Origin of the sequence: Actinacidiphila sp. DG2A-62, from assembly GCF_035825295.1 — a bacterium.
GTDB lineage: Bacteria > Actinomycetota > Actinomycetes > Streptomycetales > Streptomycetaceae > Actinacidiphila.
Window position 1 is genome coordinate 6511061 of the sequence record NZ_JAYMGI010000002.1, and the last position, 56731, is coordinate 6567791.

General features: G+C 73.9%; 49 protein-coding genes, 3 tRNA genes and 8 pseudogenes (2 of these 60 cut by a window edge). 37 read left to right on the forward strand and 23 right to left on the reverse strand.

Annotated elements, in window-relative coordinates; genetic code table 11:
* Positions 1-100 carry the final stretch of a phosphoglycerate dehydrogenase gene (serA, locus tag VSR01_RS29295; RefSeq protein ID WP_326452069.1) on the forward strand. It extends 1493 nt beyond the left edge of the window, so 100 of the gene's 1593 nt are visible here — the last part of the coding sequence; its start codon lies off the left edge, out of view; its stop codon occupies positions 98-100.
* Between the two features lie 63 nt (positions 101-163).
* Here serA and VSR01_RS29300 read toward each other — a convergent pair whose 3' ends face one another.
* Positions 164-1954: an ABC transporter ATP-binding protein gene (locus tag VSR01_RS29300; RefSeq protein ID WP_326452070.1), complete on the reverse strand. Its 1791-nt coding sequence runs from the start codon at positions 1952-1954 to the stop codon at positions 164-166.
* Entirely contained in the window at positions 1951-4227 is a 2277-nt protein-coding gene (locus VSR01_RS29305; protein WP_326452071.1) for an ABC transporter ATP-binding protein, read from the reverse strand. Before VSR01_RS29305 ends, VSR01_RS29300 begins: the two co-directional genes overlap by 4 nt.
* A 216-nt stretch (positions 4228-4443) precedes the next feature.
* Here VSR01_RS29305 and VSR01_RS29310 point away from each other — a divergent pair, with 216 nt between their 5' ends.
* Positions 4444-5031 (forward strand): Uma2 family endonuclease, encoded by a 588-nt coding sequence (locus VSR01_RS29310; RefSeq protein ID WP_326452072.1) that lies wholly within the window; start codon positions 4444-4446, stop codon positions 5029-5031.
* A 53-nt stretch (positions 5032-5084) separates the two neighbouring features.
* On the opposite strand, the pseudogene VSR01_RS29315 reads toward VSR01_RS29310, so the two are convergent.
* A pseudogene (locus VSR01_RS29315) lies at positions 5085-5762 on the reverse strand (helix-turn-helix domain-containing protein); the annotation flags it as partial.
* A gap of 1215 nt (positions 5763-6977) precedes the next feature.
* Between VSR01_RS29315 and VSR01_RS29320 the strand changes: the two are divergent.
* The 11 genes and pseudogenes from VSR01_RS29320 to VSR01_RS29365 all read left to right on the forward strand — a co-directional run bounded on the left by VSR01_RS29320 (position 6978) and on the right by VSR01_RS29365 (position 18936).
* Complete coding sequence (locus VSR01_RS29320) at positions 6978-7907, forward strand: proline dehydrogenase family protein (RefSeq protein WP_326452073.1); 930 nt, start codon at positions 6978-6980, stop codon at positions 7905-7907.
* Positions 7908-7977: 70 nt separating this feature from the next.
* Positions 7978-9608, forward strand: a pseudogene (pruA, locus tag VSR01_RS29325) (L-glutamate gamma-semialdehyde dehydrogenase).
* Positions 9609-10076: 468 nt separating this feature from the next.
* Positions 10077-11114, forward strand: a complete 1038-nt coding sequence (locus VSR01_RS29330; RefSeq protein WP_326452074.1) for a 3-isopropylmalate dehydrogenase — start codon at positions 10077-10079, stop codon at positions 11112-11114.
* A gap of 201 nt (positions 11115-11315) precedes the next feature.
* Positions 11316-12404, forward strand: a complete 1089-nt coding sequence (locus VSR01_RS29335; RefSeq protein ID WP_326452075.1) for a branched-chain amino acid aminotransferase — start codon at positions 11316-11318, stop codon at positions 12402-12404.
* Between the two features lie 332 nt (positions 12405-12736).
* Positions 12737-14347 carry a citramalate synthase gene (gene cimA / locus VSR01_RS29340; RefSeq protein WP_326452076.1) on the forward strand — a complete coding sequence of 537 codons (1611 nt, stop codon included), beginning with the start codon at positions 12737-12739 and terminating at the stop codon, positions 14345-14347.
* A complete protein-coding gene (locus VSR01_RS29345; RefSeq protein ID WP_326452077.1) occupies positions 14344-14823 on the forward strand; it encodes a GNAT family N-acetyltransferase in 480 nt (159 codons plus the stop codon). The genes cimA and VSR01_RS29345 overlap by 4 nt, the downstream gene beginning before the upstream one ends.
* A gap of 96 nt (positions 14824-14919) precedes the next feature.
* The gene (locus VSR01_RS29350) at positions 14920-16011 is read left to right on the forward strand and encodes an HpcH/HpaI aldolase/citrate lyase family protein (RefSeq protein ID WP_326452078.1); all 1092 of its coding nucleotides are present in this window, start codon (positions 14920-14922) and stop codon (positions 16009-16011) included.
* A 68-nt stretch (positions 16012-16079) separates the two neighbouring features.
* Positions 16080-16648: pseudogene (locus tag VSR01_RS38010) on the forward strand (HpcH/HpaI aldolase/citrate lyase family protein); the annotation flags it as partial.
* Positions 16628-16909, forward strand: a complete 282-nt coding sequence (locus tag VSR01_RS38015; protein ID WP_442785720.1) for an HpcH/HpaI aldolase/citrate lyase family protein — start codon at positions 16628-16630, stop codon at positions 16907-16909. The pseudogene VSR01_RS38010 and the gene VSR01_RS38015, both read left to right, overlap by 21 nt.
* A gap of 199 nt (positions 16910-17108) precedes the next feature.
* Positions 17109-18704: an acyl-CoA carboxylase subunit beta gene (locus VSR01_RS29360; protein WP_326452079.1), complete on the forward strand. Its 1596-nt coding sequence runs from the start codon at positions 17109-17111 to the stop codon at positions 18702-18704.
* Between the two features lie 29 nt (positions 18705-18733).
* A pseudogene (locus VSR01_RS29365) lies at positions 18734-18936 on the forward strand (acyl-CoA carboxylase epsilon subunit).
* A 186-nt stretch (positions 18937-19122) separates the two neighbouring features.
* Here the strand turns inward: VSR01_RS29365 and VSR01_RS29370 are convergent.
* From VSR01_RS29370 to VSR01_RS29410, 9 genes and pseudogenes are all read right to left on the reverse strand, one after another.
* Positions 19123-19701 carry a GTP-binding protein gene (locus VSR01_RS29370; protein ID WP_326452080.1) on the reverse strand — a complete coding sequence of 193 codons (579 nt, stop codon included), beginning with the start codon at positions 19699-19701 and terminating at the stop codon, positions 19123-19125.
* Positions 19682-20347: a DUF742 domain-containing protein gene (locus VSR01_RS29375; protein ID WP_442785572.1), complete on the reverse strand. Its 666-nt coding sequence runs from the start codon at positions 20345-20347 to the stop codon at positions 19682-19684. Before VSR01_RS29375 ends, VSR01_RS29370 begins: the two co-directional genes overlap by 20 nt.
* Positions 20239-20652 (reverse strand): roadblock/LC7 domain-containing protein, encoded by a 414-nt coding sequence (locus VSR01_RS29380; protein WP_033173109.1) that lies wholly within the window; start codon positions 20650-20652, stop codon positions 20239-20241. Before VSR01_RS29380 ends, VSR01_RS29375 begins: the two co-directional genes overlap by 109 nt.
* Before the next feature lie 9 nt (positions 20653-20661).
* Positions 20662-23829 (reverse strand): nitrate- and nitrite sensing domain-containing protein, encoded by a 3168-nt coding sequence (locus tag VSR01_RS29385; protein ID WP_442785573.1) that lies wholly within the window; start codon positions 23827-23829, stop codon positions 20662-20664.
* A gap of 323 nt (positions 23830-24152) precedes the next feature.
* Positions 24153-24750 (reverse strand): annotated as a pseudogene (locus VSR01_RS29390) (GTP-binding protein).
* Positions 24731-25138: a DUF742 domain-containing protein gene (locus VSR01_RS29395; protein ID WP_037913670.1), complete on the reverse strand. Its 408-nt coding sequence runs from the start codon at positions 25136-25138 to the stop codon at positions 24731-24733. The pseudogene VSR01_RS29390 and the gene VSR01_RS29395 overlap by 20 nt, the downstream one beginning before the upstream one ends.
* Before the next feature lie 74 nt (positions 25139-25212).
* The gene (locus VSR01_RS29400) at positions 25213-25626 is read right to left on the reverse strand and encodes a roadblock/LC7 domain-containing protein (RefSeq protein WP_093717891.1); all 414 of its coding nucleotides are present in this window, start codon (positions 25624-25626) and stop codon (positions 25213-25215) included.
* Positions 25627-25635: 9 nt separating this feature from the next.
* Positions 25636-27162: a hypothetical protein gene (locus tag VSR01_RS29405; protein ID WP_326452082.1), complete on the reverse strand. Its 1527-nt coding sequence runs from the start codon at positions 27160-27162 to the stop codon at positions 25636-25638.
* A gap of 394 nt (positions 27163-27556) precedes the next feature.
* A pseudogene (locus VSR01_RS29410) lies at positions 27557-29872 on the reverse strand (sensor histidine kinase); the annotation flags it as partial.
* Between the two features lie 549 nt (positions 29873-30421).
* Here VSR01_RS29410 and VSR01_RS29415 point away from each other — a divergent pair.
* The 5 genes from VSR01_RS29415 to VSR01_RS29435 all read left to right on the forward strand — a co-directional run bounded on the left by VSR01_RS29415 (position 30422) and on the right by VSR01_RS29435 (position 31920).
* Positions 30422-30628: a hypothetical protein gene (locus VSR01_RS29415; RefSeq protein WP_326452084.1), complete on the forward strand. Its 207-nt coding sequence runs from the start codon at positions 30422-30424 to the stop codon at positions 30626-30628.
* A gap of 36 nt (positions 30629-30664) precedes the next feature.
* Complete coding sequence (locus VSR01_RS29420; protein WP_326452085.1) at positions 30665-31465, forward strand: fumarylacetoacetate hydrolase family protein; 801 nt, start codon at positions 30665-30667, stop codon at positions 31463-31465.
* 155 nt (positions 31466-31620) lie between these two features.
* Positions 31621-31692 (forward strand) — tRNA-Gln (locus VSR01_RS29425).
* Between the two features lie 19 nt (positions 31693-31711).
* A tRNA-Glu gene (locus VSR01_RS29430) sits at positions 31712-31784 on the forward strand.
* A 63-nt stretch (positions 31785-31847) separates the two neighbouring features.
* Positions 31848-31920 (forward strand) — tRNA-Glu (locus VSR01_RS29435).
* A gap of 93 nt (positions 31921-32013) precedes the next feature.
* Here VSR01_RS29435 and VSR01_RS29440 read toward each other — a convergent pair.
* The 4 genes and pseudogenes from VSR01_RS29440 to ndgR all read right to left on the reverse strand — a co-directional run bounded on the left by VSR01_RS29440 (position 32014) and on the right by ndgR (position 34758).
* Complete coding sequence (locus VSR01_RS29440; RefSeq protein ID WP_326452086.1) at positions 32014-32439, reverse strand: LLM class flavin-dependent oxidoreductase; 426 nt, start codon at positions 32437-32439, stop codon at positions 32014-32016.
* Positions 32361-33008, reverse strand: a pseudogene (locus tag VSR01_RS29445) (AMP-binding protein); the annotation flags it as partial. The gene VSR01_RS29440 and the pseudogene VSR01_RS29445, both read right to left, overlap by 79 nt.
* Before the next feature lie 99 nt (positions 33009-33107).
* The gene (locus VSR01_RS29450) at positions 33108-33881 is read right to left on the reverse strand and encodes a helix-turn-helix transcriptional regulator (protein ID WP_326452087.1); all 774 of its coding nucleotides are present in this window, start codon (positions 33879-33881) and stop codon (positions 33108-33110) included.
* Between the two features lie 160 nt (positions 33882-34041).
* The gene (gene ndgR, locus VSR01_RS29455) at positions 34042-34758 is read right to left on the reverse strand and encodes an IclR family transcriptional regulator NdgR (RefSeq protein WP_326452088.1); all 717 of its coding nucleotides are present in this window, start codon (positions 34756-34758) and stop codon (positions 34042-34044) included.
* Positions 34759-34908: 150 nt separating this feature from the next.
* Here ndgR and leuC point away from each other — a divergent pair, with 150 nt between their 5' ends.
* From leuC to VSR01_RS29475, 4 genes are all read left to right on the forward strand, one after another.
* Positions 34909-36333 (forward strand): 3-isopropylmalate dehydratase large subunit, encoded by a 1425-nt coding sequence (gene leuC / locus VSR01_RS29460; protein ID WP_326452089.1) that lies wholly within the window; start codon positions 34909-34911, stop codon positions 36331-36333.
* A gap of 5 nt (positions 36334-36338) precedes the next feature.
* Complete coding sequence (gene leuD, locus VSR01_RS29465; protein ID WP_326452090.1) at positions 36339-36932, forward strand: 3-isopropylmalate dehydratase small subunit; 594 nt, start codon at positions 36339-36341, stop codon at positions 36930-36932.
* Positions 36933-37151: 219 nt separating this feature from the next.
* Positions 37152-37376, forward strand: a complete 225-nt coding sequence (locus VSR01_RS29470) for a hypothetical protein (protein WP_326452091.1) — start codon at positions 37152-37154, stop codon at positions 37374-37376.
* Between the two features lie 133 nt (positions 37377-37509).
* Positions 37510-38124 carry an HU family DNA-binding protein gene (locus tag VSR01_RS29475; protein WP_326452092.1) on the forward strand — a complete coding sequence of 205 codons (615 nt, stop codon included), beginning with the start codon at positions 37510-37512 and terminating at the stop codon, positions 38122-38124.
* A 178-nt stretch (positions 38125-38302) separates the two neighbouring features.
* Here VSR01_RS29475 and VSR01_RS29480 read toward each other — a convergent pair whose 3' ends face one another.
* Positions 38303-38521 (reverse strand): hypothetical protein, encoded by a 219-nt coding sequence (locus VSR01_RS29480; RefSeq protein WP_326452093.1) that lies wholly within the window; start codon positions 38519-38521, stop codon positions 38303-38305.
* Positions 38522-38635: 114 nt separating this feature from the next.
* Positions 38636-39294, reverse strand: a pseudogene (gene cofC, locus VSR01_RS29485) (2-phospho-L-lactate guanylyltransferase).
* A gap of 211 nt (positions 39295-39505) precedes the next feature.
* On the opposite strand from cofC, the gene VSR01_RS29490 reads away from it, so the two are divergent.
* Genes VSR01_RS29490 through VSR01_RS29500 form a run of 3 tightly spaced genes read left to right on the forward strand, consistent with a single transcriptional unit; the run spans position 39506 to position 42504 of the window.
* Positions 39506-40312, forward strand: coding sequence for a lysophospholipid acyltransferase family protein (locus VSR01_RS29490; protein WP_326452094.1), 807 nt, complete (start codon positions 39506-39508; stop codon positions 40310-40312).
* Positions 40309-41355, forward strand: coding sequence for an NAD(P)H-dependent glycerol-3-phosphate dehydrogenase (locus VSR01_RS29495; RefSeq protein WP_326452095.1), 1047 nt, complete (start codon positions 40309-40311; stop codon positions 41353-41355). Before VSR01_RS29490 ends, VSR01_RS29495 begins: the two co-directional genes overlap by 4 nt.
* A 12-nt stretch (positions 41356-41367) precedes the next feature.
* Positions 41368-42504, forward strand: a complete 1137-nt coding sequence (locus VSR01_RS29500; protein WP_326452096.1) for a D-alanine--D-alanine ligase family protein — start codon at positions 41368-41370, stop codon at positions 42502-42504.
* An 81-nt stretch (positions 42505-42585) separates the two neighbouring features.
* On the opposite strand, the gene VSR01_RS29505 is transcribed toward VSR01_RS29500, so the two are convergent.
* Together VSR01_RS29505 and VSR01_RS29510 are read right to left on the reverse strand one after the other, a co-directional pair.
* Positions 42586-43062, reverse strand: a complete 477-nt coding sequence (locus tag VSR01_RS29505) for a DUF3515 domain-containing protein (protein ID WP_326453884.1) — start codon at positions 43060-43062, stop codon at positions 42586-42588.
* Positions 43063-43085: 23 nt separating this feature from the next.
* Positions 43086-43319 (reverse strand): Lrp/AsnC family transcriptional regulator, encoded by a 234-nt coding sequence (locus VSR01_RS29510; protein ID WP_167985553.1) that lies wholly within the window; start codon positions 43317-43319, stop codon positions 43086-43088.
* A 164-nt stretch (positions 43320-43483) separates the two neighbouring features.
* Here VSR01_RS29510 and VSR01_RS29515 point away from each other — a divergent pair, with 164 nt between their 5' ends.
* Both VSR01_RS29515 and thiD read left to right on the forward strand, forming a co-directional pair.
* Positions 43484-44455 (forward strand): thiamine-phosphate kinase, encoded by a 972-nt coding sequence (locus VSR01_RS29515; RefSeq protein ID WP_326452097.1) that lies wholly within the window; start codon positions 43484-43486, stop codon positions 44453-44455.
* Positions 44452-45348 carry a bifunctional hydroxymethylpyrimidine kinase/phosphomethylpyrimidine kinase gene (thiD, locus tag VSR01_RS29520; protein ID WP_326452098.1) on the forward strand — a complete coding sequence of 299 codons (897 nt, stop codon included), beginning with the start codon at positions 44452-44454 and terminating at the stop codon, positions 45346-45348. The genes VSR01_RS29515 and thiD overlap by 4 nt, the downstream gene beginning before the upstream one ends.
* Before the next feature lie 222 nt (positions 45349-45570).
* Here thiD and rpmB read toward each other — a convergent pair whose 3' ends face one another.
* A complete protein-coding gene (gene rpmB, locus VSR01_RS29525) occupies positions 45571-45756 on the reverse strand; it encodes a 50S ribosomal protein L28 (protein WP_033173090.1) in 186 nt (61 codons plus the stop codon).
* Between the two features lie 284 nt (positions 45757-46040).
* Between rpmB and VSR01_RS29530 the strand changes: the two genes are divergently transcribed.
* From VSR01_RS29530 to mutM, 10 genes are all read left to right on the forward strand, one after another.
* Positions 46041-46346, forward strand: a complete 306-nt coding sequence (locus VSR01_RS29530) for a hypothetical protein (protein ID WP_326452099.1) — start codon at positions 46041-46043, stop codon at positions 46344-46346.
* Positions 46274-48007, forward strand: a complete 1734-nt coding sequence (locus VSR01_RS29535; protein ID WP_326452100.1) for a DAK2 domain-containing protein — start codon at positions 46274-46276, stop codon at positions 48005-48007. Before VSR01_RS29530 ends, VSR01_RS29535 begins: the two co-directional genes overlap by 73 nt.
* Positions 48008-48116: 109 nt before the next feature.
* Entirely contained in the window at positions 48117-50357 is a 2241-nt protein-coding gene (recG, locus tag VSR01_RS29540; RefSeq protein WP_326452101.1) for an ATP-dependent DNA helicase RecG, read from the forward strand.
* A 103-nt stretch (positions 50358-50460) separates the two neighbouring features.
* The gene (rsmD, locus tag VSR01_RS29545; RefSeq protein WP_326452102.1) at positions 50461-51042 is read left to right on the forward strand and encodes a 16S rRNA (guanine(966)-N(2))-methyltransferase RsmD; all 582 of its coding nucleotides are present in this window, start codon (positions 50461-50463) and stop codon (positions 51040-51042) included.
* A gap of 23 nt (positions 51043-51065) precedes the next feature.
* Positions 51066-51545 (forward strand): pantetheine-phosphate adenylyltransferase, encoded by a 480-nt coding sequence (gene coaD / locus VSR01_RS29550; RefSeq protein ID WP_326452103.1) that lies wholly within the window; start codon positions 51066-51068, stop codon positions 51543-51545.
* Between the two features lie 10 nt (positions 51546-51555).
* Positions 51556-52752 (forward strand): cell division initiation protein, encoded by a 1197-nt coding sequence (locus VSR01_RS29555; protein WP_326452104.1) that lies wholly within the window; start codon positions 51556-51558, stop codon positions 52750-52752.
* Positions 52753-52963: 211 nt separating this feature from the next.
* Entirely contained in the window at positions 52964-53548 is a 585-nt protein-coding gene (locus tag VSR01_RS29560; RefSeq protein ID WP_326452105.1) for a YceD family protein, read from the forward strand.
* A 2-nt stretch (positions 53549-53550) separates the two neighbouring features.
* Positions 53551-53724, forward strand: a complete 174-nt coding sequence (gene rpmF, locus VSR01_RS29565; protein ID WP_326452106.1) for a 50S ribosomal protein L32 — start codon at positions 53551-53553, stop codon at positions 53722-53724.
* Between the two features lie 19 nt (positions 53725-53743).
* Positions 53744-54631: a ribonuclease III gene (gene rnc / locus VSR01_RS29570; RefSeq protein WP_326453885.1), complete on the forward strand. Its 888-nt coding sequence runs from the start codon at positions 53744-53746 to the stop codon at positions 54629-54631.
* Positions 54632-54635: 4 nt separating this feature from the next.
* Positions 54636-55625: a bifunctional DNA-formamidopyrimidine glycosylase/DNA-(apurinic or apyrimidinic site) lyase gene (gene mutM / locus VSR01_RS29575; protein ID WP_326452107.1), complete on the forward strand. Its 990-nt coding sequence runs from the start codon at positions 54636-54638 to the stop codon at positions 55623-55625.
* Here the strand turns inward: mutM and VSR01_RS29580 are convergent.
* Both VSR01_RS29580 and VSR01_RS29585 read right to left on the reverse strand, forming a co-directional pair.
* On the reverse strand, positions 55568-56041 hold the full coding sequence (locus VSR01_RS29580) for a winged helix-turn-helix transcriptional regulator (RefSeq protein WP_326452108.1): 474 nt from the start codon (positions 56039-56041) through the stop codon (positions 55568-55570). The two genes, mutM and VSR01_RS29580, sit on opposite strands and share 58 nt — an antisense overlap.
* A 61-nt stretch (positions 56042-56102) precedes the next feature.
* Positions 56103-56731: the 3' portion of a CAP domain-containing protein gene (locus VSR01_RS29585; RefSeq protein ID WP_326452109.1), read on the reverse strand. Its footprint extends 283 nt past the window's final position; the window shows 629 of its 912 coding nt (coding positions 284-912); its start codon lies beyond the right edge, outside the window; its stop codon occupies positions 56103-56105.

Here is a 56731-nt window from a genome sequence, read left to right on the forward strand (position 1 = left end):
CGCCCTCACCGTCGACTCGACCATCCCGGCCGGAGTGCTCGCCGACATCGCCGACGAGATCGGCGCCACGTCCGCGCGGGCGGTCAACCTCACGGACTGAGCGCGGCAGCGCACCCGGCGGGCGGCCGCGTCCCGGAGGGGCGATCGCGACGATCGCGCCTCGTCAGGACGCCGGCCGCCCGCCGTGCCACGAGTGCCACAGCGCCGCGTACGCCCGGCCCGCCGCCACCAGCTCGTCGTGCGGGCCCAGTTCGGTCAGCCGGCCGTCCTCCATCACCGCCACCCGGCCCGCGTCGTGGGCGGTGTGCAGCCGGTGCGCGATCGCGATGACCGTACGCCCCTTGAGCACCGAGGCCAGCGCCCGCTCGGTGTGCCGGGCGGTCCGCGGGTCCAGCAGCGCGGTGGCCTCGTCGAGGATCAGGGTATGCGGATCGGCCAGCACCACCCGGGCCAGCGCGAGCTGCTGCGCCTGCGAACCGTGCGCACGGTGGCCGCCGGCGCCCAGCACCGCGTCCAGCCCGCCGGGCAGCTCGGCCACCCAGTCCGCGCCGACCGCCGCGAGGGCGGCCAGCAGCCGCGCGTCGTCGGCGTCCGGCGCGGCCATCAGCAGGTTGTCCCGCACGGTGCCGTGGAAGACGTGGTGCTCCTGGGTGACCAGGACGACCTGGCGGCGCAGCTGCTCGGGACCGAGGTCGGCGACCGGCACCCGGCCGACCGTCACCGTGCCGCTGTCCGGCGCGTCGATGCCCGCGAGCAGCCGGCTCAGCGTGGTCTTCCCGGCCCCCGACGGGCCGACCACCGCCAGCCACTCGCCCGGCCGCACGGTCAGGTCCACGCCGCGCAGCACCTCGCCGCCGCCCTCGTAGGAGTAACGCACCCCGGCCACGTCGATCCGGTCGTCGGCCGGCGCGGCCGAGCCGGTCGCGGGCCGCTGGGAGCGCGGCGCCCGGCCCAGCCCCTCGACCCGGGCGAAGGACGCGCTGCTGCTCTGCAACTGCTCGATCCACATCAGCACCGCGTCCAGCGGCTCCGCGAGCTGCCGCAGATACAGGGCGGCGGTGACCACCGCGCCGACGCTCATCGCGCCGTGCGCGTGCAGCAGCCCGCCGACCAGCAGCACACCGACGACGGGCACCGCGTACGAGACCTCCACGGACGGGAAGAACACCGTGCGCAGGTACAGCGTGTGCAGCCGGGCCCGCTGGGAGGCGTCCAGCGCCTGCCGGCTCGCCGCGGTCCGCACCTCCCCGAGACCGAACGCCTCGATGGTCCGCGCCGCCGACGCGGTGGTGGACACGGCGTCGGCGACCACGGAGTTGGCGGCGCCCTCGGCGAGGTAGGCGGTGCGGGCGCGCCGCAGGTACCAGCGCAGCGCGCACCAGATGCCCACCAGGCCGAGCAGGCCGCAGCAGCCCAGCAGCGGGCTCACGGTGAAGACCGCGCCGAGGATGAAGAGCGCCTGCACGAGCTGGATCAGCACCTCGGGGCCCACGTCGCGCAGGGTGGTGCCGAGCATCGTGACGTCGGAGGTGCCGCGTGCGGTGAGGTCGCCGGTGCCGGCCCGCTCCACCACCGACGCGGGCAGCGCCAGCGCCCGGTCCACGAACTCCTCGCGGACCCGGGCCAGCGTCCGCTCCCCGAACCGGTAGCCGAGGCGGCGGGCGTACCGCGCGAGCAGGAACTGCGCCACCGCGAACACCAGGACGACCAGCGCCAGCCGGTCGACGGCGTCCACGCCCGCGCCGGACCGCACCTCGTCCACGATCCGGCCCACCAGCCACGGCCCGGCCAGCCCGGCCGCGCCGGCGAGGGCGTTGAGCGCGATCAGCGCGGTGAAGGCGCGGCGGTCCGCGCGGACCAGCCGGGTCGCGGCCCGGCGGACGTCGCCGCTGTCGGCGACGGGCAGGAGGGCGCCGGCCGCGGCCGGCGTCGCAGCGCTGTGGGCGGTGGTCATCGCAGGGCCTCCTCGGACCGGCGCGGGCCGCCGTCGCCGTCGCCGTGGTCGCGGTTGCTGTTGTGGCCGTTGTGGCCGTTGTCACCGCTGTCACGGTTGCCGCGGTCGCGCGGGTCGTCCCCTGCGCCGTCCTCCGGGCCGCGGGACACCAGGCCGCGGTAGCCGGGTTCTGAGGCGAGCAGTTCGCGGTGTCCGCCGACGGCCGCGACCCGGCCGTCCACCAGGTAGTACACGGTGTCGGCCTGGTCGAGCAGCAGCGGCGAGGTGCCGGTGACGACGGTGGTGCGGCCTGCCCGCGCCGCCCGCAGCCGCCGCGCCACCGCGGCCTCGGTGTGCGCGTCCAGCGCGGAGGTCGGCTCCACCGCGATCAGCACCTCGGGGTCGGCGAACAGCGCCCGTGCCAGCCGGACGCGCTGCCGCTGGCCGCCGGAGAGGTTCCGCCCCTGCGCCTCGACAGCCGAGCCGAGCCCGTCCGGCATCGCGCCGACCACGTCCTCGGCGACGGCGGCCCGCAGCGCCTCGGCGACGGCGGTGGAGACGACGTCGGCGCCACCGGGCGTCGGCGCGGCGCCGGACGGGGGAGTGCCGGGTCCGGCGGCGTCGAACCGCGCGGCTTCGGCTGGTGCGGTGCGGGGCCGACCCGGAGCCGGTCGTGCGGCGCCGGCCGGGGCGGCGTTCTGGGCCTCGCCGCGCTCGCCGTCATCGCTCCTCCCGCCTCCGTGCGGGCCGGCTTGCGCGGGGACGCGGGGCTGGTCCGCCTCCGCGGTGCGGGCCTCGTCCGTCTCCGTCGTGCGGGCCGTGCCCGTCTCCGTCGTGCGGGCCGTGCCCGTCCCCGCCGTGCGGGGCTGGTCCGCCTCCGCGGTGCGGGCCCCGTCCGCCGCCGTGCGGGCCGTGCCCGTCCCCGCCGCGCGGGCCTCGTCCGTTCCCGTCGTGCGGGCCCCGTCCGTGTCCGGCACGGGGACGCGGGGTCTGTCCGCGGGGTGGGGCGCCCAGCGGCCGGCGACCACCTCCCGCAGCGTGCCGGCGAACAGATCCGCCTCGTTGTCCGCGAGCAGGATGCGCTCGCGGACCTGGGCCCGCGCGACCTCGTCCAGCCGCACCGGCCCCCACGTGACGTCCGACGCGCGGAAGCCGGCCAGCCGGTCGGCCAGCGCCGCCGCGTCCGCGGGGCGCGCGCTGACCACCGCGGTCAGGCGGCCGGGCGCCGCCTCGACGCCCGACGCGGGATCGCGCAGCGGCGCCGGGCCCGCGGGGGCGTCGGCGGTGGCCGGCCGGGCGGCGGAGTCGGGTTCGAGGGACAGGAACCGCACCACGCGGCCGGCGGCGACCAGGCCGCGCGTCACGTCGTAGCCGCTCTCGATGAAGAACGCCACCGGTCCGACCAGCACCGCGACGTAGCCGTAGACCGCGACGAGCTGGCCGACGCTGATGCCGCCCCGCGCGGCCATCCGCGCCGCGAGCCAGGTGACGACGGCCAGGAACAGCATCGGCAGGCCCGTGCCCAGCGCCTGCACCCAGCTCGTGACGCCGCCGACCCGGTAGCCCTGCGCCACCAGCCGGCGCGAGTCGAGGCGGAACGCCCGCGCGTACAGCTCCTTGCCGCCGAGGCCGTTGAGGACCCGCAGGCCGCCGGCGAGGTCGCCGATGCGCGAGGTGAGCACGCCCTGCTGCTCGCGGTACTCCGACTCGGCGCCGCGCAGCCGCCCCAGCAGAGGCCCGACCAGCAGGGCGATCACCGGGACGCCCAGGACGACGACCACACCGAGCGACACCGAGATCGCCAGCAGCTGCCAGCACACCACGGCGTACGCCACCGCCACGCCGACGCCGGGGCCCGTCATGGTCAGCGACTGGCTGATCTGCTGGACGTCGGTGACGCCGATCGTGACGACCTCGCCCGCGCCGGTCTGCCGGTGCAGCGCCGCGCCCAGCCGGACCGCCTGGGCGATCAGCGACTTGACGGTGCGGAAGTTGGCGTCCATCCGCAGCCGGGTCATCACCCGGTGCCGCATGATGCTCACCCACGCGTTGAACGCCTGCAGGCCCAGCAGTGCCGCGCTCCAGGCCACCAGCGCGCCGGTGTCCCCGGGCACGAGGCCGTCGTCGACCGCGCGCGACAGCACGTACGGCGACAGCGTCACGAGGATCATCCACACCGTGCCCAGCCCCGCGCCCGCCCAGGCGCGCCCCGGCTGACGGGCCAGCAGCCACCACAGATACCGCCCAGGCCCCCGCCGCTCCGGCGCCCCCGGCTCCGCGTACGCGTCGATCACCGCGCCCGCCCCTTCCGCCGGACGAACCTGCGACAGAGGGGATCGGCGCGCGTCATGGCCGCATCGTCCCAGACGCCCTCGACCCCCGGCCAACCCATTTCCGCAGGCCCGGCCCCCTGCCCACGGGCGTGCCATTCACCCGAACGGGTGGCGGTGATGTCGTTGCCCGGCACTAGTCTGAGCACTGCGGACAGAATCCCGCCCATGGGAGGAATCATGACTGCCCAACCGCTGCCGGACTGGGTGTTCCCGCCCGAGGGCGGTTTCACCGCGGACGACCTGGACCGCATCCCCGATCTCCCGCCGCACACAGAGCTGATCGACGGGAGCCTCGTCTTCGTGAGTCCGCAGAAGAGTTTCCACACGCTGGCGATGTATCTGCTGGAGAGCGGGCTGCGCTCGCATCTGCCGCCGACGCTCCGGGTGCGGCGTGAGATGACCGTCGTGGTGGACAAGACCAGCCGGCCGGAGCCCGACCTCGTGGTGATCCAGCGGGACGCCGTGCCCGCAGGAGGCCACGACGAGACCCGCTACCGGGCCGAGGACGTGGTGCTCGCCGTCGAGGTGGTGTCTCCCCAGTCCGCGGCGCGCGACCGCAAGCGTAAGCCGCTGCTCTACGCCCAGGCCGAAATCCCGCACTTCTGGCTCGTGGAGCGCACGGACAACGGCCGCCCCGCCGTCCACACCTACGAGCTGGACCGGGTGGGCCTGAAGTACGAGCTGACCGGCATCCACCACGACCGCCTCAAGCTCTCCGCCCCGTTCACCATCGACATCGACCTCGCCGAGATCGACGACATGTAGAGACATGGGGCGTGTTGCCCTGCGGGGCGCGGTTTCCCGGGGCGGCGCCCTGCTCAGAGCCGCGCGGCCTTCAGGGCCATGTGGAGGAGGAGGCGGGACTCGCCGTCGGAGAGGTCGAGGCCGGTGAGCTGTTCGATGCGGGACAGGCGGTAGTAGAGGGTCTGGCGGTGCACCGCCAGGGCCGCGGCGGTGCGGGCGGCCTGGCCGGCGAGGTCGAGGTAGAGCTCGGCGGTGCGGGCGAGTTCGCGGTGGGCCGGGTCGAGCAGGGGCGCCACCGCGGGGTCCGGCGCGGCGTTCTCGGGCAGCGCGGTGAGCAGCCGGTACGGACCCAGGTCCGCCCAGCGCGCCACCGGCCCGAGCTCCGGCTGCGCCTCGGCCGCGCGGGCCGCGGCCACCGCTTCGCGCCACGCCTCCGGCAGCGCGCCGATCCCCTCCCGCCCGGCGCTCACCCCGGCGACGGCGGCGGGGCCGGCGCTCGCGCCGGCACGTGTGCGGTAGGGCGCCGCGCTCGGCTCCCCGGTCGCGCGGCTCGCCCCGGCGTCGCCCGCGGCGGCCGGCGCCAGCGCCTCCAGCAGCCGCGTCGCCGCGGTCCTGGCCGGCGCGAGCAGGTGCGGGGAGCGCAGGCGTACCAGCAGCGCGACGGGTTCCGCGCGGGGCGGCCGGTGCGCGGGGCCCGCCGGCACCCGGGTGAGCGCCGCCGCCCCCGGCACCGCGCGCAGCCCCGGCAGCTCCCCCCACTGCCCCGGCGCCCCGCCGACCGCCTCGGACCAGGCCCGCCCCGCCGTGCCCCCCTGCCCGGCCGCCTCGGGCCACTGCTCCGCGCTCTGCGCTCCGGCCCGCTGCCCCGGCGCCCCGCCGGTCGCCTCGGGCCACCGCTGCCCGGCCGAGGGACCGGCCGAAGGACCCGCCGCCTCGGCCCGCCGCCCCGCGTCCTGCGTCTCGGCCGGCCGCCCCGATGCCCTGCCGGTCGCCTCGGGCCACCGCTGCCCAGCCGAGGGACCGGCCGAAGGACCCGCCGCCTCGGGCCGCTGCCCCGCGTCCTGCGCTTCGGCCCGCTGCCCGGCCGAAGGATTCGCCGCTGGACCCGCCGTCTCGGGCCGGTGCCGCGCGCCTTGCGCGTCAGGCCGCCGCCGCGGGCCCGCGCCGCCGGACGCCGCGCCCGCGCCTCCCGGCGCCACCCGCGCGGGCGGGCGCGCACCCCCCGCGCCGCTCCCCGCACCGCCCGGCGCGAGCCGTACGCACACCAGCGCGTGCGGCTCGTCCGCGTCCTCCGCCAGCGCCGCACGCAACGCGTCCTCCGCGCCGTCGCGGGCCGCTCGGGAGGCCGCGGTGAGCAGGTCGCGCAGGGCCCGCGCCGCGGCCGATCCGGTGCGCGCGGCCGCCGCCAGGCCCGCGCCGATGCGGGCCGCGACGGCCATCGCCGCGTCGAGCTGCGCCGCCGAGTGCTCGGCCTCGTCCAGCAGCCACACGTACCCGTAGACCACGCCGGCGTGCCGCACCGGCAGGCACAGCCGGCCGCGCACCACCCCGGCCGCCGGCGCCGCCGGGATCCGCACCGGCCCGGTCGCCCGCGCGACGCCGAACCGCTCGAACCACGCCCGCACCTCCGCGGTGGACCTGCGGGTGAGGATCGACCGGGTGCGCACCGGGTCGGTCGCCGCCTCGTCGTCGCTGTCGTGCACGCCGAACGCGATCAGCCGGAAATCCCGGTCCTCCAGCGTCGCGGGCGCGCCCAGCAGCGCGGACACCTCGTCCACCAGATCCTGGAAGTCCTCGTACACACCGGCCACCGCACCATTGTCCCGCACTCCTTCATACAGACGTATGACCGGCCGCACCCGGACGCGTGACAGGTGTCGATGGCCGCCGGGGGAGGGGAACCCTAGATTCACGGTGACGGCGCGTGTCCGCCGCAGAATCCGTACCGCCCGCCCTGGAGGAGCCCCGTGCTCGGTCCCGTGTTGCTCGCCGCCTCGCACAGCGACCGGCTGCGCCGCGTCGTCGCCGCCGCACCCGTCACCCGTCCCGTGGTGAACCGTTTCGTCGCGGGCGACGCCCTGCACCCCGCGATGGACACCGTCCGCGCGCTGACCGCCGGCGGTCTCGACGTCACCCTCGACCACCTCGGCGAGGACGTCACCGACAAGGCCACCGCGCACGCCACCCGCGACGCCTATCTGCGGCTGCTGGAGACGCTGCGCGACGAGAAGCTCGGCCCGCGCGCCGAGGTCTCGGTCAAGCTCTCCGCCTTCGGCCAGTCGCTCCCCGACGGCGGCCACGACATCGCCCTCGAAGGGGTGCGGCAGGTCGCCGAGCTGGCCACCGAGATCGGCACCACGGTCACCCTGGACATGGAGGACCACACCACCGTCGACTCCACCCTCGCCGTGCTGCGCGAACTGCGCCTGGCGCACCCCCGCACCGGCGCGGTGCTCCAGTCCTACCTCTTCCGCACCGAGGACGACGCCCGCGCGCTCGCCGTCGACGGCTCGCGGGTGCGGCTGGTCAAGGGCGCGTACAAGGAGCCGGCGAGCGTCGCGTACCAGGACAAGCGCGAGGTCGACAAGGCGTACGTGCGCGCGTTGCGCATCCTCTTCCAGGGCGACGGGTACCCGATGGTCGGCTCCCACGACCCCCGCATGATCGCCATCGCCCAGGAGCTGGCCGCGCGCAACCACCGCGCGCCGGGCAGCTACGAGTTCCAGATGCTCTACGGCATCCGCACCGCCGAGCAGCGCCGGCTCGCCGACGAGGGCGAGCGGATGCGGATCTACGTGCCCTACGGCGCGGACTGGTACGGCTACTTCATGCGCCGGCTCGCCGAACGCCCGGCCAACCTCGCGTTCTTCCTCCGCTCCTTCGTCCCCGGCCGCTGAGCCCGACCGGCCGCCGGGTCCCACCGGCCGCCGGGCCCGAATCCCCCGAACCCTCAAGGAGACAGCTTCCATGGACGCCGTGACCCAGGTCCCCGCGCCGGTCAACGAGCCGGTGCACACGTACGCGCCGGGCAGCCCGGAACGCGCCCGGCTGGAGGCCAGGCTCAAGGAGCTGGCGGGCAACCCGGTCGACCTGCCGATGTTCATCGGCGGCCAGGAGCGGATGGGCGGCGGCGAGCGGTTCGACGTGGTCCAGCCGCACAACCACGGCGCCCGGCTCGGCAGTTACGCCAACGCCACCACCCAGGACGCGCGGGACGCGATCGGCGCCGCCCTGGCCGCGGCCCCCGCCTGGCGCGCGACCTCCTTCGACGACCGCGCCGCGATCATCCTGCGCGCCGCCGAACTGCTGGCCGGCCCTGGCGCGAGACGCTGGCCGCCTCCACCATGCTCGGCCAGTCCAAGACCGTGCAGCAGGCCGAGATCGACAGCCCCTGCGAGCTGGTGGACTTCTGGCGGTTCAACGTCCACTACGCCCGGCAGATCCTCGCCGAGCAGCCGGTCGCCAACGCCCCCGGCGTGTGGAACCGCCTCGACCACCGCCCGCTGGAGGGCTTCGTCTACGCGATCACGCCGTTCAACTTCACCGCGATCGCCGGCAACCTGCCCACCGCACCGGCCCTGATGGGCAACGTCGTGGTGTGGAAGCCGTCGCCGACCCAGACGCACTCCGCGGTGCTGCTGATGCGGCTGCTGAAGGAGGCCGGGCTGCCGGACGGCGTGATCAACCTCGTCACCGGCGATGGGATCGCCGTCTCCGAGGTCGCGCTGGCCCACCCGGAGCTGGCCGGCATCCACTTCACCGGCTCCACCAAGACCTTCCAGTACCTGTGGCGCACGGTCGGCGAGAACATCGAGCGCTACCGCTCCTACCCGCGGATCGTCGGCGAGACCGGCGGCAAGGACTTCGTCGTCGCGCACCCGTCGGCCGACCCCGCGGTGCTCAAGACCGCGCTGACCCGCGGCTCCTTCGAGTACCAGGGCCAGAAGTGCTCGGCCTCCTCGCGCGCCTACATCCCGCGCTCGATCTGGGACGGCGGCTTCAAGGAGGAGTTCGCCGCAGAGGTCGACGGCATCACCATGGGCGACGTCACCGACCTGTCCAACTTCCTCGGCGCGGTGATCGACGAGCGCGCCTTCGCCAAGAGCCGGGCGGCGATCGAGCGGGCCAAGGCCGACCCGACGGTCGAGGTGCTGGCCGGCGGCACCTACGACGACTCGGTCGGCTACTTCGTCCGCCCGACCGTGCTGGTCTCCACCGACCCGGACAACGAGATCTTCCGCGAGGAGTACTTCGGCCCGATCCTCGGCGTGTACGTCTACGAGGACGCCGACTTCGAGGAGGTGCTCACGCAGATGGAGTCGGTCGCCGCGTACGCGCTCACCGGCTCGGTGATCGCCACCGACCGGGCCGCCGTCGCGCACGTGATGGAGCGGCTGCGGTTCGCCGCGGGCAACTTCTACATCAACGACAAGTCGACCGGCGCGGTGGTCGGGCAGCAGCCCTTCGGCGGCGGCCGGGCGTCGGGCACCAACGACAAGGCGGGCGCGGCGCAGAACCTGATGCGCTGGACCTCCACCCGCGCGATCAAGGAGGCGCTGGTGCCGCCGACCGACTACCGCTACCCGCACCAGGGCTGAGCGGCCCTGCCGGAAGCCGTCCTGGACGGCTTCCGGCAGGCGTACGGGTGATCGCCGTCTCAGATAGTAGGAAGTCCGAGTAATTGTGGCGACAGGACGGCCGCGCTGTCCTACGTTTGTAGGGAGCCGAACGCTCCCGCTCGACCGAGCGAGTGGCGGATGGACGGGCAGCGCCTTCCCAGCAGCCGGGTCACCCCCCGCGGCGCACCCCACCGCCCGCGTTCCATGGCACCCCCATCTCCTCCGATCTCCTCCAGGAGTTGATTCCCCATGGACATGGACGAGACCGCCCGCCGAAACGCCCTGCGGGCCCTGCAGCGCAGCATGGACCGGCGCGACAACGGCGGCAGCACCGGCCACGAGTCGCACTGACGCCGACCGGGCCGCCCGGGTCGCCGCACGAGACCGCTCCGTCCGGCATGCGGACGCCGTATGTCAGGGGTTGGGACGCGGAGTAGGGTGCCGCACATGTCTCGCACCCTCAGCCTCGCAGTGATCCCCGGCGACGGAATCGGCCGGGAAGTCGTGACCGAGGGCCTCAAGGTCCTCACCGCCGTCCTCCCGCCCGACACCAAGCTGGAGACGAAGGAGTACGACTTCGGCGCCAAGCGCTACCACGCGACCGGCCAGACCCTCACCGACGAGGACCTGGCCGAGCTGAAGGCGCACGACGCGATCCTGCTCGGCGCCATCGGCGACCCCTCGGTGCCGTCCGGCGTGCTGGAGCGCGGCTTCCTGCTCAAGCTCCGGTTCGCCTTCGACCACCACGTCAACCTGCGCCCGAGCAAGCTCTTCCCGGGCGTCGGCACCCCGCTGGCCGGCAGCCCGGCCATCGACTTCGTGGTGGTCCGCGAGGGCACCGAGGGTCCGTACACCGGCAACGGCGGCAGCATCCGTACCGGCACCCCGCACGAGGTGGCCACCGAGGTCAGCCTGAACACCGCGTACGGCATCGAGCGCGTGGTCCGGGACGCGTACGAGCGCGCCAAGGCCCGTCCGCGCAAGAAGCTCACGCTGGTGCACAAGAACAACGTCCTGGTGCACGCCGGACACCTGTGGACGCGCATCTTCGAGTCGGTCGGCCGCGAGTACCCCGAGGTCGCCACCGACTACCTGCACGTGGACGCGGCGACGATCTTCCTCGTCACGCAGCCCGAGCGGTTCGACGTGATCGTCACCGACAACCTCTTCGGCGACATCATCACCGACCTGGCCGCCGCCGTCTCCGGCGGCATCGGCGTCGCGGCGAGCGGCAACATCAACCCCTCGCGCACGTTCCCCTCGATGTTCGAGCCGGTGCACGGCTCCGCGCCGGACATCGCCGGCCAGTCCAAGGCCGACCCCACCGCGACCGTGCTGTCCGTGGCGCTGCTGCTGCAGCACCTCGGCTACGACGCGGAGGCCGCCAGGATCGACGCGGCGGTCCAGGCGGACCTGGCCGCGCGCGCCGGGCAGCCGGCCCGCTCCACGGTCGAGATCGGCGACGCGCTCGCCGCCGGCGTCTGACGCCTGAGCGCCCCCGGTAGCACCCCGGAGCCCTCCCCGGGACGCCCCGGAGCACACCGCCTCCCCGGCCGGGCCGGACGCGAGGTGGGTACGCGGCCCCACCGCTGCGATAATCGGCGGTGGGGCCGCTGCACGACGGGAAACGTGGACGTCCTAGCATCCGGGACGGCAGCCACCTGACGACGGTGAAGGACGGAAGACATGACGACGCCCACGATCGAGCTCAAGCCCTCGTCGCACCCGCTGGCCGACACCGAGCGGGAGGCCATCCTGGCCAACCCCGGGTTCGGCCGCCACTTCACCGACCACATGGTCACCATCAGGTGGACCGAGGGCCGGGGCTGGCACGACGCCCAGCTGGTGCCCTACGCACCGCTGTCGATCGACCCGGCCAACATGACGCTGCACTACGCCCAGACGATCTTCGAGGGCCTGAAGGCCTACCGGCAGCCCGACGGCTCGGTGGCCACCTTCCGCCCCGAGGCCAACGCCGAGCGCTTCCGCAGCTCCGCGCGCCGGCTGGCCATGCCCGAGCTGCCGGTGGAGACCTTCATCGCCGCGTGCGACGCGCTGGTCCGCCAGGACCGGGCGTGGGTGCCGGGCGACGGCGAGGCGTCGCTGTACCTGCGGCCGTTCATGTTCGCCACCGAGGTCGGCCTCGGCGTGCGCCCGGCCAACGAGTACCTCTTCCTCGTCATCGCCTCCCCGGCCGGCGCGTACTTCTCCGGCGGCGTCAAGCCGGTCTCGGTGTGGCTCTCCGAGGAGTACGTCCGGGCGGCCCCCGGCGGCACCGGCGCGGCCAAGACCGGCGGCAACTACGCCGCGTCCCTGGTCGCCCAGGCGCAGGCCATCGAGCACGGCTGCGACCAGGTGGTCTGGCTGGACGCGATCGAGCGCCGCTGGATCGAGGAGATGGGCGGCATGAACCTGTACTTCGTGTACGGCGACCGCATCGTCACCCCCGAGCTGTCCGGCTCGCTGCTGCCGGGCATCACCCGCGACTCGCTGCTGACCATCGCGGCCGACCTCGGCTACGAGGTCGCCGAGGGGCGGATCAGCGTGGACGACTGGAAGCAGGGCAACGAGCACGGGACGCTCACGGAGGTGTTCGCCTGCGGGACCGCGGCGGTGATCACCCCGGTCGGCTCGGTCAAGTCCACGCGGGCGAACTGGACGGTCGGGGACGGACAGCCCGGCGCCGTGACCATGCGGCTGCGGGCCGCGCTGCTCGACCTCCAGTCGGGCCGCGCCGCCGACCCCCACGGCTGGATGCACCCCCTGGGCGCGTGAGCGCTGGGTGCTGACCGGGGGCGGGCGCCCGCATTGTGAGACTCGGGGTCGGCGCGGAGGGCACGTGTGGCACACTGCCACCGTGTCCTCGAACGCCGTGATTATTGGCAGCAGGCACGCCGGTCCGCAGTGACGTCGCCACTGACCCCAGTGGAACGCCACCGTGTCCCAGACCCGCGTGCAGACCTCTCGCATCCGCGAGAGGTTTTTTCGTTTCCGGACCACCCGCGCCGGAGGCGGAACCGCACGGGGGGACGGGGACAAGTGGAGTCGGAACCTCCGGACGGCGGGACCGTCCGGAGGACCCACCCACCTGACAGGAGTGACAACCCATGACCGCCGAACTGGACGACAGCTTCCACGTCTTCGACACCACGCTGCGCGACGGCGCCCAGCGCGAGGGGATCAACCTCACCGTCGCCGACAAGCTGACGATCGCCCGGCACCTGGACGACTTCGGGGTGGGCTTCATCGAGGGCGGCTGGCCCGGCGCCAACCCCCGCGACACCGAGTTCTTCGCGCGCGCCGCCGAGGAGCTCGAACTGCGGCACGCGACCCTGGTGGCGTTCGGCGCCACCCGCAGGGCCGGCGGCAAGGCGGCCGACGACCCCCAGGTGGGCGCGCTGCTGGCGTCCGGCGCACCCGTGATCACGATCGTCGCCAAGTCGCACGACCGGCACGTGGAGCTCGCGCTGCGCACCACGCTGGAGGAGAACCTGGAGATGGTCAGGGACACCGTCTCCCACCTGGTCGCCCAGGGCCGCCGGGTGTTCGTGGACTGCGAGCACTTCTTCGACGGCTACCGCGCCAACGCCGACTACGCCACCCAGGTCGTCCGCGCCGCGCACGAGGCCGGCGCCTCGGTGGTGGTGCTCTGCGACACCAACGGCGGCATGCTGCCGGCCCAGGTCCAGGCGGTCACCGGCCTGGTCCTCGCCGACACCGGCGCGCGCCTGGGCATCCACGCGCAGGACGACACCGGCTGCGCGGTCGCCAACACCCTCGCCGCGGTGGACGCCGGCGCCACCCACGTCCAGTGCACCGCCAACGGCTACGGCGAGCGCGTCGGCAACTCCAACCTCTTCCCGGTGGTCGCGGCGCTGGAGCTCAAGCACGGCCGCCGGGTGCTGCCGCCGGGCGCGCTCGGCGAGATGACCCGGATCTCGCACGCCATCGCCGAGGTCGTCAACCTGCCGCCGTCCACCCACCAGCCGTACGTGGGCGTGTCCGCGTTCGCGCACAAGGCCGGACTGCACGCCTCGGCGATCAAGGTGGACCCCGACCTTTACCAGCACATCGACCCCGAACTGGTCGGCAACACCATGCGGATGCTGGTCTCGGACATGGCCGGCCGCGCCTCGATCGAGCTGAAGGGCCGCGAGCTGGGCATCGACCTCGGCGGCGACCGCGAGCTGGTCCAGCGCGTCGTGGACCGGGTCAAGGAGCGCGAACTGGCCGGCTACACCTACGAGGCCGCCGACGCGTCCTTCGCGCTGCTGCTGCACGGCGAGCTGGACCGCGGCGAGCACGGCGGCCCCCGACGCTTCTTCCGCACCGAGTCCTGGCGGGCGATCACCGAGGACCGCCCGGACGGCAGCCACGCCAACGAGGCGACGGTCAAGCTGTGGGCCAAGGGCGAGCGGATCGTCGCCACCGCCGAGGGCAACGGCCCGGTCAACGCCCTGGACCGGGCGCTGCGGATCGCGCTGGAGCGCATCTACCCCCAGCTCGGCGGCTTCGCGCTGGTCGACTACAAGGTCCGCATCCTGGAGGGCCGCTACGGCACCGACTCCACCACCCGCGTGCTGATCACCACCACCGACGGCGCCGGCGAGTGGTCCACGGTCGGCGTCGGGGAGAACGTCATCGCCGCGTCCTGGCAGGCCCTGGACGACGCCTACGCCTACGGCCTGCTGCGGGCCGGACTGGAGCCGGGCGAGTGACCGCCGCGCCGACACGCCGCGCGACCGCCGCCGACGCCGCCGCGATCGCCCGGGTGCACATCGCCTCCCGTGAGGCCACGATGCCCTACCTGCCGCCGCGCAAGCGCTCCGACGCCCAGGTCGAGGCGTGGGTGCGGGACGTGGTGCTGCCCGGCAGCGCGGTGTGGGTGGCCGAACTCGACGGGCGGGTGGTCGGCTACGCGGCCGTGCGGGGCGACACGCTCGACGCGCTCTATCTGCTCGCCGAGGTCCGCCGCCGGGGCATCGGCAGCGCCCTGCTGGCGGCGGCCAAGGCGCACCGGTCGCAGGGCCTGGACCTGTTCGTGTTCCAGAAGAACACCGACGCGCGGGCCTTCTACCTCCGGCACGGCTTCACCGTCACCGCCACCAGGGACGGCTCGGACACCATGGAGCGCGAGCCCGACCTGGCGATGCGCTGGACGCCGGTGACGAAGGGCACACGTACTGTCGGGTAACCGGCGGGACCCGGTCGCCGTAAGGTGAGCGCCGGGGGTCCGGCCCTGCGGGCGGACCTCCGCAACCCTCACCCCGAACGACGACCGGGAGATCGCATGCGCTCGGCGAAGGACTTCTTCCGCCCGCTTGCCGTGGGGGCCCCGGCCCCCGTCCGGGAGGTGCCGTTCCGGCCCTCCCGGATGATCCACTTCTTCGACCCGGGCAACGAGAAGATGGCCGCGAAGGTCCCCGCGCTCGTGCCCCGGGTGGACGTGCTGCTGGGCAACCTGGAGGACGCGGTCGCCGCCGACCGCAAGGAGGCCGCCCGGCACGGCCTGGTGAAGACCGCCCGCGCCACCGACTTCGGCGCCACCCAGCTGTGGACCCGGGTCAACAGCCTCGACTCGCCCTGGGCGCTGGACGACCTGGTCACCCTGGTCACCGAGATCGGCGACAAGCTCGACGTGGTCATGGTGCCCAAGGTCGAGGGCGCGCAGGACATCCACTACGTGGACCGGCTGCTCGCCCAGCTGGAGGCCAGGGCCCGGCTGACCCGGCCGATCCTGGTGCACGCCATCCTGGAGACCGCGGCCGGCGTGGCGAACGTCGAGGAGATCGCCGGGGCCAGCCCCCGGATGCAGGGCATCTCGCTCGGTCCCGCCGACCTCGCCGCCGACCGCCGGATGAAGACCACCCGGGTCGGCGGCGGCCACCCCGGCTACCTGGTCCGCGCCGACCCCGGCCCGGCCGGCTCCGGCGACCCGGACCGGCCCGCGTACCAGCAGGACCTGTGGCACTACACCATCGCGAGGATGGTCGACGCGTGTGCGGCGCACGGCATCCTCCCGTACTACGGGCCCTTCGGGGACATCGGGGACGTCACCGCGTGCGAGGACCAGTTCCGCAACGCGTTCCTGCTCGGCTGCGTCGGCGCGTGGTCGCTGCACCCGGTGCAGATCGACATCGCCAGGAAGGTGTTCTCGCCCTCGCCCGAGGACGTCGCCTGGGCGCACCGGGTCATCGAGGCGATGGGCGACGGCACCGGCGCGGTGATGATCGACGGCAAGATGCAGGACGACGCGACGTACAAGCAGTGCCGGGTGGTGGCCGAACTCGCCGACGCGCTGGCCGCCCGCGACCCGGAGCTGGCCGAGCGCTACCGGGCCGCGCGGGCCGCGTCCGCCGACGCCGAGGGGGAGGGCCGATGACCGCCGCCCCCGCGACCCCGTCCGCCGGCGGCCCGCCGGCCCCGCGCCCGCGCCGCTCCGTCCTCTACATGCCCGGCGCCAACGAGCGCGCCCTGGAGAAGGCCAGGACGCTGCCCGCCGACGCGCTGATCCTCGACCTGGAGGACTCCGTCGCGCCCGACGCCAAGAAGGACGCCCGCGAGCGCGTGGCCGCCGCGGTGGCCGGCGGCGGCTACGGCCACCGCGAGCTGACCGTCCGCGTCAACGCCCCCGGCACCCCCTGGCACGACGACGACCTGCGCGCCGCCGCCCAGGCCGGCCCGACGCCGTCGTGGTGCCCAAGGTCGACGACCCGCGGACGGTGCGCGAGGTGGCCGCGGCGCTGGAGGCGGCCGGCGCCCCCGACCGCACCGCGATCTGGGCGATGATCGAGACGCCGGCCGCGATGTTCGAGGCGCGGGCGGTCGCCGCCGCCTCCGAGCGGCTCACCGTGCTGGTCCTGGGCACCAACGACCTCGTCAAGGAACTGCACGCCGAGCACGTGCCGGGCCGCGCCCCGCTGCTCCCCGCGCTCGGCATGGCGCTGCTCGCGGCCCGCGCCACCGGCCGGGCGGTGTTGGACGGTGTCTACAACGACGTGCGCAATCTGGAAGGTTTCGAGGCCGAGGCCCGCCAGGCGCGGCAGCTCGGCTTCGACGGCAAGACGCTGATCCACCCCGCGCAGGTGGAACCCTGCAACCGCGTCTTCGCGCCGGCCGCCGAGGACGTCGAGCGCTCCCGCCGGATCATCGCCGCGTTCGAAGAGGCCACGTCACAGGGGCGCGGGGTGGTCACCGTGGACGGCAGGATGATCGAGAACCTGCACGTGGAGGAGGCCCGCCGGGTGCTCGCCCTGGCCGAGGCCGTCCGGGGGCGCTGACCCGGCGGCCGCGCTGACCCGGACGGCCCAGTCGGCGACCCGGAATCAGATGGGCAAAACGGACAAAAAGGCGAGCCCTGTGCGGCGGGAACAGGGCCCGCGGCCGTGATCCGACTGTCGGGTTCCACCATGAAGTGCGGACGGACACTGTACATAGTCGATGGCCCGGAATCGGGCCCGTCGCTCGTACTGTCGATGCATGACCACATCGCAAGAGGTGTCCGCGCCGGCGACCGAACCGGCGACCGACGCCCGGGGACGCGTCGCCGAGCTCCACGCCATCCGCGCGGAGGTCAGGCGCGGGCCGAGCGAGAAGGCGACCGCGGCCCAGAAGGCCAAGGGGAAGCTGACCGCCCGCGAGCGCATCGAGCTGCTGCTGGACGAGGGCACCTTCCACGAGGTGGAGCCGCTGCGACGGCACCGGGCCACCGGCTTCGGCCTGGAGGCCAAGCGCCCCTACACCGACGGCGTCGTCACCGGCTGGGGCCTGGTCCACGGCCGCACGGTCTTCGTCTACGCCCATGACTTCCGGATCTTCGGCGGCGCCCTCGGCGAGGCCCACGCCACCAAGATCCACAAGATCATGGACATGGCCATCTCGGCCGGCGCCCCGCTGATCTCCCTCAACGACGGCGCGGGCGCCCGCATCCAGGAGGGCGTCTCCGCGCTCGCCGGGTACGGCGGCATCTTCCAGCGCAACACCCGGGCCTCCGGGGTCATCCCGCAGATCAGCGTGATGCTCGGCCCCTGCGCGGGCGGCGCGGCCTACTCGCCGGCGCTCACCGACTTCGTCTTCATGGTCCGCGAGACCTCGCAGATGTTCATCACCGGTCCCGACGTGGTCAAGGCGGTCACCGGCGAGGAGATCACCCAGAACGGCCTGGGCGGCGCCGACGTGCACGCCGCCACCTCGGGCGTCGCGCACTTCGCCTACGACGACGAGCAGACCTGCCTGGAAGAGGTCCGCTACCTGCTCTCGCTGCTGCCGCAGAACAACCGCGAGAACCCGCCCGCGGTCGAGTCCGCCGACCCGGTCGACCGCCGCTCCGACGTGCTGCTCGACCTGGTGCCCGCCGACGGCAACCGCTCGTACGACATGCACAAGGTCATCGAGGAGATCGTCGACGAGGGCGAGTACCTGGAGGTCCACGAGCGCTGGGCCACCAACATCATCTGCGCGCTGACCCGGCTCGACGGCCAGGTGGTCGGCATCATCGCCAACCAGCCGGCCTCGCTGGCGGGCGTGCTGGACATCGAGGCGTCCGAGAAGGCCGCCCGCTTCGTCCAGATGTGCGACGCGTTCAACATCCCGATCGTCACGCTGCTGGACGTGCCCGGCTTCCTGCCCGGCGTCGCCCAGGAGCACGGCGGCATCATCCGGCACGGCGCCAAGCTGCTGTACGCGTACTGCAACGCCACCGTCCCGCGGATCTCGCTGATCCTGCGCAAGGCCTACGGCGGCGCGTACATCGTCATGGACAGCCAGTCCATCGGCGCCGACCTGACCTACGCCTGGCCGACCAACGAGATCGCGGTGATGGGCGCCGAGGGCGCCGCCAACGTGATCTTCCGCCGCCAGATCGCCGAGGCCGACGACCCCGACGTGATGCGCGCGCACATGGTCAAGGAGTACAAGTCCGAGCTGATGCACCCCTACTACGCCGCCGAGCGCGGCCTGGTGGACGACGTCATCGACCCGTCGGAGACCCGCGAGGTGCTCATCTCCTCGCTGGCGATGCTCCGCACCAAGCACGCGGACCTGCCGTCGCGCAAGCACGGCAACCCCCCGCAGTGACACCCCTCAGTGAGACCCAGGAGACCACTGTGAGCACTCCCGCCGATTCACTCGTGCGCGTCGAGAAGGGGCACGCCGGCCCGAGGAACTCGCCGCGCTGACCGCGATCCTGCTCGCCCGCGCCGCCGCGGGCGAGGGCGCCGCCCCGGCCGGGCCCGTGCGGTCCACCGCCGGCTGGCGCCGCCTGGAGCGCACCCCGGGTTTTCGCGCCCCGCACTCCTGGCAGGGCTGAGCACCTGCACGGGCCCGGCGCGGGCGTCCACGGCGCCCGCCGCCGGGCCCCGCGCGGCACGAAGGCCCCACCGCGTCCCGCGGTGGGGCCTTCGTCGTGCCCTGGGCGTGCCCCGCGCAGGCCCTCGGCGGCCTCCTGGGGGCCGTTCCCGGCCCCCAGGCCCCCGGTGCCCGGGGGCGCGGAGGATCAGCGCAGACGGGCCATCAGCGCGTGCTCGACGAGCGTGATGAGCGCGCTCTTCGCCTCCGCGCGGTGCCGGGCGTCGGTGGTGATGATCGGCGCCTCGGGCCCGATCTGGAGCGCCTCGCGGACCTCCTCCGGCCCGTACGGCTGGTGTCCGTCGAAGCCGTTGAGGGCGATGACGAACGGCAGGCCGCTGTTCTCGAAGTAGTCGACAGCGGGGAAGCAGTCCGCCAGCCGCCGCGTGTCCACCAGCACGATCGCGCCGATCGCGCCGCGCACCAGGTCGTCCCACATGAACCAGAACCGGTCCTGGCCCGGGGTGCCGAACAGGTAGAGGATCAGGTCCTCGTCGAGGGTGATGCGGCCGAAGTCCATCGCCACGGTGGTCGTGGTCTTGTCCGGCGCGTGCGTGAGGTCGTCGATCCCCGCGGAGGCTGAGGTCATCACGGCTTCGGTGCGCAGCGGGTTGATCTCCGACACGGCACCGACGAACGTGGTCTTGCCCACGCCGAATCCGCCCGCCACCACGATCTTCGCGGAGGTGGTGGCGCGGGTCGGACCGCTAGAGCTTCCGAAGTCCACTGAGCACCCTTTCAAGCAGTGTCACGTCAGGCTGGCCACCGGCCGCGGCGTCCCCGCCCGGCTGATGGATCGCCACCAGGCCGGCCTCGGCGAGGTCGGCCACCAGGATGCGCACCACCCCGAGCGGGATGGTCAGCAGCGCGGAGATCTCCGCGACCGACTTGACCTCCCGGCACAGCAGGCAGATCCGCTGGTGCTCCGGCAACTGGCCGCGCAGTCGCTCGGGCTCTGCGGTGGTGCTGACCAGCGCCTCGATGGCGAGCTGGTAGCGCGGCCGGGTCCGGCCGCCGGTCATGGCGTACGGCCGCACCAGACCCGAGGGGGTCCGGGAACGGCCGCCGCCGCCCGCCCCGGGGCCCGCGGGGGCCGGCGGGGCGGAGGGTGCCGAAGGGAAGGAGTACGGATTCAGGGGCGGCTGGTGCGGGTGACCGTACCGGTCCCCGGCGGGCGACGTGCTCACGAGTCCTCCTCCTGATTCGGCTGCGACGCGGCGCCCGGACCCCTGGAGGGAGCCCGGACGAGCCCGCACGCCCGTGCTTAGTTGAGCAGGCTGCCCTGCAGTTCGGCCCGGAGGTCCGGGGTGAGTACGGTGCCTGCTCGGTCGACGAGCAGGGCCATTTCGTAGCCGACGAGGCCGATGTCGCATTCGGGGTGGGCGAGTACGGCGAGGGAGGAGCCGTCGGAGACGGACATGATGAAGAGGAAGCCGCGTTCCATCTCGACGACGGTCTGGTTGACGCTTCCGCCTTCGAAGATGCGGGAGGCTCCGGCGGTGAGTGAGGTCAGGCCGGAGGCGACGGCGGCGAGCTGGTCGGCTCGGTCGCGGGGGAATCCGTCGGACATCGCGAGCAGCAGGCCGTCGGCGGAGACCACCACGGTGTGGGACACCCCGGGGGTGTTGTCCACGAAGTTGGTGATCAACCAGTTCAGGTTCTGTGCCGCCTGGCTCATCGGACTCAACTAGCGCTCCTGGTTCTGTGGGCCGTCGAATCGGCGCTCGCCGGCCTGTCCGTTCGTGTCAGTTCCAGCAGTGCGCCCTTGCTGGACGCCACGCCGCAGATTACTCAACCTGCCGCGTACGTCCTCCGGTGCGCGGGAGACCTGTGGGCCGCCCTGCGGGGTCTGCGTCGCGGTGCCCGGGACCAGGTTGGCCTGAGGCACCCGGCGGGGCAGGCCGGAGGGGGTCACCCCGCCGGCCTTGGGCTCGCGGACCTGCTCGGCCCGCTGCCAGTGCTCGTCGTTGGTGGACCGCCAGCCGTCACCGTCGCCGGCCGCGGGCTCGGATGGCTGCTCCGTACCGCCCTGGGGCGCCTCCTCCCCTTGAGGTTCCCGCTGAGGTTCCCGCTGATCCGGTTGCCGTCGTTCGCGGCGGGGGAGCCCCGCGTCCGTCAGCGAAGGTGAGACTACGCTCTCGGCGGGCTGCTCGGGGAGCGGCGGAACGGATTCCGTTACCTGCGGTTCGGCTTCCGGCCAGTCGCCCTGAGCTGGAGCGTAACCGGGGAACTGCGTGCCGTGACCGTTCGCGGAATAGGCCGGATCGTACGGCTGCCCCGGCTCGTAACCGCCGTTGTCGTACGGGCCCGGGGTGAAGGCGCCCTCGGGGTGGGCGGCCTCCTCGTACCCCGCGTCCTGGAACGGCTGCTGCGGCTGGCCGAAGGGCTGCTGCTCGAACGGCTGGGGCTGGTCGAAGGACTGCGGTTCGAACGACTGGGGCTGGTCGAACGGCTGGGGCTCGAAGGGCGGCTGCTCCTGGAAGGCCGCCGCCGCCGCGGCCTCCAGGTGGGCGCGGCGCTCCTCGCGCTGGAGCGAGCGGCCCACCGGGTCCAGCGGGGGCTGCGTCCCGGGCGCCGCGCCGTCCTGGCCGGCCGCGGGCTGCTCGTAGCGGGAGTCGTCGAAGCCGAGCGCGGCGGCACTGCGGTGGTCCAGCTCCGGGCGCTGCGCGGGCAGCTCGGCCGGCGGCTCGGGGACGACGCGCGAGACGGTGAAGTCACCCTCGCCGGCGTCGAACTCCCCGCCCCCGCCGCCGTGCGTGATCGGCTCGGGCAGCATCACCAGCGAGGTGGTGCCGGCCTGCTCGCCGGACGGCCGCAGCTGCACCCGGATGCCGTGCCGGTCGGCCAGCCGGCCCACCACGAACAGGCCCATCCGCTTGGCGACCTCGACGTCCACCGTGGGCGGCTCGGCCAGCTTGTGGTTGATGTCGGCGAAGTCCTCGGCGGTCAGCCCGATGCCGCGGTCGTGGATCTCGATCATCACCCGGCCGTCCGGCAGCCGGGTCGCGGTCACCCGCACCTTGGTCTGCGGCGAGGAGAAGGCCGTGGCGTTCTCCAGCAGCTCCGCCAGCAGGTGCACCAGGTCGGTGACCGCGCTGCCGTGGATGTCGGCCTCGGGTATGCCGACCAGTTCGATCCGCTCGTACGCCTCCACCTCGGAGGCCGCCGCGCGCAGCACGTCCACCAGCGGAACCGGCTGGTTCCACTGCCGGGCGGTCTCCTCGCCGGCCAGCACCAGCAGGTTCTCGCCGTTGCGCCGCATGCGGGTGGCCAGGTGGTCCATCTTGAACAGGTTGTCCAGCTGGTCCGGGTCGCTCTCGTTGTTCTCCAGGTCCGTGATCAGCTCCAGCTGGCGCTGGATGAGGCCCTGGTTGCGCTGCGAGAGGTTGGTGAAGATCGCGTTGACGTTGCCGCGCAGCATGGCCTGCTCGGCGGCCAGCCGGACCGCCTCGCGGTGCACCTGGTCGAAGGCGCGGGCCACCTCGCCGATCTCGTCGCGGGTGTTGATCGGGATCGGCGCGACGGTGGTGTCCACCCGGCCGGGGTCGGTGCGCGAGAGCTGGTCGACCAGGCCGGGCAGCCGGGTCTGGGCGATCTCGAACGCGGCGCCGCGCAGCCGCCGCATGCTGCGGCTCATCGCCCGCGCCATCAGGCCGGCCACGATGAACGCGATGATCAGCGCGAAGAGCACCACCGCGGAGTTGATGAGCGCGTCCCGCCTGGCGTGCGAGGCGACCTCGGCGGCGTCGTCGGCGGCCTGGTCGGCCAGGCCCACCTCGACCTGCCGGTAGGCGTCGAAGGACAGCGTCGCCGCGGCCATGTAGGAGTCCGGGGTGACGCCCTGGGCGCGCAGGGCGGCCGGGGTGGAGGTCGGGCCGGCGATGTCGTTGACCATCCGGGTCAGGTCCGGCGGCACCACGTACGCGGTGTGGTGCGCCTCCGCGTCGCGCTGCGCCCGCGCGATCAGCTCCGTGCCCTTCTGCGCGGCCTGGTCCTGCGCCGCCTTCAGCCGGGCCGCGTCCTGCGTGGTGCCGCCGCCCGCGTACTCCTCCAGCGCGATGCCCTGGAGGTACTGGTACGAGCCGAGCGACGTCTTCTGCAGCGCCAGTTCGCTGGCCGAGGCGGGCTTGCCGACCAGGATGTGCATGCCGATCGCCCGGGTCAGCGACGCGGCCGCCTTGGCCAGCGACGCGGCGTACAGGGTGCGGCCGTAGGCGGCACCGTTGCTGGTGCCGAAGCCCAGCTCGTTGGCCAGCTCCATCAGCGGGTGCTGGATGCGGACGTACCACTCCTCGGTCTGCACGCCCGACAGCTGCCGGGTGTACGCCGCCTTGCGCAGCGAGGGGAGCTGCGGCTCGACGGTGCGGAAGTTGGTCATCCGGCGCTTGAGGTCGGCCTCGTCGGGGATGTGGGTGGCGGCCTCGTCGAAGACCTTGGCGGCCTCGTCCGTGCGCGCGTAGGCGGCGGTGACGGTGGAGGCGTTGCGCTTGCCGGCCAGCAGCGGAACCGCGGTGACGTCCCGCTCGTCCTCAAGGGCGTTGCTGTAGGTTGCGGCGGCCCGGACCAGATCGGCCACCTTCACCGCGTCGTCCGCCCGGTGCCAGGTGTCGACCGAGCTGTTGACCCGGAAGCCGCCGAAGACCAGGGCCACGATCACCGGAATCAGCAGGATCGCGTTCAGCCGGGTCGCCACCCGCCAGTTGCGCATGCTGAGCCGGCCGCCCGGATCGGGCAGCGCCGGCGCCGTCGCGGCGGCGACCGGACCCGAGGGAGCGCTGCCCGGGCGCTCGGGCGGCGTGAAATTCCCCCGCGGACGCTGGTCGGCGCCCGCCTGTGCTCGCCTCGTGTTCCTCACTGGACCAACAACCTCTCGGCGACGGCGCCACGACGGCCGTTCCTACGCTCGGGTTCTGCGCATTTCAGCACGCCGCGACGGCCCCGGCCAAACGTCCGCGACGGCGGGACGGACGCCCGTAACCGGAGAACAAAACGGTCACACGGCTCAAAAACCCTCGAACTAGGGAACACAGGTCCACGGTGCGATACGGATCAGGTGCGCGGCGTGTTCACAGCGTCCTGAAACTCCCCCGAAATGTTATGAACATGGGGACCCGCGGTGTCCCATGACACAGCGGGTCCCCATGGCGGTGCGGCGGTGCGGTTCCTGCTCCGCGCGGCCTACTTCAGCCGGGCCAGCAGCGCGTGCTCGACGAGCGTGATGAGCGCGCTCTTGGCCTCCCCGGTGCCGGGCGTCGGTGGTGATGATCGGCGCCTCGGGCCCGATCTGGAGCGCCTCGCGGACCTCCTCCGGACGGTACGGCTGGTGTCCGTCGAAGCCGTTGAGGGCGATCACGAACGGCAGGCCGCTGTTCTCGAAGTAGTCGACCGCCGGGAAGCAGTCGGCGAGCCTGCGGGTGTCCACCAGGACCACCGCGCCGATCGCGCCGCGCACCAGGTCGTCCCACATGAACCAGAACCGGTCCTGACCGGGGGTGCCGAACAGGTAGAGGATCAGGTCGTCGTCCAGCGTGATGCGGCCGAAGTCCATCGCCACGGTGGTCGTGGTCTTGTCCTGCACGTGGCTCAGGTCGTCGATGCCCGCCGACGCCGAGGTCATCACGGCCTCGGTGCGCAGCGGGTTGATCTCCGAGACGGCGCCCACGAACGTGGTCTTGCCGACGCCGAACCCACCGGCCACGACGATCTTCGCGGAGGTCGTGGACCGCACCGGAGGCGCACCGTACGCCTGTTGCGGCCTAGAGCTTCCGAAGTCCACTGAGCACCCTCTCAAGCAGTGTCACATCAGGCTGGCCGCCCGCCTCGCCGCTGCCCGGCTGGTGGATGGCGACCATGCCGGCCTCGGCGAGGTCGGCCACGAGGATCCGGGCGACGCCGAGGGGTATGGCCAGCAGCGCGGAGATCTCCGCCACCGACTTGATCTCACGGGTCAGATGGCAGATCCGCTGGTGCTCCGGCAGGAGTCCCGCGTACTGCGCCGGGTCGGCGGTGGTGCTCACCAGCGCCTCGATGGCGAGCTGGTAGCGCGGCCGGGTGCGGCCACCGGTCATGGCGTACGGCCGCACCAGCGGCTGGTCGCCTTCCACCCCGTACGGCGCGTGGTGGGACGCGCCGTACGGGCCCGGCGAGGCGGGTGGCGGGGTCATGAGGGTCCTCCGTGTCCGGGCAGTGCATCGCTGGTGCGTAACGACGGGAACATACGGTGACTCGCTTCCGAGTCTCAGTGCATCAGGCTGCCCTGGAGCTCCGCGCGGAGATCCGGGGTCAGCACCGCTCCTGCTCGGTCGACGAGCAGGGCCATTTCGTAGCCGACGAGGCCGATGTCGCATTCGGGGTGGGCGAGTACGGCGAGGGAGGAGCCGTCGGAGACGGACATGATGAAGAGGAAGCCGCGTTCCATCTCGACGACGGTCTGGTTGACGCTTCCGCCTTCGAAGATGCGGGAGGCTCCGGCGGTGAGTGAGGTCAGGCCGGAGGCGACGGCGGCGAGCTGGTCGGCTCGGTCGCGGGGGAATCCGTCGGACATCGCGAGCAGCAGGCCGTCGGCGGAGACCACCACGGTGTGGGACACCCCGGGGGTGTTGTCCACGAAGTTGGTGATCAACCAGTTCAGGTTCTGTGCCGCCTGGCTCATCGCACTCAACTAGCGCTCCTGGTGGTTCGTGCCGAAGCCACGGCCGTCGGTGGTGCCGCCGGCCTGCCGGCCTTGCTGGATGCCCCTGCGGAGGTTGGTCAGACGTCCGCGCACATCGTCCGGCGCCCGGGAGACCTGCGGTCCTCCGGACGGAGCGGGCGGCTGCGCGGCGCCGCCCGGCACGAGGTTGGCCCGCGGCACCCGCCGCGGCAGACCGGAGGGGGTCACCCCGCCGGCCGAGGGCTCGCGGACCTGCTCGGCCCGCTGCCGCAGCACGTCGTTGGGCGAGGTCCGCCAGTTCGGGGTCTCCCGCGGCAGCGGCTGCGCGACCGGGGCCGCGGGCGCCGCCGCGCCGCCCTGGGAGGCGGCCTGCGCGGGCTGCTGCGGGGCGCCCGCGGGACGCTGGGCCCCCGGGGCCGGGCGGCCGGCCGGCGGACGCTGCGGCGGCGCCGTGCGGCCCACCGGGCGCGACGGCGGGGCCTGCTGGCCGCGGGTGTCCTGGGCGCCCTGCGGTCCCTGGGCCGGCTGCGCGCCCTGCTCGACGCGGATCTGCTGCATCCGCTCGGCCTGGCCGGTGCGGAACCAGTCGGATTCCATCGAGGTGAAGATCGGCGTCGGCTCGTCGCCGCGGGTCGGGGCCGGCGGCAGCGCCATCGGCTCGGCGACCGGCGGCAGCTGGGGCTCGGGCCGGCCCGGCGCGGGCTGCTGCGGCTGCTGCACCGGGAACTGGCCGGACTGGTGCTGCGGCTGCCGCGGCGCCTGCTGCTGGGGCTGCTGCACGGGGTACTGGCCGCTGCCGCCGTGGAGGCCGGGCATCTGCTGCGAGCCGGTGTCGAACGGGTCGGCGCCGGGACCGCCGGCCGGGCCCGCGGGGGCGGGAGCGCCGGGCGTCCAGCCGGGCGTGCCCTGCGGCCCGCGGGGACCGCGCTGCGGCAAACCAGAGGAGAGTCCGCGGCCGGGCTGCGGGGGAGCGGCGAACTCACCGGTGTCGGATGGCGCCGGACCGTCGGCCCTGACCGGCGGGAACTGCGCGGTGTCGCCCGCCGCGCCGGGACCGCCCTGGACGGCGGGGAACTGCCCGGTGTCGCCGGGGCCGCCCTGCGGGGCGAACCGGCCGGCCCGGTAGCTCCGGTCCTGGCCGCCCTGATCGCCCGCCTGCACGGCGGGGAACTGGCCGGTGTCGCCCGGGCCGCCCTGCACCGGGAACTGCTCGGTGCCGTACGGGTCCTGGCCGCCGCCCGGCCGACCGGGGCCCTGACCGCCGGCGTTCCAGCCGGGATCGCCCTGGCCGCCTTGCACCGCCGGGAACTGGCCGGTGTCGCCGGGACCGCCCTGGACCGGCGGGACGGCGGGGAACTGGCCGGTGTCGCCCGGGCCGCCGGCCTGCGCGGTCGGCGCGAAGTCGTCGCGGACCGGCGGGAACTGCGCGGTGTCCCCGGGGCCGCCCTGCCCGCCGCGCACGGCGGGGAACTGCGCGGTGTCGCCGGGGCCGCCCTGGTCACCCTGACCGCCCGGGCCGCCGCCCTGGCGCTGCATCGGGCCGGGACGGCCGCCGAAGACGTCGGAGCGGAAGCCGCCGGGGCCGGTGTTCTGCGGCTGCGGCGGCGGGAAGCCGCCCTGCTGCCGCCCGCCGGGGCCCTGGCCCTGCGGGAACTGCGGTCGGTCCTGCGGACCGCCGGGCTGCCCGGCCTGGCCCTGCGGGTTCTGCCAGGCCCGGCTGACCGCCCTGGTCGTTCTGGCCCTGCGGGTGCTGCTGGCCCTGCGGGTGCTGGCCGCCGCGGGGCCCCGAGGTGCTGAACGCGTCGAACGCGGAGGCCGCCTCGACCTCCTCGTGCCCGCGCGGGGCGTCCACCCGCTCGTCCGGGAACCCTCCCGGCTGACCTCCCTGGCCCGCGGCGGGCCGGCCGTCCTGCCCGGACCAGCGCGGGCCGCCGGGGCCGCCCTGCTGCGGCCCGCCGGGACCGCCGGGGGCGTCCGCGCCGACGCCGAGGGCGGGGCGCGCCCCGCCGCCGACCTGGCCTCGCTGGGCCGCCGCCACCCGGGGGCCGTTGCCGAAGGCGCCCGCGATGCCGCTGCCGGTCGCCGCGGCCGGGCGCTCGGCCTGCGGCCGCCCGCCCGCGCCGCCGGCCTTCTGGTTGGCGCCGCCCTGGGTGACGTCGACGGGCAGCATCACCAGCGCGGTGGTGCCGCCGGAGTCCGACGGGCGCAGCTGGATGCGGATGCCGTGCCGCAGGGACAGCCGGCCGACCACGAACAGGCCCATCCGGCGGGACACCGAGACGTCCACCGTGGGCGGGCTGGCCAGCCGCTCGTTGATGTCGGCCAGGTCCTCCGGGGACAGGCCGATGCCCGTGTCGTGGATCTCGATCAGCACCCGGCCGTCCGGCAGCGAGTGGCCGGTGACGCGGACCTTGGTCTGCGGCGAGGAGAACGACGTGGCGTTCTCCAGCAGCTCGGCGAGCAGGTGCACGAGGTCGTTGACGATGCGGCCGGTGACCTCGGCCGAGGGCACCGAGGTCAGCTCGATCCGCTCGTACTGCTCCACCTCGGAGGCCGCGGCGCGCAGCACGTCGACCAGCGGCACCGGGCGGGTCCACCGGCGGCCCGGCTCCTCACCGGCGAGGACCAGCAGGTTCTCACCGTTGCGGCGCATACGGGTGGCGAGGTGGTCCAGCTTGAACAGCGAGGACAGCTGGTCCGGGTCGGCCTCGCGGGACTCCAGTTCGGAGATCAGCGACAGCTGGCGCTGGATGAGGCCCTGGCTGCGGCGCGAGAGGTTGGTGAACATCGCGTTGACGTTGCCCCGCAGCAGCGCCTGCTCGGCGGCCAGCCGGACCGCCTCGCTGTGCACCTCGTCGAAGGCGCGGGCCACCTGGCCGATCTCGTCGCGGCTGTTGATGCCGATCGACTCGACCGAGGTGTCCACGTCCTGCGGGTCGGTGTCGGAGAGCTGCTTGACCAGCTCGGGCAGCCGCTTCTGGGCGACGTCCTGCGCGGTCTGCTGGAGCCTGCGCAGCGAGCGGATCATCGACCGGGCCACGACGAAGGCGCCGACCACCGCGACGCCGAGCACCAGCAGGATGATCGCGCCGGAAATCAGCGCCTCCCGCTTGGCCTCGCTCTGCAGCTTCAGGGCGCGCTGCTGCATGTCGTTGAGCAGCGACTGCTCGATCTGGCTCATCGCGTTGATCTTGGTCTTCGCGGCATCGTCCCAGTCCAGGTACGACTGGTGGATCTTGGTGATGCCCTCGGGGGACTTCGCGATGCGGGTCAGGTTGGCGTCGTAGGCGCTGATCGTGTCGTTGCCGCCCTGGATCGGGGCGAGCAGCTCGTCGGCGTCCTTCTTGCCGTAGATGGCCTCGAACCGGTCCAGCTGGGTGCCGCCGGTGGAGCTGGCCCAGTGCACCGTCTGGTAGTCGTTCGGCGAGAGCGTGCCGCCGGTCGCGTACGCGGCGCTGACCACGGCGCGCTGGATCGACTCGTACTCCTTGGCGGAGGAGAAGGCGGCGAGCGCGCGGGTCGCCTGGATCATCTCGTGGTTGTTCGTCGCCTGCGCCATGTCCTGGGACAGCGAGAGCAGCGACTGGATGAGGGAGTCGTACTGCGAGACGGTCTGCGAGATGCCGGCCTTGTCGCTGTACGCGGTGCTGCGCAGGGTGCTCAGCTGGCCCAGCTGCTGGCCGATGGAGAGCAGCTCGGCGCGCACGCCGCTGAAGACCGAGTCGTCCGACTGGATGTTGTCGGTGGCCTGGCTGTAGAGCTTCAGCTCCTGGTCGGTCTTGCCGCGGCTGGAGACGATCGCGTCGTTGTTCGGCTGGCCGGCCTCCAGCGGGCCGGCCGAGTCGTCCCGCTCCTCCTGGAGGGCGGAGGCCAGTGCGGTGGCGTGCTCGGTGATGTCGGTCAGGGTCTTCATGTGCTCGAGCTGGTGCATGTTGTCCAGCGAGCTCTTGATGTTCAGACCGCCGAGGGCGCCGGCGGTGACCACCGGCAGCGCGAGCAGGGAGACGAGTCTGGTGCTGATGCGCCAGTTGCGCATGGCTATTCGGGGGCCGGGCTTGCCGTCCAGGCCGGTGATGCGGCCGGCCTCGATGCCGCTGGGCGTGGTCGTCCGCCCGGCGCCCGCGACGGTGCTCGGCGTGGCGGTTCCGGAGTCGGCCGCCCCTTGCGGGGAACCGCTGCCGGTCCCGCCGGGCTGCTGCTCCGGGTCACCCGCAGCGCCGCTGTCCCTCTTGAAACGTCCCTGCACTAGCGTCGCAACCTCTGGACCAGGCGTCCCCCGCTTCGCAACGGAAGGGACGGTGTCGAGTCATGGGGGCGACAGCCGTACCGGATCTCGGATCGGCCTTGCCCTTCACCACCGCTCGGCCTCCGTGCGCGCCCCCTGCGCGCCGGCCGAAGTGACGCGGCGGTTCCGGGAATTCCAGCACAGTGCCGGATCTCCCAACAAGGCCCGTAGCCGACCTGTTGGAATGCGTCACTCGACGCATCGACTCAGCCACGCAGTGTCGAGTGGAAAAGGGTGAATTCCCCGGAAACCGGATCAAGCGGGCGAGTGTCACCTGCGCGGTCCCGCCGCCCGGTCCGGGTGCGTCCCGGGCGGAATGTCCGGTGTACTCCTGATGTCCGCTTCCCCATACCCGTGATGGTGTCCGGAATGCACGATGCGCGACGCGATTCGTGAGCAAAATCACAGCCCGTGCGAGGTCTGGACCGCCGCCGGGCGGGAAGAGGCGGCACTAGCCTGACAGTTGACAAAAACGACAGAGTGCCAAGCAGCGTGAGGGCCGTAGGGCAGATGAAGACCACCCTGATGTTCCGCCAGATGATCGCCAACCCGCGGCGCACCACCCTGGCACACCTGACCGACGCGACCGACGCCGACGCGCCGCGCCCGGCCGCCGTCCCGGTGCGGGACGCCGACGCTGCGCCGCTGCCGCAGCGCACCGCGAACCCGCGCCGCACGGTACTCACCGAGCTGCCGAAGGCCCCCACCGCGGGCTGACGCCGACCGGCGCGCGGCACGCCCTAGTGTGGCGGTATGCGCATCGCCAGGTTCTCCATCGACGGCAATGTCGCCTTCGGAGCGGTCGAGGGCGACCCCACGGGTCCCGACAGCTTCGAGGGACTCGTCGTCGACATCATCAAGGGCATCCCGTTCGCGGACTTCGAGCTGTCCGGCACCAAGGTGCCGCTGGACAAGGTGCGGCTGCTGCCCCCGGTCCTGCCGAACAAGGTCGTCGCCATCGGCCGCAACTACGCCGACCACGCCGCCGAGCTGGGCAACGAGGTGCCCGCCGCGCCCTGGGCGTTCTTCAAGCCGTCCACGTCGGTGATCGGCCCCGGCGACGCGATCGTGCTGCCGTCCTTCTCCCGGGAGGTCCACCACGAGGCCGAACTCGCCGTGGTGATCAGCCGGCTGTGCAAGGACGTGCCGCGCGAGCGGGTCAAGGACGTCATCCTCGGCTTCACCTGCGCCAACGACGTCACCGCGCGCGACACCCAGAAGACCGAGAAGCAGTGGGCCCGGGCCAAGGGCTTCGACTCCTCCTGCCCGCTCGGTCCCTGGATCGAGACCGGCGTCGACCTCGCCGCCGCCTCCGACCTGGCGATCACCGCGACCGTCAACGGCGAGCTGCGCCAGGCCGGCCGCACCAGCCAGATGCTGAACTCCATCGAGGACCTCGTCGTGAACATCACCGAGGCCATGACGCTGCTGCCCGGCGACGTCCTGCTCACCGGCACCCCGGCCGGCGTCGGTCCGCTGCGCGACGGGGACCAGGTCTCGGTCTCCATCGAGTCCGTCGGCACCCTCACCAACAGGGTCACCGCGCACCGCTAGAAGCGGCCGGGACACGCCCAGGTCGCCCTCCGCATACTCGTTTTGGAGCGCTGACCCGCATCGGGTAATGTTCTTCCTGCGCCGCCGGAGCGGGCCGAAAGGCCGGCCGGTGATCGCAAGCCGAACGAAGCCCCCTTCGGGGGGTTGAGTTTTGGTGGGGTATGGTGTAATTGGCAGCACGACTGATTCTGGTTCAGTTAGTCTAGGTTCGAGTCCTGGTACCCCAGCAGCACGTCAATAGTGCGAGCCCCCGTTGTGTAGCGGCCTAGCACGCTGCCCTCTCAAGGCAGTAGCGCCGGTTCGAATCCGGTCGGGGGTACAGATCCTTCCATTCCGTGCCCTCCGGGTCGCTCCCGGCCGGTTCGAGGCGAGGATCGCCAGGGCCCCCGTTGTGTAGCGGCCTAGCACGCCGCCCTCTCAAGGCGGTAGCGCCGGTTCGAATCCGGTCGGGGGTACGTCCGAGCGAAAAGGTCCGCGCCCCGCAGAATCCGTTCCGCGGGGCGCGGGCCTTTTTCCGTGGGCCTCAGCCACCGGGCACGCCGCCCGTGTCAGGCCGTCCACTCCTTGAGCCGGCGCACCAGCCCGGCGGGATCGCCGCCGACCGGGGTCACCTGCAGGCCGGTCACCCCGGACTCGCGGAAGGCCGCGATCCGCTCCCTGACGTAGGACGCCGGACCGACGAGGTTCACCTGCTCCAGCAGCTCCAGCGGCACCTTCGCCTCGGCCTCCTTCTTGTTGCCGTCGAGATAGAGGTCCTGGATCTGCCGGGCCTGCGCCTCGTAGCCGTAGCGGCGGATCAGGTCGTTGGAGAAGTTGCCGCCGCGCGGGCCCATGCCGCCGATGTACAGCGCGGCCTGCGGCCGTGCGAGGTTTCGAACTCGGCGAGGTGCGTGTGGACCATCTGCACCATCGACCGGTGGGGCTGCATCACGCCCTTGGGCCGCCCGGTTGTGCCGCCGGTGTACTGCAGCCACGCCACGTCCGTCTCGGCGGCGGGACCGCGGTCCAGCGGGCGGGCCGGGTGGGACTCGCCCTCGGGCAGGCCGCCCGCGGCCGGGATCACCATCAGGTGCTCCAGCGAGTCCACCTCGGCGAGGACGTGGCGCCCGTGCTCCTCCAGGGCCGCGGTCACCACCAGCACCGCGGCCCGCGCGTCCTGGCACACGGCCATGTGATCCTCGGCCGAGGCCAGCGCCTGGAGGCCGGTGAAGCGCCCGCCCAGCAGATACGTCGCCGCCTGGACGATCCACGACTCGGGCATGTTCGGGCTGAGCATCGTGACGCCCGTGCCGTGTCCGACGCCGCGCCCGCCCAGCGCGGCCGCGAACCGCGAGACCAGGTCGCGGACCTGTGCGTAGGTCAGCCGCCGGTCGCCGGCGACGAAGGCCTCGGACGAACGGTGCCGGGTCAGGGCCTGCACGATCAGGTCGCCCATCGTCACACCGGAGGAGGCCGCGGCGGCGGCCGCCGCGGCGGAAGCGCTCCGCGCGTCACGGGAACCGCGGGCGTCAGGGGGATCGTGCGCGTCGAGGTGATGAGGCATGCGTCAACGATGGGCGGCGGACGAGCGGGCGTGCCACCGTTGTCCCGCCCGCGAATACGGCCGACCCGCCAGGCCGCCAGGCCGCCGCGGCCGCCGCGCTCAGCGTGCGGTGCGCGCGGCGGAGCGGTAGCGGCCGGGAGTCTGGCCGACGAGTTCGGTGAACGCCTCGATGAAGCTGCTCGGGTTCGACCAGCCCAGCCGGATCGCGGTGTCGGTGACCGAGGCGCCCTCGCAGAGCGCGAGCAGCGCCCGCTGGACGCGCAGCAGGGTGCGCCACTGGTGGAAGCTCATGGACAGCTCGCTGCCGAACAGCCGGCTGAGAGTGCGCTCGCTCGAACCGGTCCTGTGGCCCAGCTCGGCGAGTGTCGCCGGGTTCGCCGGGTCCGCGTGCAGCAGGTCGGTGACGGCCTTGAGCCGGGGGTCGGCCGGCTCCGGCAGGCGCAGCGGCTCCCGCGGCGCGCGGACCAGCTCCGCGACGACGACCTGGAGCAGCAGCCGGCCGCGCGGGCCGTCGGCCGGCTCGCGGTCGCCGACCACCGCGAGGAACGCCTCGCGCATCAGCGCGCTGGCCGTGAACACACAGGGCTGCGCGGGCAGTTGCCCGGCCGGCCCGGCGGGGACCCCGAGCAGCCGGACGTCGGTGTCGCCGTACGAGCGGCTGCTGTGCACGCAGAACGGCGGGATCCAGGTGATCCGGCTGGCCGGCGCCACCCAGGTGCCGGCCTGGGTCGAGGTGACCAGCGCGCCCGAGGCGGCGTACCTGAGCTGGCCGAAGTCGTGGAAGTGGGCGGCGATGTCCGTGCCGTGGGCCAGGGCTTCGCAGACCGACGAGTCGTCGGTCCAGAACACCGGCTCAGGGACGGTTGCGGTCATCGGCGCCCACTGTAGTCCGCGGTCGCGGGGGGCCGCCCCTGCGCGGCGGGGGCCGCCCGTGCGCGGTTCCGCCGCCGTACGTCCCCGGTGCGCCCCGCCGCCCCTCCGCCCCTCCGCCCCGCATACCGTCCGGTCGCCAGGGCGCGCCGGTGCTGACGGGTCAGCCGTTGCGGCGCAGCGCCTCGGTGAGCCGGGCGGCGGCGTCGACCACGGCCTGGGCGTGCATCCGGCCCGGGTGCCGGGTGAGCCGCTCGATCGGGCCGGACACCGACACCGCGGCCACCACCCGGTTCGACGGCCCGCGCACCGGCGCCGAGACCGAGGCCACGCCCGGCTCGCGCTCGCCGATCGACTGCGCCCAGCCCCGGCGCCGTACGCCGGACAGCGCGGTCGCGGTGAAGCGCGCCCCCTGCAGCCCGCGGTGCAGCCGCTCCGGCTCCTCCCAGGCCATCAGGACCTGCGCGGCCGAGCCCGCCTTCATCGGCAGCGTGGAGCCGACCGGCACGGTGTCCCGCAGTCCGGACAGGCGTTCCGCCGCGGCGACGCAGATCCGCATGTCGCCCTGGCGGCGGTAGAGCTGGGCGCTCTCGCCGGTCACGTCCCGCAGGTGGGTCAGCACCGGTCCGGCGGTGGCCAGCAGCCGGTCCTCGCCGGCCGCGGCGGCCAGCTCCGACAGCCGCGGCCCCAGGATGAAGCGGCCCTGCATGTCGCGGGCCACCATGCGATGGTGTTCGAGCGCGACCGCGAGCCGGTGCGCGGTGGGGCGGGCCAGACCCGTGGCGCCGACGAGCCCGGCCAGGGTGGCCGGACCGGACTCCAGCGCGCTGAGCACCAGAGCCGCCTTGTCGAGAACGCCGACGCCGCTAGAGTTGTCCATGCAACGATACTCGCGTCTCAGAGTGTGAAACGCAAGTTCACTTTCCCGTGGAACTTGTCACGCTGGACCCACAGCGCACCACAGCACACGACGGCGCGGTGCGGGACAACCACCAATCTGCCCGCGAGGGCGCGGGCCGGGAGGACAGCGATGGGTAGGACACTCGCGGAGAAAGTCTGGGACGACCACGTCGTCCGCCGCGCCGAGGGCGAGCCCGATCTGCTCTTCATCGATCTCCACCTGCTGCACGAGGTGACCAGCCCACAGGCGTTCGACGGGCTGCGGATGAACGGCAGGAAGGTCCGCCGCACCGACCTCACCATCGCCACCGAGGACCACAACACCCCGACCCTCGACATCGACAAGCCCATCGCCGACCCGGTCTCGCGCACCCAGCTGGAGACGCTGCGCAAGAACTGCGCGGAGTTCGGCGTCCGGCTGCACCCGCTCGGCGACGTCGAGCAGGGCGTCGTCCACGTGGTGGGACCGCAGCTGGGCCTGACCCAGCCGGGCACCACGGTGGTCTGCGGCGACAGCCACACCTCCACCCACGGAGCGTTCGGCGCGCTGGCGTTCGGCATCGGCACCTCGCAGGTCGAGCACGTGCTGGCCACCCAGACGCTGCCGCTGGCCCCCTTCAAAACCATGGCGATCACCGTCGACGGCGAACTGCCCGACGGCGTCACCGCCAAGGACCTGATCCTCGCCGTCATCGCCCGGATCGGCACCGGCGGCGGCCAGGGCTACGTCATCGAGTACCGCGGCTCGGCCATCGAGAAGCTGTCGATGGAGGCCCGGATGACCATCTGCAACATGTCGATCGAGGCCGGCGCCAGGGCCGGCATGATCGCCCCCGACCAGACCACCTTCGACTACCTCGAAGGCCGTCCGCACGCGCCCAAGGGCGAGGACTGGGACGCGGCGGTCGCGTACTGGAAGACGCTGCGCACCGACGACGACGCGGTCTTCGACCACGAGGTGCGGATCGACGCGGCCGGGCTCGCGCCGTTCGTCACCTGGGGCACCAATCCGGGCCAGGGCGCGCCGCTGAGCGCGTCGGTGCCCGACCCGGCCGCCTTCGACGACCCCAGCGACCGGCTCGCCGCGGAGAAGGCCCTGGAGTACATGGGCCTCAACCCCGGCCAGCCGCTGCGCGAGGTCGCGGTCGACACCGTCTTCGTCGGGTCCTGCACCAACGGGCGGATCGAGGACCTGCGCGCCGCCGCCTCGGTGGTCAAGGGCCGCAAGGTGGCCGACGGCGTCCGCATGCTGGTCGTACCCGGCTCGGTACGGGTCGCCCTGCAGGCCGTCGAGGAGGGCCTGGACAAGGTGTTCACCGAGGCGGGCGCCGAATGGCGGCACGCCGGCTGCTCGATGTGCCTGGGCATGAACCCCGACCAACTCGCGCCCGGCGAGCGCTCCGCGTCCACCTCCAACCGCAACTTCGAGGGGCGGCAGGGCAAGGGCGGCCGCACCCACCTGGTCTCCCCGCAGGTCGCCGCGGCGACCGCGGTCACCGGCCGGCTCTCCTCGCCCGCCGATCTGTCCGACGCCCCTGCCCTGACGGAGGTCTGAGCCCGATGGAAGCCTTCACCACCCACACCGGCCGGGCCGTGCCGCTGCGCCGCAGCAACGTCGACACCGACCAGATCATCCCCGCGCACTGGCTGAAGAAGGTCACCCGCAACGGCTTCGAGGACGGGCTGTTCGAGGCGTGGCGCAAGGACCCGCAGTTCATCCTCAACGCCCCCGAGCGGGCGGGCGCCACCGTCCTGGTGGCCGGCCCCGACTTCGGCACCGGCTCCTCGCGCGAGCACGCGGTCTGGGCGCTGCAGAACTACGGCTTCAAGACCGTGATCTCCTCCCGGTTCGCGGATATCTTCCGCGGCAACTCGCTGAAGAACGGCCTGCTCACGGTGGTGCTGCCGCAGTCCGTGGTGGAACAGCTGTGGAAGCTCACCGAGGCCGACCCGGCTGCGGAGATCACCGTGGACCTGGTCGCCCGCGAGGTGCGCGCCGAGGGCGTCACCGCGGCGTTCGAACTGGACGACAACGCCCGCTGGCGGCTGCTGGAAGGGCTGGACGACATCAGCCTGACGCTCGCCAACGAGGCCGAGATCGCCGCGTTCGAGGCGCGCCGGCCGTCCTTCAAGCCGACCACCGTGCAGGTCTGAGCCGCCGCACGCACGCCGACGCACTCCCGGACGGCCGCCGGCCGTCACTCTCCGAAGCGCTCCCCGCCCGTTCTCCGCACTCCGCGGAGACCGCGGCGGGGCGCTTCGCGGTGTTTGCGGGGCCCGGTGGCGGCGGCCGGCGGCCGGCCCGGCGGGCCCCGCGACACCCGGTTGGCCCTGTAGCCCGCGACAACTCCCCGCAGATGGCACAATCGACGCATGGAACGCGACCGCCAACTCGACCTCTACGGGGTTCTGGCGGCGCGTCTGAAGCAGGCGCACACACGTGTGGCGAATGCCGAAGTCCCTGATGGGACACGGCGGGAGTTGAGTCGGCGGTTGCTCGCGGTGACCGCCGTCGCCAAGCGCGATCTCGCCGGCGCGGTACGGCGTCTGGACGTGTTAACGGCTGAGTTGGACGAGCTCGGAATCCCTGATCGCTGATCGCCGGGAGCCCCGAGTTCGTTGCGGCACAAGGGTGATTCGCCCGTTTCGTATTTGATTTGCGGTATATATCCGCCTAGCGTGCGAAATCAGCCCGTACTCATTCGCCGGGCAAAGTTCCGAAGGGGAAGACGTGAACAAGGCGCAGCTCGTAGAAGCGATTGCCGACAAGGTAGGCGGCCGGCAGAACGCCGCGGACGCGGTCGACGCGGTTCTCGACGCGATCGTCCGCGCCGTGGTCGCCGGCGACCGGGTCTCGGTCACCGGGTTCGGCTCGTTCGAGAAGGTCGAGCGTCCCGCCCGTTACGCCCGCAACCCCCAGACCGGGGAGCGGGTCCGGGTCAAGAAGACCTCCGTGCCGCGGTTCCGGGCTGGGCAGGGGTTCAAGGACCTGGTCAGCGGGTCCAAGAAGCTTCCGCGCGGCGGCGAGGTCTCGGTCAAGAAGGCCCCCAAGGGCAGCCTGAGCGGCGGCGCGTCCAGCACGGCGCGGACCACCACCAAGAAGGCGGCGGCCAAGAAGGCCACCCCTGCGAGCAAGGCGGCGGCGAAGAAGACCACCACCGCGAAGAAGACCGCGGCGAAGCAGACCGCCGCCAAGAAGACGACCGCGAAGAAGACCGCGGCCAAGAAGACCACCGCCAAGAAGGCGGCGGCCAAGAAGGCCCCGGCGAAGAAGGCCACCGCCAAGAAGGCCCCGGCCAAGCGAGCCACCCGCAAGTCCGCGGCCAAGCGCACCGCCGCGAGGTGATACGCGAGCCGCTCCCGCACCACCACGCACCACCCGCACCACCCGCACCATCGCGACGGGCCGGGCCCCCAAGGGGAACCCGGCCCGCGCTGTCTTCGGGCCGCCCTGTCGCCGCGGGCTCGCGGGATCGCGGGCTTGCGGGCTCGCCGGCTCCTCGGCGACAGGGGCGTCAGGGGCGTCAGGGCCTCGGGTCGGGGTACGTCGCGAGGGTGACGAAGACGACGCGGCGGGCGTCGCCCGCGCCCTCGGTGCGGATGCGCACCCGCTGGCCCGGGCGCAGCAGCCGCAGCGCGCCCGCGTCGAAGGCCGCCGCGTCGAACGGCAGCGGCGTCCCGTCGTCGAGCAGCACACTGCCCGCGCGGGTCTCGGCATCGAAGGTGAACGCGGTCGCCTGCATGCCGCCAGCCTAGTCACGCCGGCCGCGCGCCGGCCGCTGTGCCCACCCGCTCACACCCGCTCGCACCCGCTCGCCCCCGCTCGCACCGGTCACGCCGGCCGGCCGTGGCACGGCTCAGCAGCAGGTGGGCAGCAGGTCCGCCGTGACGGCCGCGGTCCGCGGGCCCACGCCCAGCGCGAGCGCCGCGCGCAGGTCGTCCGCGGTGTCCACGTCCTGCCGGACCGAGGGCACGTCGGCCAGCAGGATCTCGCGGGCCCCGGAGGCGAGATGGCGGGCCCGGGACGGTCCGCCGAAGCCGGGGAGAGCTCCACGCCGGCCGCGGCGCTGAGCAACGTTGTCCCCACGCCCGCCGTATCGGCCAGGAACGCCCGCTCCGGCGCGCGTGCGGCCTCCCCGAGCACCGCAGACAGCTCCGCGGGCCGCAAGGCCGGGAGATCGCCGTTCAGCGCCGCGACCGCGCGGCCCGCCGCGCGCTGCCGGGCCAGGGCCGCGCCGTGCCGCAGCGCCGCGTTCAGTCCGGCCGCCGGGGCGTCCGGCGCCACGAACGCGCCGAGCGCGGCCAGTTCCGCCCCCGCCACCGGGTCGTCGGTGACCACCGTCACCTCGCGCACCCGCGGGCAGGCCAGCGCCGCCGCCACCGTGTCCACCGCGAACGCCAGTGCCAGCGCGGCCCTGGCGTCGCCGCCGACCTCCGCGCCGAGCCTGCTCTTGGCCACCGCAAGCGGCTTGAGCGGCACGACCAGCGCCCACCCGTCCGTACTCTTCGCCGTCACCGCACCATTGTCGCCGACCGGTCCGCGACGCCCCGAAAGCCCCGGAGGCCACCCCCGTGACGCGCGCGTCGGCGTCCGCGCGGCGGGCCGGGCGCCGGGCCGGCCCCGGCCGCGAACCCCACGGGTGCCCCGGTGGCGGCGCAGACCTGGCGTTAGTCTCTGGTTGCCGCGATGCTGAGCGGCAGCGCCGTCGAAACGAAGAGGAGTCCGCGTGCCCCGCCGCAGAATCGGTTTCTGGTACCGCTTGGCGGCCATGATCGTGAAGCCGCCGCTCATTGTCCTGTTCAAGCGCGACTGGCGCGGAATGGAGAACATTCCGGCCGACAGCGGATTCCTCACGGCGGTGAACCACAACTCACACGTCGACCCGTTCGCGTACGCGTATTTCCAGTACAACACCGGCCGTGTTCCACGCTTCCTGGCGAAGGCCGGGCTGTTCACGCCGTTCATCGTCGGCTCATTCATGCGCGGCACCGGGCAGATCCCGGTCTTCCGGGCCACCGCCGACGCCGCGGCCGCGTTCCGCGCCGCCGTCGAGGCCGTGCACAAGGGCGAGTGCGTGGTCTTCTACCCCGAGGGCACGCTCACCCGCGACCCCGAGATGTGGCCGATGGTCTCCAAGACCGGCGTGGCCCGCGTCGCGCTGCTCACCAAGGCGCCGGTCATCCCGATCGCCCAGTGGGGCGCCAACGAACTGCTGCCGCCCTACGCGAAGAAGCCCCGGCTCTTCCCGCGCAAGACGCACCGCGTGCTGGCCGGCCCGCCGGTGGACCTCAGCGCCTTCTACGGCAAGGAGCCCACCGCCGAGGTGCTGCGCGAGGCGACCGCGGTGATCATGGAGGCGGTCAAGGACCTGCTGGCCGAGGTGCGCGGCGAGCCCGCGCCCGCGGGCCTGTGGGACCAGCGCAAGCGCACCCGCGTCCGCCTCGACGGCACCCCGGTGGACGCGCCGGACGACCCGACGGCGAACGACCCCGCGGTGAAGGACGCCGCGGGCGGGGAAGAGGACGGCGCATGACGGTCCGCTGCGCGGTCTACGGCACGGGTTCGTGGGGCACGGCCTTCGCCGCGGTGCTGGCCGACGCCGGCTGCCAGGTCTCGCTGTGGGGCCGGCGCCCCGACCTCGTCGCCGCGATCAACGCCGAGCGCCGCAACCCCGAGACCTTCCCCGACCGCGAACTGCCGCCCTCCGTCACCGCGACCGCCGACCCCGCGCAGGCCGCCGCCGACGCGGAGTTCGTCTTCCTGGCCGTCCCCTCGCAGTCGCTGCGCGCCAACCTCGCCTCCTGGGCGCCGCTGCTGCGCCCGGACGCCGTGCTGGTCAGCCTGATGAAGGGCGTCGAACTCGGCACCGCCAAGCGGATGAGCGAGGTCATCGAGGAGATCGTCACCGGAACGGGCACCGCCGCCGGGGCCCGCGCCGGCGGCCCGGACCCCGCCGTCGCCGGCCGTATCGCCGTGCTGTCGGGACCCAACCTCGCCCCCGAGATCGCCGCCCGGCAGCCCGCCGCCGCCGTCGTCGCCTGCACCGACGAGGCCGTCGCCCGGCGCATCCAGTCCGCCTGCCACACCGGCTACTTCCGCCCGTACACCAACACCGACGTGGTCGGCTGCGAACTCGGCGGCGCGGTGAAGAACGTGATCGCGCTGGCCGTCGGCATCGCGGCCGGCATGGGCATGGGCGACAACACCAAGGCGTCGCTGATCACCCGCGGCCTGGCCGAGACCACCCGGCTGGGCCTGGCGATGGGCGCCGACGCGCACACCTTCGCGGGCCTGGCCGGCATGGGCGATCTCGTCGCCACCTGCTCCTCGCCGCTGTCCCGCAACAACACCTTCGGGCGCAACCTCGGCCGCGGCATGAGCCTCGCCGAGACCATCGCGGTCACCAGCCAGACCGCCGAAGGCGTCAAGTCCTGCGAGTCGGTGGCCGATCTGGCCCGCCGGCACGGCGTCGACATGCCGATCACCGAGACCGTGGTCGACATCGTGCACAACGGGAAGCCACCCGTGGTAGCCGTCAAGGAGTTGATGTCACGCTCAGCCAAGCCCGAACGGTAAGGTCAAGGCGATATGAGCCACCTGCAGAAGTTCGACCGCAAACCCCGCGTCGCCGTCGTCTTCGGCGGCCGCAGCAGCGAGCACGGCGTGTCCGTGGTGACCGCGGCCAGCGTGCTGCGGGCCATCGACCGCGACAAGTACGACGTCCTGCCGATCGGCATCACGTCCGAGGGGCGCTGGGCGCTGACCGCCGACGCGCCCGAGCGGATGGCCATCGAGGAACGCCGGATGCCCACCGTCGAGCAGGTCACCGACCACGACGGCGCCGTGGTGCTGCCGGTCGACCCGGCCAGCCGCGAGGTCGTCTACACCGAGGCCGGCGCGGTGCCCAAGGCGCTCGGCGACGTCGACGTGGTCTTCCCGCTGCTGCACGGCCCGTACGGCGAGGACGGCACCCTCCAGGGCCTGCTGGAGCTGTCCGGCGTGCCGTACGTCGGGGCCGGCGTGCTCGCCTCCGCGGTGGGCATGGACAAGGAGTACATGAAGCGGATCTTCACCTCCTTCGGTCTGGCCGTCGGCCCGTACACGGTGATCCGCCCGCGGGACTTCGACCGCGACCCGGCCGCCGCGCGCGACCGGGTGCTGGCCTTCGCCGCCGAGCACGGCTGGCCGCTGTTCGTGAAGCCGGCACGGGCCGGCTCGTCCATCGGCATCACCAAGGTCGACGGCCCCGAGGGCCTGGACGCGGCGATCGAGGAGGCCCGCGGCCACGACCCGAAGGTCGTCGTCGAGGCGCTGCTGCGCGGCCGGGAGATCGAGTGCGGCGTGCTGGAGTTCGCCGACGGCCCGCGCGCCTCGGTGCCCGCCGAGATCCCGCCGAGCACCGCGCACGGCTTCTACGACTTCGAGGCGAAGTACATCGACTCCGCCGAGGGCGTGGTGCCCGCGCCGCTGACCCCCGAGCAGACCGCCGAGGTGCGGCGGCTGGCGGTCGCGGCGTTCGAGGCCGCGTCCTGCGAGGGGCTGGTGCGCGCGGACTTCTTCCTGCTGGACAGCGGCGAGTTCGTGATCAACGAGATCAACACCATGCCCGGCTTCACGCCCATCTCGATGTACCCGCGGATGTGGCGTGAGAGCGGCGTGGACTACGCCGAACTGGTCGACCTGCTGATCCAGGCGGCGCTGCGCCGCTCCACCGGGCTGCGCTGAACCGGCGCACGGGCCGGGGCGCGGCGCGGCGACGACCCGCGTCCCGCGGCCGGGGGCCGCGGTCGGCAGCCGCGGCCGGGTTCAGATGCCCTCGGGGATGGTCTTCTTGACCGCGCCGGCGAGATCGGTCAGCGGACCGAGATCGTCGGCGTACTTCCTGGGCAGCGTCACCTCGACGTACGCCTTGCGCAGCGTCGTGGTCAGCCGGAAGGCCCCGCCGGGCTCGCGCTCGATGACCCAGCCGACGCCGTCCACGTCCACGCCGTCGGCGTCCGGGTCGGCGTCCACGCCCGGCCGCGGCACCCCGCAGCGCAGCACGATCGACGGATCGCCCCAACCGGCGGTCAGGTCCGAGCGCGGCTTGAGATCATGCCGGGGCAGCCCGTCGACCTTCGACGGCAGCCGCGCGTGCAGCGCGGCGCAGTACGCGGCGACCCGCTGGTCCGGAACCGGCACGGCCACCGTCTCGTCCGTACCGGACGTGGACGCGTAGACCGCCGCCGCGGACGAGCATGCGACGGCGGACACGGCGATCAGCGCGGCCCGGCGGCGAAACATCACCGGGTGAGCATAGTGGGGGGCTAGATATGGACGACCGGGCAGGTCAGGGTTCTGGTGATGCCGTCCACTTGCTGGACCTTGGCGACCACCATCCGGCCGAGTTCGTCGACCGTGTCCGCCTGCGCCCGGACGATGACGTCATAGGGTCCCGTGACGTCCTCGGCCTGGATGACGCCGTCGAGCTTGGAGATCACCTCCGCGACTGCCGAGGCCTTGCCGACCTCGGTCTGGATCAGGATGTACGCCTGTACCACGGAACCTCCAGGGCGGCTTCGAGGATCATGTGGGAAGGGGGACGCCACGTTATCGCGTCACCGAGCGCGGCGGGGAGACCCGCGCGGTACCCGGGCCCCGGATTTGACGGGAAATACGCAGCGAAGTCCGTGCACGCGGTGCACGCAGTGAAGGGGACGGCCATATGAAGGGGACTGTGGGCGAGCTGGGGGAGTTCGGGCTCATCGGGGAACTGACCGCCCGACTCACCTCGACCCCCGCGGTGAAGATCGGCCCCGGCGACGACGCCGCCGTGGTGACCGCGCCCGACCGCCGGGTGGTCGCCACCACCGACATCCTGCTGGAGAACCGGCACTTCCGGCGCGACTGGTCCACCGCCTACGACGTCGGCCGCAAGGCCGCCGCGCAGAACCTCGCCGACATCGCCGCCATGGGCGCGGTGCCGACCGCGGTGCTGCTCGGCCTGGTGGTCCCCGCCGACCTGCCGGCCACCTGGCCGGTGGAGCTGATGGACGGCATCCGCGACGAGTGCCAGGTGGCCGGCGCCGCGGTGGTCGGCGGCGACGTGGTGCGCGGCGACACCATCACGGTCGCCGTCACCGCACTGGGGGACCTGCGCAGCCGTTCCGCCGTCACTCGTTCGGGAGGCCGGCCCGGAAACATCGTCGCGGTCACCGGCTGGCTCGGCTGGTCCGCCGCCGGCTACGCGGTGCTCTCCCGCGGATTCCGCTCGCCGCGCGCCTTCGTCGAGGCCCACCGCAGGCCCGAGCCGCCGTACCACGCGGGTCCCGCCGCCTCCGAACTCGGCGCCACCGCGATGACCGACGTCAGCGACGGCCTGGTGGCCGACCTCGGCCACATCGCGGCGGCCAGCGGCGTGGACATCGACCTGCGGTCCGCCGACATCGACGTGCCGGCCCAGATGACCGACATCGGCCAGGCGGTCGGCGTCGACCCGCTGCACTGGGTGCTGACCGGCGGCGAGGACCACGCGCTCGTCGCGCTCTTCCCGCGCGACGTCAAACTCCCGGCCCGCTGGCGGGTCATCGGCGAGACGACGGCGCCCGCGGGCCGCGCCCCGCAGGTCACCGTCGACGGCGCGCCCTGGGACAAGGCGCCGGGCTGGGACCACTTCGGCGGGGACGGGCGGGCATGACGCCGCGATCCGGGCGGCCGGACACCGCGGTGCCGCCGCCCTCGCCGCCGGCCGCGCCCGCCGCGGCGGCCCCGGCCCGGGTGCTGACCGTCGCGGGCTCCGACTCCGGCGGCGGCGCCGGCGTCCAGGCCGACCTGAAGACGATGCTCGCCCACGGCGTGCACGGCATGAGCGTGCTGACCGCCGTCACCGCGCAGAACTCCCTGGGCGTGACCGGCTCCTGGGAGCTGCCGGAGGAGGCGGTCCGCGCGCAGTTCCGCGCGGTCGTCGACGACATCGGCGTGCAGGCGGTCAAGACCGGCATGCTCTCCTCGGCCGCGCTCACCGCGGCCGTCGCGGACCTGCTCGCCGGGCACGCCGCGCGCGGCGTGCCCGTGGTGGTCGACCCGGTGGGCGTCTCCAAGCACGGCGACGCCCTGCTCGCCGCCGACGCGACCGAGGCCGTACGCGGGCTGCTGCTGCCCACGGCCACCGTCGCCACCCCCAACCTGGACGAGGTCGCGCTGCTCACCGGCGTCGTCGTGCGCGACGAGGACGGGATGCGGGCCGCGGCCGAGGCGGTGCTCGCGCTCGGACCGCGCTGGGCGCTGGTCAAGGGCGGCCACCTGCCCGGCGCGGAGCATCACGCCGAGTCCGTCGACCTGCTCAGCGACGGCCGCACCGAGCACTGGTACCGGGCGCCGCGGTACCCCAACCGGCACACCCACGGCACCGGCTGCACCCTGGCCAGCGCGCTGGCCTGCCACCTCGCGCGCGGCCTGCCGGTCCCCGAGGCGGTCGGCCTGGCCAAGGAGTACGTCACCGGCGCGATCGCGGGCGGCTTCCCGCTGGGCGCGGGGATCGGCCCGGTCGACCACGGGTGGCGGTGGCGGGGCGGTGCCGGACGCGACTGAGCGCGGGCGGGCCGGGAGAGCGCACGCGGCCGGGGGGTGCGCGGGCTGGGGAGGGGGTGCGCGGGCGCGGCGGGCGCCTACCGGGCCGCGGCACGCGGAAGAGCCGGCCCACCGCGAGGTGGACCGGCTCTTCGAGGCCGCAAGGGCTGCACTGCTACGACGTACGCGTGCGTACGAGCGCGGGACCGGTCGTCCCCGCTCGCACGGGGGCGCCGGCCAGGCTCAGCGCGAGACCTTGCCGGCCTTGATGCACGAGGTGCAGACATTGAGGCGCTTCGGCGTCTTCCCGACGACCGCCCGCACGCGCTGGATGTTCGGGTTCCAGCGACGCGGGGTACGGCGGTGCGAGTGGGAGATGCTGTTGCCGAAGCCCGGCCCCTTGCCGCAGACGTCGCAGTTGGCAGCCACGGGTCACTCCAAAGACTTCAGATGCATTTACGATGAAAAGCCCGAGAGAGCCCCGGGCAACCGGAGCAGCATACAACGCCCGCTCCCGTACAACGAAACTACCATGGTCGGCGGCCTCCTCCCGCCGCAGGCCGGGGGCGCGCACAGCGCCGCGAGGGCGCTGTGCGGGCGCCGCCGCGACTACGCTCGGGCAGCAGCCCAAGATCCGCCCGTCCCGCGCGCCCGCCCCGCCCGCCCGGTGTCCCAGGAGGAATTCGTTGCCGCCCTCGCTCGACGCTTCCGCGGTGCGCGCATGGTGCAGGCTGTCCCTGCGGGCGCTCGGCCGGGCCCGCGAGGAGATCGACGCGATCAACGTCTACCCCGTCGCCGACGGTGACACCGGCACCAACCTCTATCTGACCGTCGAGTCCGCGGCGCAGGCCGTCGAGGCCGCGTTCGACGGCCACGCGACGGCCCGCCCGCCGGCCCCGGCGCCGCGGACGCCCCCCGGCCCACCCTCACCGAGGCGTTCCGCGCGATGTCCCACGGCGCGCTCATCGGCGCCCGGGGCAATTCCGGGACGATCCTCGCGCAGTTGCTGCGCGGCATGAACGAGGCGATCGCGGCGCCCGGCGCGGGGCAGGAAGGGGCCCGCGGCGGAGCCGAGGTGCTGCGGCGGGGGCTGCGGGGAGCGGCGGAGGCGGCGTACCGCGCGGTGGCGCGGCCGGTGGAGGGGACGATGCTCACCGTCGCGGCGGCCGCCGCGGACGCCGCGGAGTCGGCGGAGGGGGAGCTCGGCGAGGTGGCCCGAGCGGCCCACGCCGGCGCGCTGGCCGCCCTCGCGGCGACGCCCGGCCGGCTCGGCGTCCTGCGCCAGGCCGGCGTGGTCGACGCGGGCGGCCTGGGCCTGGTCGCCGTGCTCGGCGCGCTCGGCGAGGCGCTGACCGGGCAGGCCGCGGTCTTCCCCGCCGGCGCGGCCACTCCCGGCGCCGGCACCTCGCTGCGCCACGAGCACGCCGCGGCGCCCGACGCGGCCCCGCCCGAGGCCGCGGCGCACGCGGCGGACGCGCTGGAGGCCGTGGCGGACGCGGCCGACGCCTTCGGCCCGTTCGGCCCCTGCACCGAGTGCACCGAGCGCACCGAGTACGCCGAGTACGCCGACGCGGCGGCCGGCGGCGAAGGCGACCGCGACGGGAGCGACGGCGGTGCGGCAAGCCGCGCAGGCAGCCGTGCGGCGAACGGCCCCGTCAGCGGCGCGGAGAGCAGCTCCGGCTCCGGCGCCGCCCCGGCCCACGCCTCCGCCCACGCCGCCCACGCCGCCCCCTCCGCCCACGCCTCCGCCCACGGTCACGGTCCCGGCTCGGGGCCCGGCTTCGAGGTGATCTACCTCCTGGAGACCGAGGGCGAGGCGCCCGTCGACCGGCTGCGGGCCCGGCTCGACGCGATCGGCGACTCCCTGGTCGTCGTCGGAGGCGACGGCCTGTGGCGCGTGCACGTCCACGTCGACGACGTCGGCGCGGCCATCGAGGCCGGCATCGAGGCGGGCCGCCCGCACCGCATCCGCGTCACCCACTTCGGCGACCAGACCCGCGGGCCCCGCGGCGAGCCCGTGCCCCGCGCGGTCGTCGCCGTGGTCCGCGGCGACGGCCTCGCCGCGCTCTGCGCCGAGGCCGGCGCGACGGTGGTCGCGGTCCGCCCCGGCGAACCGCCGGCCAGCGGCGAGATCGCGGCGGCCGTCCGCAGGGCGCACGCCCGCGAGGTCGTCCTGCTGCCCAACGACGCCGAACTGCGGCACACCGCGGCCGCCGCCGCCGAGCAGGCGCGCGCGGAGGGCGTACGGGTCGCCCTCATCCCGACCCGCTCGGAGGTGCAGGGCCTGGCCGCGCTCGCCGTCCACGAGCCGAGCCGCCGCTTCGACGAGGACGTGGTCGCGATGACCTCCGCGGCCGGCGCCACGCGCTACGCCGAACTCGCCGTCGCCGAGCACCGGTCGTGGACCATGGCCGGGGTCTGCCAGGCCGGCGACGTGCTCGGGCTGATCGACGGCGACGTCGCGGTCATCGGCCACGACCTGGCGAGCGCGGCCACCGCGGTCCTGGACCGCATGCTCGCGGCCGGCGGCGAACTCGTCACCCTGGTCCCCTCCGCCGCCGCGCCCCCCGACCTCGCCCCCACCCTGGAGGCCCACGTCCGCGACACCCACCTGGCCGTGGACACCCTCGTCTACGACGGCGGCCACACCCCCGTCCTCCTCCACATCGGTGTCGAGTAGCCCCCGCCCGCCGGCGGACCCGGGGGGCCGCGAGCGACGCCGGGCGCCCGCCCGGCCGGCTCCGCGGGGTTACGGCCGCATGTCGGCGGGGTGGGGGAGGATGGGCGGGATGAATCCTCTCGACGAACCGCTGCGCAAGCTCGTCGGCGACCGCACCGCGAAGGTGCTCGGCGAGCACCTCGGGCTGCACACCACCGGCGATCTGCTGCACCACTACCCGCGGCGGTACGCCGAGCGCGGGGAGCTGACCCGGCTCGCGGACCTGCCGGTGGACGAGTACGTCACGGTGGTCGCGCGGATCGCGAAGGCGGACAAGCGGACGTACGGCGGCGGCAAGGGCGTACGCCTGGAGGTCGTGGTCACCGACGGGAGCGGCTCGCTGACGCTGGTGTTCTTCAGCAAGGCGGCCCACGCCCACGCGCACCGGCTGATCCCGGGCCGGCGCGGGATGTTCTCCGGCAAGGTCTCGGTCTTCAACCGGGTACGCCAACTCGCCCACCCCGACTACCAGTTGCTCGACGCCGAGGACGGCGACGACGCGCAGGCGGTCGACGCCTTCGCCGGGCGGCTGATCCCGCTGTACCCCGCGGTCAAGCAGATCACCTCCTGGCGCATCGCCCAGGCCGTCGACACCGCGCTCAACTCGCTGGGCGCGACCGGCTGGAGCGGCGTGGGCGAGCCGCTGCCCGGGGAGCTGCGCGCCGCACGCGGCCTGCTGCCGCTGCCCGAGGCGCTGGAGAAGATCCACCGGCCGCGCAGCAAGGACGACATCGCCGCCGCCAGGCACCGGCTGAAGTGGGACGAGGCGTTCGTGCTCCAGGTCGCGCTGGCCCGGCGGCGGGCCGACGAGGCCGCGCTGCCCGCCGTCCCCCGCCGCCCCGCGCCGGACGGGCTGCTCGCCGCGTTCGACGCCCGGCTGCCGTTCACCCTCACCGAGGGCCAGCGGACGGTCTCGGATGAGATCTTCGCCGACCTCGCCACCGACCACCCGATGCACCGGCTGCTCCAGGGCGAGGTCGGCTCGGGCAAGACGCTGGTGGCGCTGCGGGCGATGCTCGGCGTGGTGGACGCCGGCGGCCAGGCCGCGATGCTCGCGCCCACCGAGGTGCTCGCCCAGCAGCACCACCGGTCGATCACCGAGATGATGGGCGACCTCGCCGAGTCCGGCATGCTCGGCGGCTCGGACCTGGGCACCAAGGTCGTGCTGCTGACCGGCTCGATGGGCGCCGCGGCCCGCCGCACGGCGCTGCTGGACCTGGTGACCGGCGAGGCCGGGATCGTCATCGGCACGCACGCGCTGATCGAGGACAAGGTCGCCTTCCACGACCTCGGCCTGGTCGTGGTGGACGAGCAGCACCGGTTCGGCGTGGAGCAGCGGGACGCGCTGCGCGCCAAGGCCGAGCAGCCGCCGCACCTGCTGGTGATGACCGCGACGCCGATCCCGCGCACGGTCGCGATGACCGTCTTCGGCGATCTGGAGACGTCCGTGCTGGACCAGCTGCCGGCCGGCCGCTCGCCGATCGCGACGCACGTGGTGCCGGCCGCGGAGAAGCCGCACTTCCTGGCCCGCGCCTGGGAGCGGGTGCGCGAGGAGACCGAGAGCGGCCACCAGGCGTACGTGGTGTGCCCGCGGATCGGCGACGAGGACGAGGCCGAGGACGGCGGCGCGAAGGGCGGCCGGAAGGGCTCCACGGCCGCGAAGAAGGCCGCCGGCGGCGCGGACGACGGCGAGCGCCGGCCGCTGCTCGCGGTGCTCGACGTCGCCGACCAGCTCGCCGCCGGACCCCTGAAGGGCCTGCGCGTCGAGGCGCTGCACGGCAGGATGGCGCCGGACGCCAAGGACGACGTGATGCGCCGCTTCGCCGCCGGCGAGGTGGACGTCCTGGTCGCCACCACCGTGATCGAGGTCGGCGTGAACGTGCCGAACGCCACCGCCATGGTGATCATGGACGCTGACCGCTTCGGCGTCTCGCAGCTGCACCAGCTGCGCGGCCGGGTGGGCCGCGGCTCCGCGCCCGGCCTGTGCCTGCTGGTCTCCGAGGCGCCCGAGGCGAGCCCGGCCAGGACCCGGCTGGACGCGGTCGCCCGCACCCTGGACGGCTTCGAGCTGTCCGAGATCGACCTCGAACAGCGCCGCGAGGGCGACGTGCTCGGCCAGGCCCAGTCCGGCAGCCGCTCCTCGCTGCGGGTGCTCGCCGTGATGGACGACCGGGACGTCATCGAGGCGGCCCGCGAGGAGGCCGTCGCGCTGGTGCGCGCCGACCCGGAGCTGTCCGGCAGCCCCGATCTGCGCAGCGCCCTGCAGAGCCTGCTCGACGCCGACCGCGAGGAGTATCTGGACAAGGGCTGACCGCCGTCCGCTCGGACGCCGTCCGGATACCGCCCGGCCGCCGCCGCGCCGGTCGGACGGAGCCGGCCCCGCCCGGCCGGTATGGTCGGGGCGTGAGCAGCTCATGACCCGCGTGATCGCCGGCGCGGCCGGCGGACGACGCCTCGCGGTGCCGCCGGGCACCGGCACCCGGCCGACCTCCGACCGGGCCAGGGAAGCGCTCTTCTCCACCTGGGAGGCGCTGCACGGCCCGCTCGCCGGGACCAGGGTGCTCGACCTGTACGCCGGCTCCGGCGCGGTCGGCCTGGAGGCGCTGTCCCGCGGCGCCGCCCACGTCCTGCTGGTCGAGGCCGACGCCAGGGCCGCCCGCACCGTCCGCGAGAACGCCGCCGCGCTGGGCCTGCCCGGCACCGAAGTGCGCTCCGGCCGGGCCGAGAAGACGGTCGCGGGACCCGCTCCCGCGCAGCCGTACGGCGTGGTCTTCCTCGACCCGCCGTACGACGTGCCGGACGCCGACCTGCGGGAGATTCTGCTCACACTCGCCGCCAACGGCTGGCTGACCGCCCGCGCGCTGGTCACCGTGGAGCGCAGGACCCGTGGCGGAACGTTCCACTGGCCCGAGGGTTTCGAGGAGCTGCGCTCCCGGCGCTACGGCGAGGCGACCCTTTGGTACGGTCGCGCCGCCGACGTTACCGACGGGTCATGAGCCCGTCCGGAGAGGAGCCAGTTGTGCGCCGCGCAGTCTGTCCGGGGTCCTTCGACCCCATCACCAACGGACACCTCGACGTGATCGCCCGCGCCGCCCGGCTGTACGACACGGTCCACGTGGCCGTGATGATCAACCAGGCCAAGAAGGGCCTGTTCACCATCGAGGAACGCATCGGGCTGATCGAGTCCGTCACCTCCGACCTGGGCAACGTGAAGGTCGAGTCCTTCCACGGACTGCTGGTGGACTTCTGCAAGCAGCGCGAGATCCCCGCCATCGTCAAGGGCCTGCGGGCGGTCAGCGACTTCGACTACGAGCTGCAGATGGCCCAGATGAACATGGGCCTGACCGGCGTGGAGACGCTCTTCGTCCCCACCAACCCCGCCTACAGCTTCCTGTCCTCCAGCCTGGTCAAGGAAGTCGCCCAATGGGGCGGCGACGTCGCGCACTTGGTGCCCCCGCAGGTCCTCGACTCGCTCAACGCGAAGCTGCAGCAGCAGTAGGCTTCCGCCCGTGGACGTCCAGAAGAAGCTCGATGAGATCGCGGCCACCGTGGCGAACGCCCGGTCGATGCCGATGTCGGCCTCCTGCGTGGTGAACCGGGCCGAGCTGCTCGCCCTGCTCGACGAGGTGTCCGCCGCGCTGCCCGAGTCGCTGGCGCAGGCCCAGGAGCTGCTCGGGGACCGCGAGCAGATGGTCCAGCAGGCCCGCACCGAGGCCCAGCGGATCATCGAGTCCGCGCACGCCGAGCGCGGCTCGCTGGTCTCCGACACCCAGATCGCCCGGCAGTCCCAGGACGAGGCCGAGCGCATCCTCGCCGAGGCCCGCCGCGAGGCCGACGAGATCCGCGCCGAGGCCGACGACTACGTCGACAGCAAGCTGGCGAACTTCGAGGTGGTCCTCACCAAGACCATCGGCTCGGTGGACCGGGGCCGCGAGAAGCTGCTCGGCCTCGACCCGTACGCCGGGGACGACGGCCAGGGCTACGCCGAGGACGACCCGGACGCCCCCGAGCGCAGCAGCGACCCCGAGACGCTGCGCCGCCGCGCCGACGAGTACGTGGACGCCAAGATGCGCGCCTTCGAGGCGGTGCTCAGCAAGACCCTGGAGGCGGTCGGCCGGGGCCGGCTCAAGCTGACCGGGCACAACCCCATCGACGACCTGGCCGCGCAGATCGCCGCCGCCGACGCGGCCGAGGGCGGCGGGCTGCGGCAGTCCGACGCCGAGTACCTCGCCGGTCTCGCCGCGCCCGCCGACTCCGGGCAGGCCGACCTCGCGCAGTACGGCTACGAGCCGCAGCAGGCCGTCCCGCAGGCCGTGCCGCAGTCCCCGCAGCAGCAGCCCGCGGCCCAGCAGGAGCCGGCCTACGGCTACCCGCAACAGCCGGAGTACGCCCCGCAGGGCTACGCCGACCAGCAGGCCGGCTACGCGGACCCGTACGCGCAGGCGGTGCCGCAGCAGCTCGCGCCGGGCTACGACCCGCAGGGCGGCCAGGGCTACGACCCCGGCTACCCGCAGCAGGGCTACGACCCGCACACCGGGCAGTCGGTCGACCCGTACGGACAGCCCCTGCCGTACCAGCAGGGCCGTCCCGACCAGCACGGTCAGCAGGGGCAGGTGCCGCAGCCGGCCGCGCTTGACGAGACCAGCTTCTTCGACACTGGGATGATCGACCTCAACCGGCTGCGGGAGCTGGAACAGGGACTGTGAGGCCCGGCGGCCCGCGCGGAGCCGGGCCGATGCTCCCGTTTGGGCGGGGGCGGCGCGTCCAGTATCCTGTCCACTCCAGCCGTGTGAATCGCCGGCGCTTCGGCCTGCCCGCTGCCGGAGGAGTCCCGCAGGGACCTCCCGGGCCCGCGGACGGCCGTACCGATGAAAGCAGGAAGCCCTGAACGCCCGTCTCGACCACCGTGACCCGCTCGTGTTCGACACGCACGAGCTGGGCCGCCGTCCTGGCGCGATGAAGAAGGTCTCCCGCTCGGTGCCGGCCCCCCAGGACCTCGGCGTCGCCGGGGTCGTCGGGGTGCCCGAGGGCGCGGACGTCGCGCTGGACCTCCGCCTGGAGTCGGTGATGGAGGGCGTACTGGTCACCGGTACCGCCCGGGCGCCGGTCGAGGGGGAGTGCGTAAGGTGTCTGGAGCCCGTCGGGTGGCAGCTCGACGCGGACTTCCAGGAGATGTTCTCCTACCCCGACGCCGACACCCGGACCGCCCGCAGGGACGAAGCCGGTGACGACGCCGAGGACGAGGACGACACGCCGCAGCTCGAGGACGACCTGTTCGACCTCGAACCGGTGCTGCGCGACGCCGTGGTGCTCGCGCTGCCCATGCAGCCGGTGTGCCGGGACGACTGCCCGGGTCTGTGCTCCCAGTGCGGGGCGCGGCTCGCGGACGACCCGGACCACCACCACGAGGTCACCGACATCCGGTGGGCGGCCTTGCAGGACCTGAAGGACCAGGACAAGAACGGTGCCGGAGACGGCTCCGACGACGAGCAGGAGAAGTAGCCGTGGCTGTTCCCAAGCGGAAGATGTCGCGCAGCAACACGCGCCACCGCCGTTCGCAGTGGAAGGCTGCGCCCGTGAGCCTGGTGGCGTGCGAGCGCTGCCACGAGCCGAAGCTGCAGCACATCGCGTGCCCGAACTGCGGCACCTACAACCGCCGTCAGGTCCTCGAGGTCTGATCGGCAGGTGACAGGCCCAGTGTCCTCAACGCCCGACGCGGCCGCGTCGCACAAGAAGGCCGGCACGGACAGAGCCTCGTCCCACACGCTCCTGGAAGGGCGGCTCGGGTACACCCTCGAGCCCGCCCTTCTGGTGCGTGCGCTCACCCACCGCTCGTACGCGTACGAGAACGGCGGGCTGCCCACCAACGAGCGGCTGGAGTTCCTCGGGGACTCGGTGCTCGGCCTGGTGGTCACCGACACCCTCTACCGCACCCACCCGGACCTGCCCGAGGGCCAGCTGGCCAAGCTGCGGGCCGCGGTGGTCAACTCGCGGGCCCTGGCCGGGGTCAGCCGCGGGCTCGACCTGGGCGCGTTCATCCGGCTCGGCCGGGGCGAAGAGGGCACGGGCGGACGGGACAAGGCGTCGATCCTCGCCGACACCCTGGAGGCGGTGATCGGGGCGGTCTACCTGGACCAGGGCCTCGACGCGGCCTCCGAGCTGGTGCACCGGCTCTTCGACCCGCTGATCGAGGAGTCCTCCAACCTGGGCGCCGGCCTGGACTGGAAGACGTCCCTGCAGGAGCTGACCGCGACCGAGGGGCTCGGCGTGCCCGAGTACGCGGTCACCGAGTCCGGCCCCGACCACGAGAAGACCTTCAGGGCTGCCGCCTGCGTCGGTGGTGTCGAGTACGGCGCCGGCACCGGCCGCAGCAAGAAGGAAGCGGAGCAGCAGGCCGCCGAGGCGGCCTGGCGCGCCATCCGCAAGGCGTCGGCCGATGCCGCGGGCGACGCGTCGGGCGCGGCGCCGAGCGCGGCGTCGTCCAACGGGACGGGCGCGGCGGCGTCCGGGTCGTCTGCGGCGTCCGGGGCGTCCGGACCGTCCGGACCGTCCGGGGCCTCGTCGGCCACGAAGGCCGCGGGCTGACGCGGTGCCGGAGCTGCCCGAGGTCGAGGTGGTGCGGCGCGGCCTGGCCCGCTGGGCGGCCGGCCGCACCGTCGACGAGGTCGCCGTGCTGCACCCGCGTGCGGTGCGGCGGCACCTCGCCGGCGCGGCGGACTTCGCCGCCGCGCTGCGCGGCGTCACCCTCGGCGAGCCGCGCCGCCGCGGCAAGTACCTGTGGGTGCCGCTGCCCGGCGGCCCGGGGGAGCGCGACGGGGGTGGGGACGCGTACCAGGAGGGTGACGCGCCGCTCGCGCTGGTCGCCCACCTCGGGATGAGCGGCCAGTTCCTGATCCGGCCGCGGGACGCCGCCCCGGAGCCGCACCTGCGGGTGCGGTTCACCTTCCGCGACGACCAGGGCACCGACCTGCGCTTCGTGGACCAGCGGACCTTCGGCGGGGTGTCGCTGAGCGCGTGCGTGCCGGGCGATCCCGACGGACTGCCGGTGCCGCTGCGGCACATCGCACGCGACCCGATCGACCCCGCCTTCGACGACGACGCCTTCCACCGGGCGCTGCGTGCCAAGCGCACCACCATCAAACGCGCCCTGCTGGACCAGTCCCTGGTCAGCGGGGTCGGCAACATCTACGCGGACGAGGCGCTGTGGCGCACCCGGCTGCACTACGAGCGGCCGACCGCCACGCTGACCCGGCCGCGCACCGCCGAACTCCTCAGCCACATCCGCGCGGTGATGGGCGACGCGCTGGCCGCCGGCGGCACCAGCTTCGACAGCCTCTACGTCAACGTCAACGGCCGGTCCGGCTACTTCGACCGGTCGCTGGACGCGTACGGGCGCGAGGGCGAGCCCTGCCGCAGGTGCGGAACGCCGATCAGGCGGCGCGCCTGGATGAACCGCTCCAGCCACTTCTGCCCGCGCTGCCAGCCCGCGCCGCGCGGCACGGGCGCCGCGGCCGCGGCCGTTCAGCGCGCGGCGGCCCCGCGGACCCCGGGCGTCTCGCGCTCCCGCGCCTCGTCGTAGCGCTCGCGCGCGGCCAGCACTTCGGGCATCCGCCCCTCGACGAGTTCGATCAGCGCCAGCAGCCGCCGCGCGGTGTCCGCGCCCAGCGGGCTGAGCCGGTACTCCACGTGCGGCGGGTTCGTCGGCCGGGCGTCCCGCAGCACCAGCCCGTCGCGCTCCAGCGCGTGCAGCGTCTGGGAGAGCATCTTCTCGCTGACCCCGTCCACGCGGCGGCGCAGCTCGTTGAACCGCAGCGCGTCCTCGGCCAGCGCGGACAGCGTGAGCGCGCCCCAGCGCCCGGTGACGTGCCCCAGCGTCTCCCGCGACGGGCATCCCCGCGCGAACACGGAGAACGCGTCGACGGCGTCGACGGCGTTCACAGCGCCCACGGCGTCCGCAGCGCCCACGGCGTCGGACACTCCGGCCGGCTCGGTCATCCTCCCAGCGTACCGTGGCACAGCGCTTTCGAAAGGAAAGCTTCAGCGGCCGGGGCGGCGCTCAGAAGCCGAAGTCCTGGGTCCACCAGGGTCCGTCGGGGCCGTAGTGGACGCCGACGCCCAGCGTGGTGTAGTCGCAGTTCAGGATGTTCGCGCGGTGGCCGGGGCTGTTCATCCAGGCGTCCATCACGGCCTGCGCGTCGGCCTGGCCGCGGGCGATGTTCTCGCCGCCCAGGTCGGTGATGCCCAGCGCCTTGGCGCGGTCCCAGGGGGTCTTGCCGTCGGGGTCGGTGTGGTCGAAGAAGTTCCGCGCGGCCATGTCGTCGCTGAATGCCTGGGCCAGCCCGTCCAGCGCGGAGCCGGCGCTGAGCGGCTTGCAGCCCGCGGTCGCCCGCTGCTGGTTGACCAGCGACAGGATCTGCGCCCGCGCGGCCTGGATCGCGCTCGCCGAGGCGGGCGGCGTGGTCGGCAGCGCGGTCGGCGCCGCCGGGGTCGTCACCACCGGGGTGGTGGGGGCCGCGGTGGTGCGCGTCGGCGTCGGCGCGGGCGCGGCGGTGCGGGTGGCCGTGGGGGCGGGCTTCGCGGGGGTGCGCGCGCCGCCGGGGGCGGTGCTCGCGGGCGCGGTACGGCCGGGGCGGCCGGTCGTCGGCGCGCCGCCGCCGGTGGCGGAGGGGTCGGGCGCGGCCGTGG

Coding starts and splice junctions, on each gene's coding strand:
- VSR01_RS29300 (WP_326452070.1), bottom strand. CDS start 1,954: ATGACCACCGCCCACAGCGCTGCGACGCCGGCCGCGGCCGGCGCCCTC.
- VSR01_RS29310 (WP_326452072.1), top strand. CDS start 4,444: ATGACTGCCCAACCGCTGCCGGACTGGGTGTTCCCGCCCGAGGGCGGT.
- VSR01_RS29330 (WP_326452074.1), top strand. CDS start 10,077: ATGTCTCGCACCCTCAGCCTCGCAGTGATCCCCGGCGACGGAATCGGC.
- VSR01_RS29335 (WP_326452075.1), top strand. CDS start 11,316: ATGACGACGCCCACGATCGAGCTCAAGCCCTCGTCGCACCCGCTGGCC.
- cimA (WP_326452076.1), top strand. CDS start 12,737: ATGACCGCCGAACTGGACGACAGCTTCCACGTCTTCGACACCACGCTG.
- VSR01_RS29350 (WP_326452078.1), top strand. CDS start 14,920: ATGCGCTCGGCGAAGGACTTCTTCCGCCCGCTTGCCGTGGGGGCCCCG.
- VSR01_RS29360 (WP_326452079.1), top strand. CDS start 17,109: ATGACCACATCGCAAGAGGTGTCCGCGCCGGCGACCGAACCGGCGACC.
- VSR01_RS29375 (WP_442785572.1), bottom strand. CDS start 20,347: ATGCGACATCGGCCTCGTCGGCTACGAAATGGCCCTGCTCGTCGACCG.
- VSR01_RS29380 (WP_033173109.1), bottom strand. CDS start 20,652: ATGAGCCAGGCGGCACAGAACCTGAACTGGTTGATCACCAACTTCGTG.
- VSR01_RS29395 (WP_037913670.1), bottom strand. CDS start 25,138: ATGACCCCGCCACCCGCCTCGCCGGGCCCGTACGGCGCGTCCCACCAC.
- VSR01_RS29400 (WP_093717891.1), bottom strand. CDS start 25,626: ATGAGCCAGGCGGCACAGAACCTGAACTGGTTGATCACCAACTTCGTG.
- VSR01_RS29405 (WP_326452082.1), bottom strand. CDS start 27,162: ATGCAGCGCCAGGGCGGCGGCCCGGGCGGTCAGGGTGACCAGGGCGGC.
- VSR01_RS29415 (WP_326452084.1), top strand. CDS start 30,422: ATGAAGACCACCCTGATGTTCCGCCAGATGATCGCCAACCCGCGGCGC.
- VSR01_RS29420 (WP_326452085.1), top strand. CDS start 30,665: ATGCGCATCGCCAGGTTCTCCATCGACGGCAATGTCGCCTTCGGAGCG.
- VSR01_RS29450 (WP_326452087.1), bottom strand. CDS start 33,881: ATGACCGCAACCGTCCCTGAGCCGGTGTTCTGGACCGACGACTCGTCG.
- ndgR (WP_326452088.1), bottom strand. CDS start 34,758: ATGGACAACTCTAGCGGCGTCGGCGTTCTCGACAAGGCGGCTCTGGTG.
- leuC (WP_326452089.1), top strand. CDS start 34,909: ATGGGTAGGACACTCGCGGAGAAAGTCTGGGACGACCACGTCGTCCGC.
- leuD (WP_326452090.1), top strand. CDS start 36,339: ATGGAAGCCTTCACCACCCACACCGGCCGGGCCGTGCCGCTGCGCCGC.
- VSR01_RS29470 (WP_326452091.1), top strand. CDS start 37,152: ATGGAACGCGACCGCCAACTCGACCTCTACGGGGTTCTGGCGGCGCGT.
- VSR01_RS29480 (WP_326452093.1), bottom strand. CDS start 38,521: ATGCAGGCGACCGCGTTCACCTTCGATGCCGAGACCCGCGCGGGCAGT.
- VSR01_RS29495 (WP_326452095.1), top strand. CDS start 40,309: ATGACGGTCCGCTGCGCGGTCTACGGCACGGGTTCGTGGGGCACGGCC.
- VSR01_RS29500 (WP_326452096.1), top strand. CDS start 41,368: ATGAGCCACCTGCAGAAGTTCGACCGCAAACCCCGCGTCGCCGTCGTC.
- VSR01_RS29505 (WP_326453884.1), bottom strand. CDS start 43,062: ATGTTTCGCCGCCGGGCCGCGCTGATCGCCGTGTCCGCCGTCGCATGC.
- VSR01_RS29515 (WP_326452097.1), top strand. CDS start 43,484: ATGAAGGGGACTGTGGGCGAGCTGGGGGAGTTCGGGCTCATCGGGGAA.
- thiD (WP_326452098.1), top strand. CDS start 44,452: ATGACGCCGCGATCCGGGCGGCCGGACACCGCGGTGCCGCCGCCCTCG.
- VSR01_RS29535 (WP_326452100.1), top strand. CDS start 46,274: ATGTCCCACGGCGCGCTCATCGGCGCCCGGGGCAATTCCGGGACGATC.
- recG (WP_326452101.1), top strand. CDS start 48,117: ATGAATCCTCTCGACGAACCGCTGCGCAAGCTCGTCGGCGACCGCACC.
- rsmD (WP_326452102.1), top strand. CDS start 50,461: ATGACCCGCGTGATCGCCGGCGCGGCCGGCGGACGACGCCTCGCGGTG.
- VSR01_RS29580 (WP_326452108.1), bottom strand. CDS start 56,041: ATGACCGAGCCGGCCGGAGTGTCCGACGCCGTGGGCGCTGCGGACGCC.